Raw genomic sequence first — 57,671 nt, 5'->3', positions numbered from 1 at the left:
GCGTACCCCCGCGCTCGGAGAGCGAACTCGCCTGGGTCCAGCACTGCTACGCCCACACCGCCCCCGGCGGCCGCGCGCTGCTGGTGCTGCCCTCGTCCGTCGCCTACCGCAAGGCCGGTCGCCGGATCCGGGCCGACCTGGTCCGCCGAGGACTGCTGGCCTCCGTGGTGGCCCTGCCGCCCGGTTTGATGTCCAGCCACTCGCAGCCTGTGCACCTGTGGATCCTGCGGCGACCGGACCAGAGCGACCCCGCCCCGGCGCACATCCGCATGATCGACCTGAGCACCGCCGACCCGGACGGCATCGGCATGAAGGACTGCGCGCCGCCGCCGGAGCAGATCGCGGACGTTCCGCCCGTCGACATCCTGGACGACGACGTCGACCTGAGCCCCGGCCGCTACGTCACCCCCCATCACGGCGACTACCCCGTCGAGTACGCTGCCCAGCGCGACCGCATCCGCAGCCTCGCCAGGGACCTGCTCGACCTGCTCCCCGAGCTCCCTGCCGGCCCCGGCCGCATCGAGGCCGCGCCGATGGGACTCGGCGATCTCGTCCGGGGCGGTCTGGTCGACCTGGACGGCACCGAGCCGACCTCCCGGACCGGCCAGCTCGACACCGACTACCTGCGCGGTTTTCTGCGCAGCGCCGCCAACGCCCGCCGCAGCACCACCGCCAGTGGCACCCTCCGCCTGAACGCCTCGGGTGCGCAGGTTCCGCAGATGGACATCGGGCGCCAGCGGGAGTACGGCGAGGCCTTCCGGCGCCTGGCCGCCTTCGAGGAGCTGCTGCGCGAGGCCGCCGCCATCGGCGACCGGGTCGGCGCGCTCGCGCACGACGGGCTGACCAAGGGCGCCTTGCTGCCGCCGTCGGCCACCAGTGCCTCGTCGGGGAAGAGCGAGTCCCAGGAGGCGCAGGACCAGTGAGCCGACCCGCTGATAGCCTCGCTCTCGTCCAGCCAGATCAGGACAGTACGGGGGCAAAGGTGCTACAGCCGCTCAGAGCGGGCGACCCGACGACGGTCGGGAACTTCCGACTGGTCGGCCGACTGGGGCAGGGCGCGATGGGTGTCGTGTACCTGGGCTACCGTTCGACCCGCCCGGTCGCGGTGAAGGTTGTCAGACCGCAGCTCGCGGAGGACGAGTACTTCCGCAAGCGCTTCGCCCTGGAACTGGAGGCGATCCGCCGCGTCGGCGGCTTCCACACCGCCGCTCTGGTGGACGCCGACCCGCAAGCGCCGGCGCCGTGGATCGCGACCCAGTACATCAACGCACCCTCGCTGCTGGAGCTGGTGGAGCACCACGGCCCGGTCAGCGAGCTGGGTGCGTGGTGGCTGGCAGCGGGTCTCGCGGACGCCCTGATGCACATCCACTCAGTCCGTTTACTGCACCGGGACCTCAAGCCCGGCAACGTCCTGGTCGCAACGGACGGCGTCCGGGTCATAGATTTCGGAATCTCCCACGTCAGCGGCGGCACCGGCCTGACCACGGCGAGCGCGGCCCTCGGCACCCTCTCCTACATGGCACCGGAACAGGCGGCGGACTCCCGGAAGGCCAGCGAGGCGTCGGACGTCTACAGCCTCGGCGCGACGCTGGCGCACGCGGCGACCGGCCACGTCCCCTTCTACACGCAGATGCCGGCACAGCGGACGCTAGACATCCAGCCCGACCTGACCGGCCTCCCGCCCGCGCTGCTCGACCTGGTCACCCACACTCTGGCCTTCGACGCCGAGGACCGGCCGACGGCACAGAACGTGCTGGAGGAGGCGATGGGACGCCTGCTCGACTTCGGCGTGCCGACGGAGGCGCAGGCGTACCCGCCGCTGCCGGAGGCGTTCCTCGCGGCGGTGCTGGAGCGGCAGGCCACATCGGTCGAGGCACCGGATGCCGTAGCGGATCCCGATGCCGCGGTGGACACCGAGCCGGGCGGCGTTGCGGACATCGCCCCCGAGCTAGTGCCCGAGGCCGCGCCGTTCCCCAGGCCCGCGGAGCCGCTCGACCCCGGGCCCCGGCCGGATGCCAGGCCGGACCGCTGGGCCGCACGATGGCGCAGCCGTATCGAGGACCGCCGCGGCGACTACGGCGGCTGACCCCGTCAAACCCGCGCACAGACCACAACCGCACAGTGCTTGAACGGCACAGCCGCAGAGCAGCAATCGAAGGAGACCCGCCGATGACCACCGTCGCCGACAGTGCGTCAGGCAACGTCCCGGGCGATGCGTCCGGTGGCGTCCGGTTCGCCGCCGGGATGCAGGTCCGCGCCCGCGACGAGGACTGGCTGGTCGTGGAGGCCGCCGAGACAGGCAAGGACGGCACCCGCCTGGACGTACGGGGCATCTCGCCCCTGGTCCGCGACCAGCGGGCGGTCTTCTTCGCGCACGAAAGCCTCGACCAGGTGACCCCGCTGCGTCCCGAGGACACCGAGCTCGTCCCCGACGACTCCCCCGAGTGCCGCCGTTCACGCCTGTTCATCGACGCGTTGATCCGCAAGACTCCGCTGCCTCTCTCCGAACAGCGCCTCGCCACCGTGGGCACCCACCTCGTCGACGACCTCGCCTACCAGCGCGAACCCGCCAAGGCCGCCCTGCGCGCCCTGCGCCCCCGACTGCTGATCGCGGACGCGGTCGGCCTCGGCAAGACGCTTGAGGTCGGGCTGCTGCTGTCCGAACTGATCAGGCGCGGACGCGGTGAGCGCATCCTGGTGGTGACGCCGAAGCACATCCTGGAACAATTCCAGCACGAGCTGTGGACGCGCTTCGCGATCCCGGTGGTGCGGCTGGACTCGGCCGGCATCGAGCGGATCAAGAACGACATCCCCGCCGGCCGCAACCCTTTCTCCTACTACAAGCGGGCGATCATCTCGATCGACACCCTGCGGTCCGACCGCTGGCGCAGCCATCTCATGCAGGTCACCTGGGACGCCGTCGTCATCGACGAGTCACACAAGCTGATCAACACCGGGACGAAGAACAACCGCCTCGCGCAGCTCCTCGCGCCGAAAACCGACGCCCTGATCCTGGCCAGCGCCACACCGCACAACGGCCAGCGGGAGTCCTTCGGCGAGCTGCTGAGCCTGCTCGACCCGACGGCGATCCCCAACACCAGCGACTACGACGAGACGCAGCTCGAGCACCTCTACATCCGGCGCCACAAGATGTCCCCCGACGTCTCGGCCGAGATCGGCCACATGTGGGCCACCCGCAAGCCGCCCGTCGCCATCGACTGCACGGCGACCCGGGCCGAGCAGCGGGTCTTCGACGAGCTGTACGACGTCTGGATCAACCCGAAGGACGGCCGCACGGCCCCTGTCTCCGGCAAGGGCGCCCGGCTCTTCCCCTACACCCTGCTGAAGTCCTTTCTCTCCTCCCACTCCGCGCTCGTCGAAACGGTCGACAACAGGATCGACAGCATCGACCGGAGCACCAACCCGCAAGAACGCCAGGCCGAACGCGACGCGCTGGTCAACCTCGGCACCATCGCCGAAGCCATAGACATCGAGGACGCCGCCAAGTTCCGGCAGCTGGTGAAGGTCCTCAAGAAGGAGATCAAGGTAGGCCCCGGGTCCGACACCCGCGTCGTGATCTTCTCCGAGCGCCGCGCCACCCTCCAGATACTGCAGGACACCCTGCCGTCGGCCCTCGGTTTTGCCCCCAGCCGGGGAAAGACCAGCGGCGCTGTCCGCCAACTCCACGGCGGCCTCTCCGACGATGAACAGCAGCGCACCGTCAAGGACTTCGGCCTGGCGAGCAGCGATCTACGGGTCCTGCTCACCGGCGACATCGCCGCCGAGGGCGTCAACCTGCACCGCCAGTGCCACCAGATGATCCACTACGACCTGCCCTGGTCGCTGATCACCATCGAGCAGCGCAACGGCCGTATCGACCGCTACGGCCAACAGCACTGCCCTGAGATCCGCGCGCTGTTGCTGCTCACCGTCGACGAGGACCCCGACCACCCCTCGGCCGACCGAGCGGTGTCCGAGCGCCTGCTCAAGCGTGAGGACGAGGTCCACCGCACCCTCGGCGAGGCCGCCTCCATCCTCGGTCTGCGCGATGAGGACGCCGAGACGAACGCCATCATGGAACGGCTCCTGGCGAACGAGGAACCGTTCGACGCCGCCGTTCCGTCGGTCCCGCTGGACCCCTTCGAGGCGTTCCTCGCCGACCACACCCCGGACGGCGACTCGCCTGGCTACCGGGTGCCGCAACTGTTCGCCTCCACCGGCGCGTTCGTCGAAGAGGCCCTGGAGGAGGTCTACGACAACCCGGAGCAGCGCATCGGCAAGCACTGGGACGACGACCACCCCAAGATGATGGTCTTCACCCCGGACCGGGAACTCCAGCGCCGTCTGCTGGTCCTCCCCAAGTCGTACCTGGACGAGCGTCAGGTCCTGGACCAGCTCCGGGTCACCTTCGACAAGCAGTTCGGCCAGGACCGGCTGGACCGCGCCCGTGAGCGCAGCGGCAACCGTGCCAAGGGCGCGATCACCAAGCAGCAGCGCACCGAGACCTCCGGCTGGCCCGACGTCAGCTACCTCACGGACCAGCACCCGGTGGTGGAGTGGCTCACCGACAAGGTTCTCGTCAGACTCACCCGCAACACCGCCCCGATCATCACGGCGGACGTCGCCGAACCGCTGTTCCTCACCCAGGGCATGTACTCCAACGCCAAGGGCCACCCGACCGTCCTGGCCTGGACGTGCGTGACGGGCTTGGCGAGCGGCACACCCACCTTCGACGACGATTTGGTGGGCGTACTTGAGCGAGCCGGGGTCAAGCCGGGAATGCTCAACCGCCCCTTCACCGGGGACAGGATTGCCCTCCAGGCACTGGTCCCGGCGGCGGTTCGGGCGAGCCGCGAGCACATCGGCGGGCTGCGCGACGAGCAGGAAACCCCGCTGGTGGAGCAACTCGTCGAGTATGAAAAGCGGTTGGAAGCTTGGCGGAAGGCCAGCCTGTCGACGTTCGAGCAACTGAGCTTCAGCGGCATGCGGCGGAAGCACGAGGAGACGCGCGTGCAGAAGACCGCGGTGGAGGTCGAGCAGCTCATCGAGCAGCTGGCCACACAGGGCGAGGCGATGGTGCGGGTGATCGGAGTCCTGGCGCCACCCGCGCCCGCCGGCGGCAACGCGATTCAGCAGCAGAGGGGCGCGTGACACCGTGGCATTCGAAGCGATCACCAACCGCGGTGAGTACATCTCCGCCCATTACCTCGCCGAGCTGTTCGCCAAGGACCTCACCGAGCTGCGCAAGCGCTGGACCTCCGCCGACCGGGCGGGCGCTCCGTCGACCCGATCGGGCGTGAAGGGCCTGCGGCGGGAGTACTTCAAGGCCAAGGTCCGCATCACCGAGAACAAGGCCTTCGACGGTCCCGAGGTACGGGAGCTCAACGACCGCTTGTTGGCGGCGCTGGCGTATGTCGAACCGGAGCCCGAGGGCGAGGACGCTGAGCCCGCCGCTCCGGAGCCCGCGGGTTCCACCCACACCCGACTCCGCCGTGGCGACTTCGGCGTGATGCAGGGCGACAAGGAACGGTCAGTGCCGGTTGCGCTTGCCGTCACGGGCCCCGGCGGCCTGGAACTCGTCGCCCTGGACGTCACCTGGGAGGTGGACGGCGAACTCGTCGTCGCGGACGTCGAGGACGGCGGCGCGCAGCTCCTCGACCCGATCCAGCTCGACGGCAAGCAACTCATCACGGGCGCGGCCGACGCCGTCGCCTTCCTCTTCGGCTGCGAAGACGGTTACGCCCCGCGCTACGTCCTGCTGCTCGCGGGTGGCGTGGTACTTCTCGCCGACCGCACTGCCTGGCACGAGGGCCGGTTCCTCGCAGTGAGCGTCGACGAGGCCCTGGACCGCAACCTCAGCGCGGACGGCGAGGAACTGGAAGCGGTGGCCGCGCTGTTCGGCGCGGAGTCGCTGCTGACGGAGGGGGGTGTCGCCGGGTACCTGGACGGGCTGGTCGACAAGGGCCGCAAGCACGCGGTGGGCGTCTCGAAGGAGCTGCGGGAAGGGCTGCGGCAGTCGGTCGAGCTCATCGCCCAGGAGATCCTGGACCGGCTCAAGGAGGGCGGCGCCGATCCGGCGGAGCTGGGCGACGCTGCCGACCTCGCGAGTCGGCTCACCCGGGAGTCGCTGCGGTACCTGTACCGGATCCTGTTCCTGCTGTACGCGGAGGCCCGGCCCGAACTCGGCATCCTGCCCAGCAAGGACGACGCCTACCAGGACGGCTACGGCCTGGCCCGGCTCGGCGAACTGGTCTCCTACGATCTTCCGGAGGAGGCTCAGGACGGCACGCACTTCGCCGATTCACTGAATCTACTCTTCCGGCTGGTCGACCAGGGCCACCGCCCTCTGGGCGCGGACGCGGCGCCGACCGAGGACGGAGTGACCGTCCTTGACGCGGACGGCCTGCGCTTCGAGGCCCTGCGCAGCGACCTGTTCAAGGCCGACGCGACCCCGCTGATCGGCTCGGTGTCGGTCGAGGGCGAGCGCATCGACACGCGGTTGCGGAACAAGGTGCTGTGGCGGGTGCTCAACCTGCTCATGCTCACCCAGGGGCGCCGCAGCGGGCGCGGCAAGGCTGGGGGAGGCACGGGCAAGGGCTTCATCTCGTACGCGCAGCTGGGCATCAACCAGCTGGGCGCGGTGTACGAAGGCCTGATGTCCTACACAGGTTTCTTCGCTTGGGATGACCTGTACGAGGTTGCCAAGCCGGATTCGGATGGGCTGAGCGGAACCTGGGTCGTGCCGTTGAAGGACGCCGACAACTACGACGAGGACGTCTTCGTCAAACGGACGGACGAGCTGACGGGCGCAAAGAAGCGCGTCCTGCACAAGAAGGGCAGCTTCGTGTACCGCCTGTCGGGGCGGGAGCGGCAGCGGTCGGCGTCCTACTACACGCCGGAGGTGCTGACCCGCAGCACGGTCAAGCACGCGCTGGCGGAACTGCTGGACCAGGACGGTGAGACGACGCCTGCGCGGGCGATCCTTGACCTGACGGTGTGTGAGCCCGCCCTGGGCTCGGGCGCGTTCCTCAATGAGGCCATCAACCAGCTGGCTGCGGAGTACCTGAAGCGCAGGATGGCGGAGCTGGGTGGTGAACAACTGCCTCCGGACCGGTACGAGGCGGAGCTGCAGAAGGTCAAGGCGTACCTCGCCCTGCACAACTGCTACGGCGTTGACCTGAACCAGACGGCTGTCGAGCTGGCAGAGGTCTCGTTGTGGCTCAACTCGATGCACGAGGGGCTGAAGGCTCCCTGGTTCGGCTTGCACCTGCGGCGCGGCAACTCACTGATCGGCGCCCGCCGGGCGGTATATGCGGCGGAGGCACTGAAACGGAAGGCATGGCTGACAACGGCCCCGACGGACCGGCCGCTGCGGGCGGGAGCCGATGAAGGCCAGTTCCAGGCGGGCAAGGAGATCCACCACTTCCTGCTCCCGGCAAAGGGTTGGGGTGCGGTCGCTGATGCCAAGCAGGCTAAGGAGCTGGCAAAGGACGAGCGCGACGCACTGGCGAAGTGGCGAACCGCTGTCATGGCGACGCCGTCGGTAGCGCAAGGTAAGCGGCTGCTTGCGCTGGCGACCCGAGTTGAGCGGTTGTGGGAGCTGACCCGACGCCGCTTGATCGTGAGCGAGCGGGAGGTACGGCGCCAGATCGACGTATGGGAGGTCGACCCCAACCAGCCGCTGGAAAAGGCGTCAGGAGAAGTGACCCGCGAGCAAATCGAGAGCGCACTGAACGAGCCGGGCTCACCGCGCGGTCGACTGAAGCTGGTCATGGATGCTTGGTGCTCCCTGTGGTTCTGGCCGATTGGGCAGGTCAACACCCCTGCACCGCCAAGCATGGAGGAGTGGCTGTCCTTCTGCGAAGCAGTGCTGGGTGTTCCGGCCGCCAAGGCGAAGGCGAGGCCCTCCGGCCGGGTCGGTGGCGGCGCGGCCGGGCTGGATGACGAGTTCGGGCTGTTCGCCGACACCGGCGAGTTCGAGAAGCTAGCGATGGACGACGAGTTCGACCGGGTGATGAGCCAGTGCGTCGACTTGCCGTCGGTGATGGTGCGGTTCCCGTGGCTGAGTGAGGTAGATGCCATCTCGCGTCGCGAGGGGTTCTTCCACTGGGAGTTGGAGTTCACCCATGTCTTCGAGCAAGGGGGATTTGATCTCCAGGTAGGGAACCCTCCATGGGTCAAGCTCCTTTGGGATGACGATCTGTCAGTGGCCGAATACGATGCATGGTTCGGCTTGACGGAGACCTCAGCAGAAGCCATAAAGAAGGGTCGCCGGGCTCAAGTATTTCTGGAAGATAAGGCCCTTCGTGGATATTTTGCAGATTTGAGCTCTTGGGCAGGAGTGAGCGCCCACCTGGGATCCGCCATCGACCATCCAGAACTGGCCGGAATGCAGACAAACCTCTATATCAACTTCATGGAGCACACTTGGAGATGCCTGGGCAGGGGAGGTATTTCTGCCCTCATTCATGAAGAAAACCACTTCACCGTGCCCAAGGGTGGCCATTTCCGCTCCGCGACATACTCAAGGCTCCGACGTCACTTCCAGTTCGGGAACAACATTCTCCTGTTTGAGGACATCGACAATAATAAGAATTTCGGAGTGAGTATTTACGGTCAGGCTCGCCAGGTTGACTTCTTGCAAATTGCGCGCGTGGTCCATCCATCAACCGTGGACCGCTCATTCGAGCAACGCTACGAGGGCGAGCTGCCGGGCATCCAGTTCGCCGAGGGTGGCTGGGACATGCGGCCCCATAGCGACCGGATTGTTAGGGTCACCGAGGAGGTTCTTGCGGACTGGGCCCAGCTCATTGATCCCCCCGGGACGCCGGCATCCCATGCGCGCACACTGCGCCCGGTCACACTTGGAGATAACGAGTCGCTGCGGATTCTCTCGCAGTACCCGCTACGCCTCGGGAGCTTTAGGCCTTGGTCAACTCGTGGACTGGAAAGCGAGAAAGAAGAGAGAGCGGGCAACATTGAAATGAGGACCGCGACCCCTCTCTCTAGTGAAGATGTAATTCTTCAGGGCCCTCACTTCTCCGTGGCTACGCCATACGCAAAACAACCAAACATGAACTGCAAGTCAAACAAGGACTACTCAGAGTGGGACTTGCCCGACCTCTCAGAAATAATCCTCCCTCGCACCAATTATTCACGCGTTTGCTCGCGTGAAAAATTTACCGACATTCAGCGGTTGCGCGATGGGCGCCTGCCTTCGAATTACTTTCGTCTTATCTGGCGCAAGATGGTCACCTCGAATACGGAAAGGTCACTCCAAGCAGCACTTCTCCCACCTGGCCCAACTCATGTGCATACAGTTCAAGCGCTAGCCCTGGGAACGCCGCGTTTGACAGCCTCTGTCGCAGGACTCTGGGCATCGTTGCCGCTTGACTGCATGGTTAAGGTATCCGGCAAGGCCGACATTCAGATCTCATTGATTTCCCAGTTCCCTGCCCCGCTTGAGCACCCCCTTATCACTCCGCTCTTGCTTCGCACTCTTCGTCTGAACTGCCTCACCCGCGACTACGCCCCTCTCTGGGAGGAGCTATTTGAACGGGCCTGGCTCACTGACCGCTGGACGACCCAGGAACCCACCCATCTACCGATCCAGACAGTTGAGCGCACCTGGTCGATGGCTACGCCGCTCCGCACGGAGCTCGACCGCCGCATGGCGTTGGTCGAGCTCGACGCCCTGGTTGCCGTCATGCTCGGCCTAACGGCCGAGCAACTCTGCGCCATGTACCGCTCCCAGTTCGCCGTACTCCGCAAGTACGAGTGGGAGATGTTCTTCGCCCCCGACGGCCACAAGATCGGCGCGGCAACGCACAACGTCGGCATCCGTCAGACCCCCGAAGAGACCGCCTTCGTCAAAGCCTGGGCCAAGGCAGCCCGCGCAGGCGACCCCACCCCCGCTATCCCCGAAGGCTGGGTCAAACCGAACCGTGAGGCCGAAATGACCCGCGCCCACGCCGACTTCACTGCCCGCCTCCACGCCGGCGAATACGGCGACTACGCCGCCTACCTCGCCGAGCACCCCTTCACCACGCCCTCGCCCACGCTCACCGAGTCCACCGCCACGTCCACCCCCGCCCCGGAAAGCAGGTAGCACTCAGCCATGCTTCCCTCCCTGGCCGCCGAGGATCTGCGCCGTGCCCTCGCCGCGTACCTGACGACGAGCTTCGCGCTCGCCGACGATGACGTCCGCGAGGAACTCGAGGCATTCCTTGAGCGGCCGGAGAGCCGGCTCTTCCGGGGCCCGTACCTCCGTGTCCGTACGCCCTTCCGGTACGCGCCCCCCGGCTGGGAGAAGGCTCTGGACTGGTCGCCCAGCCTCCGCCCCTACACCCACCAAGCGACCGCCTGGCAGCGGCTGTCCAGCAAGTCGGGCCACGCCCCCGAGCCGACGATCGTCACCACCGGCACCGGCTCAGGAAAGACCGAGTCGTTCCTCGTCCCGATCCTCGACCACTGTGCCCGCGCCCGTGCCGCCGGGATGAAGGGCGTCAAGGCGCTGCTGCTCTACCCGATGAACGCGCTGGCCGACGACCAGGCCCGCCGTATCGACGACCTTCTCGCCGAGAATGCCGCCCTCTCCTCCGTCACCGCCGGCATTTACATCGGCGGTGCATCCGGCAACCGCCCCCCGGACGACGAGGACGAGAACGCCCCCGGCTCCTACGCCCGAGAGTCCGGCGCAAGCACTGTCACTCCCGCCCAACTGTCCCCCGACAGCAGGCTGATCACCGACCGCGAGGCCATCCGCGCGAACCCGCCGGACCTGCTGCTCACCAACTACAAGATGCTGGACCTCCTCCTCCAGCGCATCCCGGACGTCCCGCTCTGGCAGGACGGCGGGCTGACGTACGTCGTCCTGGACGAGTTCCACACCTACGACGGCGCCCAGGGCACCGACGTGGCGATGCTGTTGCGCCGCCTGGGCGCGGCCACCGGCAAGGCCGAGCCGAGACGCCCCCTCGGCACGATCACCCCCGTCGCCACCTCCGCCACCCTCGGGGGCGGAACCGGCGGAGCGGGCGCAACCAATGGAACCGGCGCCGTCGGCCTCGCCGCAGCCACCAGCGGCACCCCCTCTGCCGAAGCGGCCCCCACCCTCGATGGCCCCCAGAAGTCCGACCGCGAACTCCTCCTCGAATTCGCCGAGAAGGTCTTCGGCACCCACTTCCCGGACGCCGCCCTCATCGGCGAGGACCGCCAGTCGCCGGGCGAGTTCGTCGCCGAGCCCGACTTCCTCCTCCCGGTGCCCTCCCCGGCCGCCCTCGCCGCCGTCCCCGACCCCCTCGACGACCCGTCCGCCCTCCACCGACTCGCCGAACTCGTCGTCGGCAGGGACTTCGCGGACCCGATCCAACTCGGCGAGAAGCTCCGCCAGCACAACCTCATCCGCGCCCTTCTCGACGTCGCGGGCGACACTCCCGTCACCGTCCCCGAGATCGCCCGCGAGTTCGCGAAGCGCGGCGGCGGCGCGGCCTGGGACGAGGCGGCCCGGACTGACATCGACCTGGTCGCGACCGGCCTCGCGCGACTCCTCGCACTGGTCTCGACCGCCCGCGCCTACGACCCGATCGCCGACCGCACCATCCCCTTCCTCCGCGTCGAGGCCCAGCTCTGGGTCCGTGAGGTGCGCCGCGTGATCCGCGCTGCGACGCCGACGCCCCACTTCCGCTGGTTCGACGACGACGGCCCCACCGGGGACACCCGGCCCAACCCGGCCAACCTCGCCGTCTACCCGTCCGCCGAGGTGGACAGCACCGCCGACGCCGACACGGACCCGTATGCCCCCGGCGACGGCGCCTCCGCCCTCACTCCGGACGGCCCCGTCCCATTCGTCCGCCCCGTCGGCCCGGCCTACCGCGCCCACCTCCCCGCCGTGTACTGCCGCCACTGCGGACGCTCCGGCTGGGCGGCGCTCTCCACGGATCTGGAGTGGCAGCAGCTCAAGACGAAGCCGTTGGAGATCTACCGGGCCTCCGCCCAGGGCAATCGCGCCGTCCGCTGGATGATCCGCGCCAGGCCCGGCGAGCACACCCCCGTCTTCCTCCACGCCGAGGAAGCCGAACTGCGCACGGTGCCGAGCAACGACACCGTGCCAGTCATCACCGTCGCCGGGCCCGTCCCCGCCAACGCGGGCGACAAGTGCCCCTCCTGCGACCTGACCGACGGCATGCGCTTCCTCGGTGCGGGCACCGCCACCCTCGCCTCCGTCACCACCACCCAGCTGTTCTCCGACCGCGGCCTGAGCGACGACGAGCGCAAGCTGCTGGTCTTCACCGACTCCGTCCAGGACGCCACCCACCGGGCCGCGTTCATCGCCAACCGCAGCTTCGGCTTCACCTTCCGCGGACTCCTCGCCGAGCAGCTCAAGCCGGGCACCCCCGTCGCCGTACACGACCTGGCCACCGACGCCGCCGAAGCCGTGGTGACGGCGGCGGAGAAGGGCGAGATGAGCAAGCTCGCCTCGATCGTGCCGCCCGACCTGCGCGACAACCCGGAGATCCGGACGCTCCTCAGCGGTGACGGGTTCAGCGACGCGGGCGCGTACATGCTGCAGGACCGCATGGTCTTCCAGACCCTGCTGGAGTTCGGCCTGCGCTCACGGCTGGGCCGTACCCTCGAACTGACCCGGACCGCCGCCGCCGAGGTGCACCTCCCCGACGCCGCCGCCGTCGCGGCTCTGCTCCGGGAAGCCCATCAGCGCCTCCCGGGGCAGATCACTCTCCCCGCCGACGACGCCGACTACGTCGTCTACCTGCGCGGCCTGCTGGAGCGTATGCGCCTGCGTGGGGCGCTGTTCCACCCCTGGCTGAAGGAGTATATCGCGCAGGCCGGTGCCCGGCGCTGGCCGATCTGGGGCGGTCGGCCCACGGGTATGCCCGCCTTCCCGCGCGGCCTGGCCGCACCGACGTTCCCGGTCCTCGGGCGCCTCGGCACCTCCGAGTTCGACTCGCTGGCCCGCGACAACACCTGGTTCGCCGACTGGGGGCACCGCACCCTCGGCTGCGAGCGACGCGAGGCCCGCGCCCTCGCCGAACAGGCCATGAAGCTGCTCGCGCAGCGCGAGGTACTGGCGACCTATCCGGCCGAGGGCGGCTCGACCGTCTTCGCTCTCAGGCCGCGCACCATCATGGTGCACAGCCTCGCCACCGGCCCGTCGTCTCCCGACGACGGCAACGGGGCGGACGGGGCCGGGGCCGACGGAACCGGCGTCAACGACCACGGCGTCCGCTGCGACAGCTGCACCTGGCGGCAGACCGTCCCGCCCGGCCGGCGCGAGGACTGGCTCGGCACGCCCTGCCTGCGCTTCCAGTGCGGCGGCACCTTCACCACCGACGACCGCGACTACAGCGACGACTACTACCGCCGTCTCTACACGGTCGACCGGCCCGGCGACGTCCTCACCGCCGAGCACACGGGCGCACTCAGCCGGGCCCGCCGCGAGGAGGTCGAGCAGGCCTTCAAGAACCGCCCCTCGCCCTTCGACCCGAACGTACTGACCTGCACGCCCACCCTCGAACTCGGCATCGACATCGGCGACCTGTCCGCCGTGCTGCTCGCCTCCCTGCCGCCCGCACCCGCCAACTACGCGCAGCGCATCGGCCGCGCCGGCCGCAGCACCGGCAACTCGCTCACCGTCACCTTCGTACCGCGCGGTGCCCGCAACCAGTACTACCTGCACGCACCCGAGCAGATGCTCGCGGGCCGGATCATCCCGCCGGACTGCTACCTCGACGCCTCCGAGATCCTGCGTCGCCAGTACCTGGCGTACCTGCTGGACCGGGCCGCCGACCGCGGCCTGTGGCGGGGGACGATGATGCCCGAGGAGCCCATGCCGCACCGCATCGGCGCCCTCTTCACCCGAGGGCTGGCCGAGGACGGCTGGTTCCGCCGCTTCCTGGACGTCGCCCACGCCCGCCACGCCGAACTCGCGTCCTCCTTCGTCGAGCTCTTCCCCGGCATGTCGGCCGAGGCCGAGCAGGGCCTGCGGCAGTTCGCGCAGCTGGAGCTGGAGCAGACCGTCGGCCAGGCCGCCGCCGCGTGGCGCAAGCGCCTGGAGGCCCTGCGCTCCCGGTCCCGGCAGATCGGCCGGGCCTTCGACGCTCTGTCCACCGCCTCCGGGGACCGCGAACGCGACGAGCAGCGCCGCCAGCTCTACGCCGAGCGCAGGTCGGTCAACCGGCGCAGGGACGCCCTGGTCGGCGAGAACTCGGTCAACGCCATGGTCCGTCTGGGCCTGCTGCCCAACTACACGCTTCACGACGACGCCACGCTGCTCGACGCGACGCTGTGGTGGAAGGACGCCGACGGCGAGTTCCAGGACCAGTTGACCGAGTACGGGCGGGGCTCACGGATGGGCCTGCTGGAACTCGCGCCCGGCAACACCTTCCACACCGACGGCTACAAGTACATCGTCAACGGCCTGGACCTGGGCGCCGGTGAGGGCGACACCGCCTACGCCAAGTGGCGGCTGTGCCCCGAGTGCGGCTACGTCGCCACCGCCGAGTCCGGGCTTGACCTCACCGCCTGCCCGCGCTGCCTGACGCCGCAGATCGCCGATCCCGGCGCGCTCCACACCGTGCTCGTGCCCGAACGGGTCACCGCCCGCGAGCGGCGCGAGGACGCACGGCTCACCGACGAGCGCGACGAGCGGGAGAGGCGCCGGTTCAACGACGTCACGCTGGTGGACATCGACCCGGAACAGCACCAGGGACTGCGCGCCTGGAAGCGGGTCGGGGATCTGCCGTTCGGTGTGGAGTTCGCCCGGGTGGCCACCATCCGCACCCTCAACCTGGGCCCGGCCGCCGCCGCGGGCCCCGAGCACCAGATCGCCGGCGACGACGTCCAGGTGCCCGGCTTCGAGACCTGTCTGGAGTGCGGGGCCGTACGCGGAGTGCACCCCCAGGCATGGGACCGGGCCGCCCAGCGGATCGGTACCCGGCACGCGTACTGGTGCGGCCACAAGGACGACGGGATCGACGCCGAGACGGCGTCGATGCAGCGACTCGTCCTCGCGCACGAGCTGACCACGCAGGCGCTGCGGATCCTGCTGCCCGTCTCCACGATGGAACTGCAGACCCGGCTCGTGTCGTTCAAGGCCGCGCTGCTGCTGGGCATCACCAAGCACTTCGGCGGCGCTCCCGACCACCTGCGCGTCGTACCCGCGACCATGCCGGGCGGCACCCGGGAACTGCGCCGCCGCTTCCTGGTGCTGCACGACTCCATGCCGGGCGGCACCGGCTACCTGGAGCACCTCGCCGACGCGACCGTGCTGCACCGGGTGCTCACCCTCGCGCAGACCGCCCTGCGGGACTGCCCCTGCGGCAAAGAGAACCTGCGCACCCCCTGCCACCGCTGCCTGCTGCCGCACGTCAGCAGTAACGAACACCCCTTCGCGTCGCTGCGGGTCGCCAAGGAGCTCCTGGACGAGATCCTCACGGGCTGGGACACCGAGCGCGTCGACACCCTGTCCGGGGTGCGCATCGATCAACTCGCCGAGAGCGAGCTGGAGAAGCAGTTCGTCCGCACCCTCGTCGACTGGGGCAGCCGCCGCCCGGAGTCCGGCTCGGTGACGCCCCGCGCCGGGGAACGCGGCATGGAGTACGAGCTGCGCTTCACCCGCCCGGACGGCAGCGGCACCCGCTGGCTCTTCCAGGACCATGTGCGGCAGCTGACGTCCGCGCCCAGCGAACCGGACTATCTGCTGACCCGGATCGACGGGCCGTCGACGCGCATCGCGGTCTTCCTCGACGGCTACGCCTTCCACGCCAGCACCGGCATCAACCGGATCGCCGACGACGCCGCCAAACGCGAGGCACTGCGGGCCGAGGGCATGCAGGTGTGGCAGTTCACGCACGCGGACGTCATGGCCTGGAAGGCGGCGGTGGAGGGCACCGCGGACGACCGCGAGGTGCGCACCCCCGCCGAACCCCTCCTCGGTGAGGGCGCGCTGCGGACCGCCCGACAGATCCACCAGATGCTGACGGGCGGCGCACGCCCCGACGACACCCTGGACCCGGCACTGCGCAACCCGATCGAGACACTGCTCGCGGTGCTCGCCGAACCCGACACGGAGAAGTGGTCCCGCAGGGCGGCGGCGCTGATCAGCGGTTTCGCCGGGGGCGGAGCGGCACGGCAGCCGATCGACCGGCGTTCGGTGGGCGAGCGGCTGCCGGACGTGCTCGCGGGCGGACCCCTGCCGGTCGCCGGCAACCCGGCCGCCGCCGACGCCATCGCGATGGACGTCCGCACCCTGGGCGGGCTGCGCGTCATCGGACTGCTCGACCGGCGGGCCGAGCCCGCGACCGGGCAGCCCGGGATGTCCGCATGGTCGGCCTTCACCGTGCTGGACGACCGCGACGAGGCGGTCGCCGAGCCGGGCCACCGGGCACGGTGGGCCGACTGGCTGCGGTGGTCCAATCTGCTGCAGCTGCTGACGGGCGACCGAAGCGCGGCACTGCCGCGTTCCTTCCACCAGGTCGCGATGTCCACGGCCGGGCAGCTCGACCCGCACACGGTCGCCCTCCTCACGGGTGCGCTACCCACGACCACGGGCCTGCCCGACGAACTGCCGGAACCCTGGGCGGAGGCGGTCGAGTGGGCCTCCTCGCAGGCCGAGGAACTGCTGTTCGCCCTGTGCCGGGAAGCCCGCACCCGTCACTTCGGCGCCCCGGAGGTCGGCTTCGAGCTTGACGACCGGGTCGCACAGCAGGCAGAACTCGCCTGGCCGGACGCCAGGGTGGCGGTGTTCCTCGACGTGGACGAGCACCGTGACACCGCGTTCGCGGAGGCCGGCTGGCACGTCGTACACGCCGAAACAGTTGATGTGGCCGAGTTGGCCGAGCGTTTGGAGAATGTGTGATGTCCAAGGCCCAGGTCGTCATGGCGGACGTCTTCGGCAAGTACTACGACAAGCTCGACGGGTCGGTCCAGGCACAGGTCCTGCAGTTCATCATGAAGATGCAGCGCGACCCGGACGCCAACGGCCTCAACCTCAAGCCGCCGAAAGGCGCCGAGGACAAGCGGGTGCGCACCGCCAGGATCAACGACAACTTCCGCGCGGTGCTGATGCACTATGCCGACCGGATCTACTACCTGGTCGCGGTGCTGCCGCACGACGACGCCTACACCCTCGCGTCCCACATCATCTTCGACATCAACAAGGTCACCGGCGGCGTCGAACTGATCAACCTCGCGAGCCTCCACGGCACCCTGAGCGGGCAGCCCGCCCAGGCACCTGCCACCGAGGAGCCGTCCGTCTTCGCCCAGGTCTCCGACGCCGACTTCGATCGGCTCGGCGTGCACCCCTCTGTCGTACCGGCATTGCGGGAGATCCGCAGCATCGACGCGATACTCGGCTTCGTCGAGCACCTGCCCAAGCTCGCCAGGGATGTGATCCTCTGCCTCGCCGACGGCATGACCGTCGAGGACGTCTGGGAGCACGTCAGTTCGGTCGCCGCGACCACTGACACCATCGACCCGGACGACTACGAGGCCGCCAACGAGCGCCCCGCGACCAAGGAGTCCTTCGTCGTCACCGGCGACGTCGCCGAGTTCGGCCGGATCATGTCCGAGCCGCTGTCGGCCTGGCGGATCTTCCTGCACCCGGCCCAGCGCGCCCTGGCCGAGCGCAAGACCCCCAACAAGGGCTCGGTACGGGTCACCGGCGGCCCCGGCACGGGCAAGACCGTCGTCGCCCTGCACCGGGTCAAGGCCCTGGCCGAACGGCTGCCGCCCGGCCAGGCGATCCTGCTCACCACCTACACCACCACGCTCGCCGAACTGCTCCGCTCGCTCCTTGAGGACCTCGGCGGCACCCAGCTCACCGCGAAGGTGGACGTCCGCAACATCGACAAGGTCGCCTACGGCATCGCCAAGGAGGTCTTCGGCGCGAAGACCCCCAAATCCCTCGGGGACGACGAGATCCGCAGGCGCTGGGAGGACCTGGCCGAGGAACAGCAGCCGCACCGCTGGGACGCGCGTTTCCTGGAGGCCGAGTGGAAGCAGGTCGTGCTCGCCCAGGACGTGCGCAGCCGCGACGAGTACCTCGTCGCCAGCCGGGCCGGTCGCGGCCGACGCCTCAACCGCCCGGAACGGGCGCAGGTGTGGGGGCTGATCGAGGCCTTCGAGCACCGGCTGGACGCGGCCGGTGAGGTCGGCGTCACCCAACTCGCCGCGCAGGCCGCCCGGATCGCCTCGGGCTGGAGCGACGAGACCCGCCCGTACCGGCACATCGTCGTGGACGAGGCCCAGGACCTGCACGCCGCGCACTGGAAGCTGCTGCGGGCGCTCGTCCCGGTCGGCGAGGACGACCTCTTCATCGTCGGCGACGCCCACCAGCGGATCTACGACAACCGGACCACGTTGAGCGCCCACGGCATCAACGTGCGGGGCAGACGCTCCAGGCGACTGACCCTGAACTACCGCACGACCCGTCAGATCCTCGGAACGTCACTGAGCCTGCTGGGCGATGCGAGCTTCGACGACCTCGACGACGCGACCGAGGACCTGGGTGGCTACCGCTCCGTTCTCGGCGGGGCGAAGCCCGAGTTGACCGAGTACCCGAGCACGGCCGCCGAACTCGCGGGCCTCGCCGGACGGGTCGGGGAGTGGCTGGGCGAAGGGCTGAGGGAGGACGAGATCGTCGTCACCGCCCGGACCAACAAGCTCGCGGACGCGGCGGTGGAGGCATTGCACGACGCGGGGATCAAGGCCGTCAGGGTGAAACCGCGACAGACTCCGGCGATCGGTTCCGGGGTGCACGTGATGACGATGCACCGGATCAAGGGCCTGGAGTACCGGGCGGTCGCGATCATCGGAGTGGGCGCGGACCACGTGCCGCAGCCCGGCGCCGTCACCCCGATCTCCGAGGACCGTACCCAGCACGACCGGGACCTGCAGCGCGAGCGCTCGCTGCTGTTCGTCGCGGCCACCAGGGCCCGCGAACAACTGTCCATCACCTGGGCCGGACCACGCAGCCCGTTTCTGGAGGGCAGCCACTGACCTGCAGTGACGCGACACAACGCCGCCGCGTTAGAGTCACCACGGAGTCGGCCGTCGTCCGGCTCTCACCTCAGAACGGGATCCGGGCGGACGAGACATGTACTTGAAGAACCTTCGCCTACGGAACATCAGGTCGTTCCACGGTGCACGCGACGTCGACCTGGACCTGACCAGGCCCGACGGCTCATACGCCGGCTGGACGGTTCTGGCGGGCCGCAACGGCTCAGGGAAGACAACCCTGCTGCGCGCGGTCGCCCTGACGATCAGCGGACCTGCAGTGGCCCGCAGTCTCGTCCCCGGGTTCGACACCTGGGTCTCGCGGGACGAGACGGTAGCGAAAGCCGAGGTGTGCCTGGTCCATGACCCGGAGCAGGACCAATTCACTTCGGGGCGGCGTCCGGTCCGACCCATCTGGGCAGGACTGCGCTGGACGGCGGCGGAGCAGACGTCACTCTCCGGCAAGCCGGGGTCCAGCAGGGCCGGGCAGCCGGCGCTGAACGCCATCGGCTACCAGAAGGAACGCCCCGTCGCCCAGCGCGGCCCATGGGCGGACAATCCGGTGGGATGGTTCTGCGCGGGGTACGGTCCCTTCCGCAGGCTCGCCGGGGGCTCGAGCGACGTCCAGCGGCTGATGTCCAGCTCAGGCGCGGTCGCCCGGCTGACTAGCCTCTTCCACGAGGACGCGTCGCTGGCGGAAGGCGTGAGCTGGCTCATCGAGCAGCACCTGCGCGCGTTCGAGGACCGCGACGGCGCCCGGGACCTCAAGGCGGCCGCCCTGGCCATTCTGGGCGACGACCTGCTGCCCGACGACTACCGGATCGACAACGTCGACTCCGAGGGCCTGTGGGTCGTCAACCGAAACCATCGCTTCCCGCTGCGGGAGATGAGCGACGGCTACCGCACGGTGGCGGCCCTCGTCGTGGACATCCTCAAGCAGATCCACGACGCCTATGGCCAACTTGTCCTGGATACGACGGACGGCACGCCGAACGTTCCGAGTTCCGGGGTCGTCATCATCGACGAGATCGACGCCCATCTGCACGTGTCCTGGCAGAAGCGCATCGGTGGCTGGCTGAAGGCGCACTTCCCGAACATCCAGTTCATCGTCACCACACACAGCCCCTACGTCTGCCAGGCGGCGGACCCGGGCGGACTGATCCGGCTGCCGGGCCCCGACGAGGAGAGCCCTGTGGAGGTCGTGCCCCAGCACCTCTACGACCGCATCATCTTCGGCAGCGGTGACGACGCCGTACTCTCCGACCTGTTCGGGCTCGACACCCCTTACTCGGACCAGGCCGAACAGAAGCGCGGGGAACTCCTCGCGCTGGAACTGAACGTCGTGCGAGGCCGGGCCAGCGAAGAGGAAAAGGACCGGTACCGTCACCTGAAACGCAAGCTGGCCAGTTCACCGGCAACTCGCGTCGACGAAATCGCAGCAGGGCTCCACTCTCGCCGTCCAGGGCACGATTCATGATCCGAGTCACGAGGGTGTCCCTCCCGCAGACGACGCTGACTTTCATGGCTGGCTACACCGGTGACATCGGGCAGGCCGCGGCACCCAAGACGCGAGCGGGGCAGTTATGGAAGCACACGTCCGTCCGCAGGCACATACACCCCGTGCTGAAAAGCGCCCTCGCGGCTATGGCACCCGGGCTGGAGAGGTGCATGTACTGCGGGGACAACCAGGGCACGGACATCGACCACTTCGAGCCCGTCCGTGTCAATCCGTTACGGACCTTCGACTGGGACAACCATCTGCTGGCGTGCTCCCTGTGCAACAGCCACCTAAAGCGTGACCTCTTCCCCCTCGCCGACGACGGTACGCCCCTGCTCATCGACCCGAGCAGTGAGGATCCCGCTCCGCATCTACACCTCTCGCTCGCTGCCGGCGAATACCTCGATCTCACCGATAGGGGTACCGCGACGATCAAGGTCTTCGGTCTCAACCGGAGAATCCTCGTCCGGGGACGGCTCAATGCTTACCGGATCACCTCGCTTCTGCTGAACCAGTGGCGTTCGGCCTTCGAGAAGGACGACCTGGAGGAAGCGGCCGCCTGTGCGGCAACCATCTGGGAGCAGCCCACCGCCGACGTTGTTCATGCCATGTTCCACCAAGCAGTCGTCCCGGGCGCCGAGGACATCTTCACCGACGAGTCCGACACCCTCGCTCTGCTGCGCGATCCGGTGATCCGTACCGGACTGCTGGGCACCGCTAGGTCAGCGCCCTGCGCAAGCACGTTTCTCGCTGAGAACTTACCTTGAGAGAAGAAATGGGAGGACGCCGCCGTGAAGCTGAGTTCGGCGGTCGGTGACATCACGGAAGTGGCCGACTGCACAGTACTCGGGTACCGGTCGCTGAAGTATCCGTGCGGCTTGCTGCTGCCCAGACAAAGATCAGATTTGCCGCATTGAGCTCTGAGATGAAGCCTGCCTCTCCCAGGACGCGAGTGGCCGGTTAAGCGGCCACATGTCAGGATCGGACTGTGCCTGCTTTCCTGGACGCCGCCGAAAGTTCGAGGTGCCCTACCGTGCCGCCGCCCAGGATGCGGCGGGTGGTGTTCGTCGCGTTGCTGAGCTCGGACGGGCGGCTTGCCCTGGTGGCAGACGACACGCCTGGAGCTGTTCCCCGATGGGTGCTCCCGTCAGGACCGGTCCGAGCCACAGAGCCCTACCGTGAGGCAGCAGTGCGCGTGCTCCACGATGTGGTCGGCGCGATGCCGGTGCGCGGGGGCGCCGTTGAAGGATGCCGTTGGGCTCAGGTGCCTGTGCCCACAAGTCGGAGCCGTCGAGAAGCACACGTGTTCATCTTTCGTCTCGCTGCGGCTGGTGCTCCGCCAGAGCATCTGCCCTGGAGGGGAGCGACACGCTGGACGGGGCCTAAGCAGTGGCAGGAGCTGTGCACGCGGTGCGATCTGCCAGATGTGGATGTGCTGTTGACGGGATACCTGGAGGGGTGGATCCCGGATGGGCGGATCACGTTGGGGCCTTGAGTCCCGGCACCTCGGCACCCGCTGTCACTCTGCCCTGGCGATCGTGATGGCGGTCTCCTGCAGAGCCGTGGCGACCGCTGGCATGTCCTGTTCACGCAGACGTACGGCGGGTGCGTACACGGAGATCGCGGCGAGCGGTTCCCCGATGCGGTTGCGGATGGCCACGCCTACGCCGTGCAGGTCGTGTGCACTTTCCTCGAGGTCGGCCGCCCATCCCCGGACTCTGACTTCCTCCAACTCCACCTCAAGTAGCGGCCACTCAGTGATGCTTCCTGCCGCCATGGCAGGGAGCGCGGCCGGGAGTGTCGCGCGTACATCTGCCGAGTCGCGCAGTGCGAGCAGGGCCTTGCCCGCCGCTGTGACGTGGGCGGGAAGCTCCTGTCCGAGCGGAACGCTGACGCGCAGGACATGCCGGCACTCGACTCCGTCGAGTAGTCGGACGACGGCCGCATCCAGGGAGTACAGGCACACCGTCTCCTGCAGCTTCTCGGAGAGCTCCTCCAGGGGTCTGCGCGCCTGTCGTCGGACGTCCAGCTGGGCGATCGCAGCCAGTCCCATGCGTACGAGCTGTGGCCCCGCTGAGTATCCGTGCTGGCCAGGATCGTGGCGCAGGAAACCCGTGCGCTGCAGGGTGACCAGGATGCGGTGTGCGGTGGATCGCGAGATACCGAGCTCCCGGGCGGTTTCGGTAACACCGATTTCCCCCCGGTCATACGCCAGGACGAGAACATCCAGGGCCTTCGTCACCGACGCCAAGGCCTCTGTCGCCGACAGATGCTTGCCATCCACCATGAAGGAACCGTAACGCTCAAACGTTCCCGGAGACCGGGAGCTTCGACAGAATCCACACGTCAGAGTTCTGGGATTGCACGTCTCACAGTTCCGGTGCGGCACCGCACGAACCCGGCGGGCCAACTGAGGTCGAGTCCTGCGCCAACCCCGACCGGACTTGCCATGCTTGAGCGCACTGCTGACCATTTGATAGCGCCTCACAGGAACTGCGTGCGTGCCACAGTGTGCCATCCCTACACTGACAGCGACCTTCCTTAGGAGTTCGCTATGGCGGGATACCGGACCAGCGCACCTGCGCCAGACAAGGGTGTCTACATCGGCCAGGCCCGGCATACCGTGAAGGAGCTGATCACTTCACTGCGCGGCGAGTTGGCCACATTGGAAGCTGTGTACACGATGATGTGCCAGAGCGTCGAATCCACCGATGTTCGCGAAGGGCCGCCGGACACTGGCGAGGACGCGGAAGCCGCCCAGCCTTCCCGCGAGGGTTCGTCTGACGTTTCTGTCGTCGACGAGGACCCTTCGTCCGAAGATGCGCGCCCGGGCATGGGCGCTCGGACCCTGGGGCCACCGCGTAACGGAAGCATGCGCGATGCGATCCTCACACTCCTGTGCGCCGCCCAGGAGGCAATGTCCATCACCGATATCGCGGCGGCGGTGCGCCCGGGAGCGGACGCGACGGTCCGCTCATCCGTAGGAAAAACCCTCAATCGCATGAAGCAACTTGGCGAGGTGGAAAACCTAGCACCGGGGATGTTCCGGGCCGTGCTGTCATCCCGGGCTGCTTGATCCATCCGAGAACGAGCCCAACCCAACAAGCGGGCCTCCCTCGATTAGCGGTCGAGGGAGGCCGCCAAACACGCGAACGGACGCTTCTCCTAACAGGGTTCCGGTCCGTTGCGCACGATCACTCTAGCGCTCCCACAGGTGCCGCTATAGGGCGTCTGCGTCATTCTGCAGTTGAGCGTGCACGACTGACCTCAAATAGGCAATTGGGAATCAGTCATGAGCACATAGGGTCGCATTCGATCCGGACCAGAGCGCGAAACCCAGGGCGCGCTCCAGTCGGCAGACTGTCAGCACATCCGGCCAGGTGGCGCCCGCCAGCAGATCGCCGATGGTCTGTCTGCCGACGTTGCTCTGGGCGGCCAGTGCACGCAGCGAGAGCTCCGGCCTCTCATGCAGGGCGGCGGCGAGGCGGCGGGCAATCGTCTGGACCACCACCGCGGCGGGCTCCCCGGCGATCCGGGCATCCGGCCACTCCTCCGGATCGACAGCGTAGCTCCGTGGGGGCGCCGTACGCGCTCGGCCTCCGGTCATAAAGATGCGTTCCTTCAGATCGTGATCAACACTGACACCAGTGGCCGGTTAACCGGCCGCATGTCATGGGCCTTGCGCCTGGAGGTCGCTGTGTCGAATCGCCTGCTGGCCTACGCCCCGAAGGCGGAGACGGTGCCGCCCGCCCAGTGGCGCCGCATCGCTCCGGTCGTCCGATCGCTGGGATTCATGGCCGTCGCAGCGGGACCCTACGGCCCAGACGTGGTCATGACGCCGCTCGCACGGCTGGTCGCCTGGGTTGAGACCCAGGGCCTCCCGCTCGAACCCTCGGTGATCCTTGACCAGAGCACCGTCGAACGGTTCATCCTCGTCGGCTGCCGCGACATGGCCGCCAACAGCCGCCGAACCTGCAGCAGCCAGCTGCGCCGGGCCTCCGAAGCACTCCTGCTGGACCAGCTCGGACAGCATCCGCCGATCCGACTGAAGGCCACCGCCGCCCCAGTGGCTCCCTACCCGCCAGCGGAAATCGCCTACTGGTTGATTTGGGCGCAGAGCCTGCCCACCCCCGCCCAGCGGCGCAACGCCTGTCTTCTGTTGTGTCTCGGCCTGGGTTGCGGGCTCGCCGTTGAGGATCTTGTGTACATTCGGGGGCGGGACATCCTTGCGGGCCCCACCGGCCGGGCACTGGTCAAGGTGCACGGGCGCCGTCCGCGCACTGTCGTATGCCGGTACGCCTACGAGGAGCTGCTGCTGGCGGAAGCCGCCCACATCCCGGCAGACGCTTACGCCTTCCGGCCGGACTGGCAGGACCGCACCAGCAAGCACATCGCATCGGACTGGCTGGCCAGGTACCCGCGGATCATCGGCCGTTGTGACGGTGCAGTGCTGCAGACCCAGCGGCTGCGCACGACCTGGCTCGTCGATCTGCTGAATGCAGGTATTCCGCTGAAGGTGATCCTCAAAGCATCCGGACTCGGGACCCTGCACAGCCTCTCGCGCTACCTCGTCTTCCTCCACGACGTGCCCGAAGCGGAGGCATCCGATCTGCTGCGGGGGGCGGCATGAGCAGGAAAAACCCTGAGGGCAAACCCTGCCGGCGTACCGGCCTCGCTTTACGCCCTGCACCGCAGGCCCCCGGCCGTACCCTCAGCGACCGCGTTGTGAGGCAGGTCTTCGACCTCGTGCGCCACAGCGGAGTATTGGAACGCCTTCCCTCCAACGAGCACCAGCCAGGCCCGAAGGGCTTCCCGTTCCGCACAGTGCTGATCGGCCTGATCCTTTCGCAGTACATGGGCAAGAGCGCGAACATCAACGACGCATGGGAGACGCTCTTCTTCGCCCTGTCTCCAGGGTCCAAAGCCCTCCTTGACGTCCCTGACGCCGACCTGCACATCCGCGAGGGCGCAACCCGAGAAGAAATCGACCGCGTCGCGCACCACCAGTACGCGACGTCGAAACGCGTCTACCGGTCCTGGTCCTCGATGACCCGGCGCCTCGACCCTGCACCGCACGACCGCCGCAAGCGACTGTCGCTCAGCGAGGCCAAGAAGATCCGACGGAAGTGGAATGCCCGCGACAACCAGGACATCGTGCGCAACCTGGAGGCCATCGCCCAGGATCTGATTCTCGCTCCGGTGATGGCTTCCTACCGGCGCGGCGACTTCGCTCGGTGGCCTGGCCACATCGCCGTCGACGACACTCCGGTGCCGGTCTGGGGCAAAGAGCCGGACTACCACCAGGACCGGGCCTCGCTTGAGATCACCGCCGGGATGTACGTGAAGGGAGGAGCGCAGAAGAAGTCGGGGCCCAGCGGCAAAGCTGCGGCCTCCACGAACACTGGCACCCGGCGCGGCACGGCAAACAAGCCAGTGCCTCGCAAGACCAAGTCGGCATGGGAGAAGAAGGCCAAGGCGCCGGAGAAGAGAGAGTTCCGCTACGCCATGATGGCCGCGTTCCCAGGCCATGGGCATGGCGACCCCGCCGGCGCTTACCCTGCGGTCTGCCTCGGCATGATCCTTCACACCCCGGGCACCGAACCCGGCCCGGCCGCCCTGCGCGCCATCCAACCGGCCCTCGAACGAGGCCTGGTCAAAGACCTGTTCTGTGCCGACCGGGGCATCACCCAAGCCAAGCCTCACAACCTGCATCTGCAGCTGCTCAAACTCGGCCTCAACGCGGTGAAGCACTACAACGACGACAAGGTCGACCGGCAGGGAGAGTTGCGCGGGATGCAGCTGGTCGGCGGCGAGTTCTACTGCCCGCTGATGCCCGCCCCGCTCATCACTGCAGGCGCCACATACATCGACAGCCGCACGGACGAGGACCGCGCCCACGCACTCAACCTGATCCAGTCCCGGAAGGACTACCAGACCAAGATCAAGGAATACGGGCCCGCGGGGGACCAGCGTCGACAGTGCCCCGCCCTCGGGCCGCACGCCACGGTCACCTGCTACCGCCGGTCCCAACCACGCCCATCCACCGTCGTCGACCTCGACGCCCCCACTGTCCGTACCCCGGAAGCCCTGCCCACCATCCCCAGGCCCAAGCGGGACACCCCCGTCTACCCCGACATCTGCAGGGGGAAGAGCATCACCGTCCCAGGCGCCGTGTTGGCCAAGTGGCGGCAGAAATACCCCCTGTTCACTCCTCTGTGGCAGGAAGCCTGGTCCGGACTGCGCAGTCAGAACGAGGGCGGCAACGGCAACCTCAAGAAGTCCGCCCTCGACAGCATCGACAATCCTCAGCTCCGCCTGCCGCACGGACGCGTCGCACAGACCCTGCTCAATGCCGTCATCATCTTCGTGGCGAACCTCAGAGCCATCCGACGGTTCCTCCGCGACCAGGGCATCCAGCCCCGCAAAGCCAGCCCGCAGAGCGCCGCAACCCAACCCGGTGAGCCCTCCGACCCGCCCCTGGCGCGATCGCTTCCGACCGAGCAGGCCGAGCCTCCGCCACGCGAGTGACACACCCCCGCCGCGCTCCGCCCCCTGAAAACCCCACATGCCTGCGCCACGGCTACCAGCCGTCGCGCAGGCATGTCCTGTTTCCGCAGGTGAGAGGCGCAGTACATGGACCGCCACCGCCTCACCCCCTCATCGAGCCGATCACGAGGCTCAGGGCCCCAGAAACGACGAAATACCGGCGAGTCACATGACTCGACCGGCAATTCGTGAACGCTTCGGGACGATCTCGTGAACGTCCCCATGGGTGTCCGAGGGGGGACTTGAACCCCCACGCCCGATAAAGGGCACTAGCACCTCAAGCTAGCGCGTCTGCCATTCCGCCACCCGGACGGGGTGTGGCACCGCGACCCGCGGGGCCGTGGTGACGGGGTCAACGATACCAAGGATTCGGAGTGCTTCTCACCTGGGATTGCGGCGGGCGGTCCGGCCGGGTGCGGGGCCCGGACGGACGCTGCGGAGCAGGTGGGGGCGGGTAGGGGCGGGTGGGGGCTCAGGTGGCGATGCCGATGGCCTGCTTGACGGTGGCGGGGTCGGAGAGGGCGTGGAGCATGAAGTGGGCGACGTCGGCGCGGGAGGCGAGGGCGCCGCCCCGGAGGTTCTGGTCGATGGCGGTGCGGTAGGTGGTGGAGAGCGGCTTGTCGGTGAGGCGGGGCGGACGGACGGAGGTCCAGTCGAGGCCGCTGTCGCGGAGGATGTCCTCCATGAGGGCGAGGTCGGCGAAGTGCTTGCCCAGGAAGAGCTTGCCCACGGGGGCGCCGACATAGCGCATGAGGGGGCCCTCGCCCGGGTCGTGCTTGGGCGGGTTCGGACGGCCGGGCGACGGGGTGGTGGAGACCGGCGCGGCGCTGACGACGACGATCCGGCGGGCGCCGGTGGCCTGCATGGCCTCGACGATGGCGCGGGTGCCGACCGAGGTGATGCCGGTCTGGGCCCGTGAGCTGGGGCCGAACGCGGACAGGACGCCGTCGGCGCCCTCGACCGCGCCGCGCAGCGCGTCGGCGTCGGGGTGGGTGAGGTCGGCGGTGACGGAGTGGACGTCCTGGGTGAGTCGCGCCGGATTGCGGACGACGGCCGTCACGTCGTGTCCCGCGTCGACCGCCTGATCGACCAGGAGCCGGCCGATCCCCCCGGTCGCCGCGAAGATCGTGAGCTTCATGTGGTGGCTCCCTGTGTGTGCGTGTGCTGTGCCAGGTTCAACGCGGCGCCCCACCACCGGGTTTCGGGGTGCGGGCGCCGGGCACTTGACGCACGGTCAGGAGCGGCCGTTCAGGGGGCCGGTCAGGAACCGTTGTTCGGGGCCTGCTTCGGACGGGCGGCGATGGCACGGTGGTGCCGTACGACCTCGTCGATGATGAAGTTGAGGAACTTCTCGGCGAAGGCCGGATCGAGCTTGGCGTCCTCCGCGAGGCGCCGCAGCCGGGCGATCTGGTCGGCCTCGCGGGCCGGGTCGGCGGCCGGGAGGTGGTGGGCGGCCTTCAGCTCACCGACCTGCTGGGTGCACTTGAAGCGCTCGGCGAGCAGGTGCACCAGCGCCGCGTCCAGGTTGTCGATGCTGCCGCGCAGGGCGCGGAGTCTTTCCAACGCCTCCTCGTCGCTCACCAGTGAGTGCTCGGCGGTCGGCTGGTCGCTCATCTCGGTCTGCCATCCTGGTCGGTCCGTGGTGCACGGCGGCGAGTTCCCGATCACCCTACCTATGTCACTCTTGAGGCATGGGACGGGTCACCGAGCGGCGCCGCGTACTGCGGATCAGGGACGGCGTGGCGGGGCACCGCGCGGACACGCTGGTGGCCGAGGAGCCGCTGGAGATCCGGCTGAACGGCAAGCCGCTCGCCATCACGATGCGCACACCCGGCGACGACTTCGCGCTGGCCACCGGCTTCCTGGTCAGCGAGGGCGTGCTCGCCGCGGCCGACGATGTCAGGTCGGTGGTGTACTGCGCGGGCGCCACCGCGGACGGCGTGAACACGTACAACGTCGTGGACGTCCAGCTCGCGCCCGGTGTCCCGCTTCCGGACATCTCGCTGGAGCGGAACGTTTATACGACGTCGTCCTGCGGGCTGTGCGGCAAGGCCAGCCTGGACGCGGTGCGTACGGCGACGCGGCTGCCGATCACCGATCCGGACTCCCCCAGGCTCACCCCGGCGCTGCTGTCCTCGCTGCCCGACCGGCTGCGCGCCGCGCAGGCCGTCTTCGACCGCACCGGCGGGCTGCACGCCGCCGCCCTCTTCGACGAGCACGGCGAGCTGCTGGACGCGCGGGAGGACGTGGGGCGGCACAATGCGGTGGACAAGCTGGTCGGCCGGGCGCTGCGCGAGGGCCGGCTGCCGCTGGCGGGACACATCCTCATGGTCTCGGGCCGCGCCTCGTTCGAACTGGCGCAGAAGGCCGTGATGGCGGGCATCCCCGTACTGGCCGCCGTCTCCGCCCCCTCCTCGCTCGCCGTCGATCTGGCCGCGGAGTCCGGTCTCACCCTCGTCGGCTTCCTGCGCGGCAACTCCATGAACGTGTACGCGGGCGAGTCCCGTATCGCGCTCGCGGCGGAGCACACCGGGTGACCGGGTAATCGGGTCATCGGGGCACCGGCTCATCGGGTGATCCGCTGAACGGGGCCGTCAGCGGCCGACATCCCCGTCGTACCGCTCGCGGATGATGTCGGCGTGGCCCGCGTGCCGCGCCGTCTCCTCGATCATGTGGACCAGCACCCAGCGCAGGGACGGCGGCGGGGTCTCGCGCAGGGAGCGGGCGCCGGGGCGTTCGAGGTCGGCGCAGGCGGCGACGGTCTCGTTGCTGCGCAGGGCGGCGGCGCGGTAGGCGGCGATCAGTTCGGCGCCGCTCTCGTCGTCGGACGGCGGGATCTCGTCGTCCCGCAGCGGGAGGTCGGCGCCCTCGTAGGCCCAGACGAACCAGTTGAACTCGACGGCCGTGAGGTGCTTGACCAGGCCGAGGAGGCTGGTGCCCGAGGTGACGCCCGGCGCCTTCGCGACCTCGTCCGGCACGCCTTCCGCCTTGGCGACGACGGCCTCCCGCAGATAGTCGAGGAAGCTCAGCAGCGTCGTCGGCTCATCCGCGTTCAGCCCCGGCGGGCGCAGGTCGCCGCGGAGCGGCGGCGGGTCCGGCTGGTCGCGTGGCGTCGTCGTCCTGGTCATCGCGCCACGCTACCTCCGGGTCGGGCCGGCGTGCCCAGCGTTTCGCGATCACCGCGCAGACCATGAGCTGCATCTGGTGGAAGAGCATCAGCGGCAGTACGGCGAGCCCGGCGCCGGACCCGAACAGCACGGTGGCCATGGGCAGTCCGGACGCCAGGCTCTTCTTGGACCCGGCGAAGACGATGGTGATCCGGTCGGCCCGGTCGAAGCCGAGGCGGCGCGCGCCGAAGGAGGTGAGACCGAGCATCAGGGCGAGCAGCACCGCCTCCAGGACGAGCAGTTCCGCCAGCCGCGGCACCGGGACCTTGTGCCAGATGCCCTCGGCCATGCCCGCGCTGAAGGCGGTGTAGACGACCAGCAGGATCGACCCGCGGTCGACGTAGCCGAGCACCTTGCGGTGCCGGATGAGGAAGCCGTTGATCCAGCGGCGCAGCACCTGCCCGGCGACGAAGGGCGCGAGCAGTTGGAGGGAGATGTCGAGCAGCGCGTGCGCGTCGACGCCGGAGTCGCCGCCGATGAGGGCCGCGGCCAGCAGCGGGGTGAGGACGATCCCGGCGAGGCTGGAGAAGGACCCGGCGCAGATGGCGGCGGCGACGTTGCCGCGGGCGATCGAGGTGAACGCGATCGAGGACTGGATGGTGGACGGCAGCAGGCACAGGAAGAGGAAGCCGGGGTAGAGCTGCGGCGCCAGGACGTACGGGACCAGGCCGCGGGCGGCCAGGCCCAGCAGCGGGAAGGCGACGAAGGTGGCGGCGAGCACGGTGAGGTGCAGCCGCCAGTGGCGCAGCCCGGTCAGCGCCTCGCCGGTGGACAGCCGGGCGCCGTAGAGGAAGAAGAGCAGCGCGACCGCGCCGTTGCTGGCACGGCTCGCGGTGTGCGCGGCGGTCCCGGTCGCGGGCAGCAGCGCGGCGAAGGCGACGGTGGCGAGCAGGGCCGCGATGTACGGGTCGACGGGCAGCCGCTTGAGCAGCCCCGACCGCTTCGGGGCCCGCGGCGCGATGTCTGTCGTGGCGGCCTGCGGCGCGGTGTCTGGCGGGTCCTGCGGCGCGGTATCTGATGGCACCGCTCCAGCATCGTCGGGGCGTCGGCGATCGGGAAGCCCGGTTGCCGTACTCACTGTCATCACGGAACGCGATAGCCGGGCTAGACTTGCGGGCATGTTCGATCCCGTGCAGCTGCGGACCTTCCTCGCCGTGGCGCAGACGCTGAGCTTCACGCAGGCCGCGCAGCGGCTGGGGCTGCGGCAGTCCACGGTGAGCCAGCATGTGCGGCGCCTGGAAGAGGCGGCGGGCTGCCGGCTCTTCGCCCGCGACACCCACGGCGTGGAACTGACCGAGGACGGCGAGGCGATGCTCGGCTTCGCCCGGACGATCCTGGAGGCGAACGAGCGCGCGGCCGGTTTCTTCACCGGCACCCGGCTGCGCGGACGGCTGCGCTTCGGCGTCTCGGAGGACTTCGTGCTGACCCGGCTGCCGGAGATCCTGGAGGGCTTCAGGCGCGAGCACCCCGAGGTCGACCTGGAGCTGACCGTCGAACTGTCCGGCACCCTCCACCAGTGGCTCGACGCGGGACGGCTCGACCTGTGCCTGGCCAAGCGGCAGGGGCCGAACGGCCCCGGACGGCTCGTGTGGCGCGACAAGCTGGTGTGGATCGGCGGCGAGCGGCTGCGCCTGGACCCGGACCGTCCGGTGCCGCTGATCGCCTTCCCTCCGCCCGGCATCACCCGCGCCCGCGCGCTGGAGGTGCTGGAGCGCGACGGGCGGGCCTGGCGGGTGGCGTGCACCAGCGCCTCGCTCAGCGGTCTGGTCGCGGCAGCCCGCGCGGGCCTCGGCGTGATGGCGCACGCGCAGGGCCTGGTGCCCGCCGGGCTGGTACGGCTGCCCGCCCGGTCCGGGCTGCCGGAACTGGGCGCGGTGGACTTCGTCCTGCTGCACGGGCGGCGGCAGGCCCGCGCCCAGGACGCGGCCGACGCGCTGGCCGCGGCGATCCTCGCGGGCGGCGACCGGCTGCACAAGCCGCTGTCCTGACCAGGCGCGGGGCCAGGCGCGGGGCGCACGTGGCCCCTGGGACAGTGGAGCGCCAGTGACCGGTCGGCGCAGATTTGGTGGAGATAAAAGTACGGCGGCGGAAGCATCGGAAACGGCCGCGTGGGCACGACTCCCTTGTGAGACGCGGTCATACGCCCGTCACCAGCACAGATGTCCGATAACACGGCCCTGCCACGGCCCTCCCGCCCGTGCGGCGGATCGGATAGCTTACGGGCCCCGCACTGTGCGGTATGAGGAGAGCACCCGTTGCGCGAGTTCACCGTCCCCCCCATGGCCACGACACCACAGGCCGGAGGTTTGGCGGATGCCGTGTTCGGCAACGCACGACAGGCCCCCGACAAGGTGGTGTTCGGCCGCGCGGACGAGGACGGCGTCTGGCAGGACGTGACGACGAGCGAATTCCGCGACCAGGTGCTCGCGGTGGCCAAGGGGCTGCTGGCCGAGGGCGTACGGTTCGGCGACCGGGTCGCGATCATGTCCCGTACCCGGTACGAGTGGACGCTGTTCGACTTCGCGCTGTGGGCGATCGGCGCCCAGTCCGTACCGGTCTATCCGACCTCCTCCTCCGAGCAGGTGCGGTGGATGCTGCACGACTCGGGCGCGGTGGCGGCGGTCGTGGAGCACGAGGACCACGCCATGACGATCGGCGCGGCCGTGGACGAACTGCCCGCGCTGACCCGGCTGTGGCAGCTCGACTCCGACTGCGTGACCGAACTGTCGGAGGCCGGGCGGCAGATCGGCGACGAGGTCGTGGAGCGGCACCGCCTCGCCGTCACACCCGACGCCGTCGCCACCGTCATCTACACCTCGGGCACCACCGGGCGGCCCAAGGGCTGTGTCCTCACGCACGCCAACTTCATGGCGGAGACCGAGAACGTGGTGGCCCGCTGGGAGCCGGTCTTCCGGAGCAAGCCGGGCGAGGAGCCGTCCACACTGCTCTTCCTGCCGCTGGCGCACGTCTTCGGCCGCATGGTGGAGGTCGCCGCGGTACGGCACCGGATCCGCCTCGGCCACCAGCCGAGCATGACGGCCGCCGAACTCATCCCGAGCCTCGCCGCCTTCCGGCCGACGTTCGTCCTGGCCGTGCCGTACGTCTTCGAGAAGGTCTACCAGGGCGCGCGCCGCAAGGCGGAGGCGGGCGGCAGGCTCGGGCCGTTCGAGAAGGCGGTCGACGTCGCGGTGCGGTACGCGGAGGCGGTGGAGGCGCGGGCCTTCGGCACCGGGCCAGGTCCGAGCACGGGCCTGCGGATGCAGCACCAGCTCTACGAGAAGCTGGTCTACAGCAAGGTCCGCGACGCGCTCGGCGGCCGGGTGCGGCACGGTATCTCGGGCGGCTCGGCGATGGACCGGCGGCTCGGCCTGTTCTTCTCCGGCGCGGGCGTCACGATCTACGAGGGCTACGGCCTGACCGAGACGACGGCCGCCGCGACCGCGAACCCGCCGGAGCAGACGCGTTTCGGCACCGTCGGCCAGCCGGTGCCCGGCACCACCGTGGCCATCGCCGACGACGGCGAGATCTGGCTGAGCGGCGGCCAGGTCTTCCACGGCTACCTCAACAACGCCAAGGCCACCGAGGAAGTGCTGCGGGACGGCTGGCTCGCCACCGGGGACCTGGGCGCGCTCGACGAGGACGGTTATCTGACGATCACCGGCCGCAAGAAGGAGATCCTGGTGACCGGCGGCGGCAAGAGCGTGTCGCCGGTCGCGCTGGAGGAGCGGGTCCGGGCGCACCCGCTGGTCGCGCAGTGCGTGGCCGTGGGCAACAACCGGCCCTTCGTCGCCGCGCTGATCACCTACGACCGGGAGGCCGTCGAGCACTGGCTGCGGATGCGCGGCAAGCCGAATCTGCCCGCCACCGAGCTGGTGCACGACCCGGACCTGGAGGCGGAGATCCGGCGGGCCGTGGTCGCCGCGAACACCCTTGTCTCGCAGTCCGAGTCGATCCGCACCTTCCGCATCCTGGCGGCGCCGTTCTCGGAGGAGCGCGGCACCTTGACGCCGTCGCTGAAGCTGAAGCGGCGGGCGATAGAGAACGCGTACGCGCGGGAGATCGAGGCGCTCTACCGGGGCTGAGACGGGAGCCCGGCCCGCCGGGCCTGCGTCAGGAAGCCCACGTCAGGGGCTGGCCCTACGCCAGGGGCTGCCGGTCGCCGGATGCGGCCGGGCCGCCTGGTGCGGCCGGTACCGCCGCGCCCGACAGGCCGCCGTCCGCCTCGTTGAGCTGCCGGATGCGCGCGCTCAGGTCCGTACGCCAGTCGACGGTCTCGGACTCGACGTGGCCGCGCACCGTCGTGACGAGCCGGGCGATGAGGGCCAACTGGCGCTCGACCTCGGCCGGTTCGAGCGGTCCCGAGGTACGGGCGGCGGCTCCTCCCGGCCCGGCCCGCAGCACGTCGGCGGCCCATTCGAGGCGTACGGCGTTCAGCTCGCCGCGCAGCGCGTGGGCGACGGTGATGTCCCGCATCCAGCCCGCCGACAGCCCGAAGAAGTGGTCGAATCCCTTGCAGCCCGCGGCGAGGGCGAGCAGGACGTATCCCCAGCCCTGCCCGGAGCCGCCGCTCGCCGCGGTGGCCAGCGGCACGGCCGTACCGGCCACCGCGAGGGCGATGGCCAGCGCCTGGAGCGTGCGGGAGGCGGTGCGCTTGCGCCGCTTGTCGCGCTGGTACCAGTCGATGGCGTCCTGCGCCTCCTGCTCGGCCCAGGCGCGCAGCCGCGCCAGCGCCTCGCGCTGCCCGTCCGGTCCGTCGACCGCGATGTCGGGGAAGGGCCTGCCGCCCAGATCGCGGGCCTGCCGTTGCCGCCGCCCGGTCCCGGACGCGCCCGTCGGCGTACCGCCGCCGTCCAGCTCAGTCATCCGGCGAGGCTACCGGCTGCCGCGCCGCCGTCACGTCCGGTCGCGGTAACGCGCCGTTTCTCAGGGCGAGTTCACCGCCGAGCCGTGGGATTCCGCACTCACAAGCCCCGCAGGACCCCCACCGAGCCCGAGGGGCGCCGTGTGACGCGTATACGGAAACGTGCGGCGCGCTGACGGGACGTGGGGCCGAAGGGCGTGCGCGAGCCATCGCGGTGTCCGGTTCCCGCCGCGCCCGTCCGCGCCGTGCGGGGGACGGGCGGTCGGCGGCACCTGCGGTGCGCTGGAGCGCGCCGCGCTCGGGCCGGTCGGGCCCGGCCGCGCGGAACCGGTGAATCCGGACAACGGCACCCGCCTCGGGCCGGATCCGGACCCTTCGGCCAGACGTAACACTGGCCTCACCACGTAACCGGCGCGCAAGGTCCCGGGTGAACCCCTGTTCACCTGGGGCCTCTAGCATTTCGCACATGCTGGACTACGACGTGGAGGCGGCGCGTTACGACGCCACGCGCGGCGGTGTGCCGCGGGCCCGGTCAGCGGCCCGCGCGATCCTCGCCCTGGTGCCCGAACGCGCGGGCACACTGCTGGACATCGGCTGCGGTACGGGTCTGGTCACCGGGCTGCTCGACCGGCCGGGACTGCGGGTGTTCGGCGTCGACTCCTCCGAGGGCATGGCCCAGGTGGCCGCCGAGCGCCTCGGCGCCTCGGTGGTGCTGGGCAACTGCCATCGGCTGCCCTTCGCCGACGCGTCCTTGGACGCGGTGAGCGCGGTGTGGCTGCTGCATCTGCTGCCGGACGCGCCCGCGGTGGTCGCCGAGTGCGCCCGCGTACTGCGGCCCGGCGGGGTGTTCGTGACGACGGTCGACAAGGACTCGGGCCACGACATGAACAGCGACGTGGACGAACTGCTGGCGCCGTACCGGGTGCGGAAGGCGTACGACGCGGCCCCGCGGATTCTGGCCGTCGCCTCGGAGCACGGGCTGCGCAGGGCGGGCGAGGCGCGCTTCACCGGCCACGGGCAGGGCCGCTCCCCCGAGCGGACCGCCGGGGATCTGGAGCGCGGCTACTACGCGTCGGCGCTGGCGCTGGACGACGAGCAGGCCGGCGCGCTGGTGCGGCGGCTGGCGCTGCTTCCCGGCCAGCAGGTGCCGCGCCCCGACCCGGTGTACCGGCTGCTGGCGCTGCGCAAGGAGAGCTGAGGGGCGACGCCGGACCGGCCGGGGAGGGCCGGCCGGCGCCGGGCGGCCGTGCCGGTCACTCCTTGGCGAGGTCGGCCAGGCTCGCGAGGGTCCACGCCTCCGCCGCCTCGTGCGTGACGCCGAGGCCGGCGAGCGCTCTGGCGGCGGGTTCCTGGTCGTCGCTGAGGACGCCGAGCAGGATGTGTTCGGTGCCGATGTAGTTGTGGCCGAGCCGCAGGGCCTCGCGCAGCGCCAGGTGGAGGGTCTTCTTGGCGGCGGGGCTGACCGGGAGGTTGCCCTTGAGGGGCTCTTCCTCGGTGCCGGGGGTGGAAACGGCGGCGCGGACGGCTTCCGCGCTGACGCCGAGGGCGCCGAAGCACAGGGCGGCGAGGCCGTGGGGCTCGTCCAGCAGGCCGAGGACCAGGTGCTCGGGTGCCACGGCGCTGTGCCTGGCGCCGCGGGCCTCCTCCTGTCCGGCGGCGACGGTCTTGCGGGCGCGCGCGGTGAAGCGGTTGAAGCCCGCCTCCACGCTCAGATACTCCAGGTCCTCGGGGACCTTGGGCACGAACCGCTTCTGCGCGGCCTGCTTGCTCACCCCCATGTGCTGGCCGATGTCGGTCCAGGAGGCGCCCGCCCTGCGGGCCTGGTCCACGAAGTGGCCGATGAGGTGGTCGGCGATTTCGCCGACGTGGGTGGCGACGGCCACCGCGTGTTGGAGGTCTTCGAGCGGTTCGCTGCCGGGGTGCTGTTCCTTGACGTAGTCGATGAGGTCGTCGAGTCGTACCGGGTGTTGGGTCATGCGTCAACGTTAGGTTGACGATTCCTCGGTCGTCAACCTTTAGTTGACGATTGGCTCTTTCTTGACCGATCGTTCTCAATGACCCTAGGGTCATCGGCATGGCGAGGAGCAAGGAATTCGACCCGGACACGGCGCTCCAGGCGGCACTTGAGCTGTTCTGGCGGCGCGGTTACGAGGCCACGTCGATGGCCGACCTCGTCGAGGCGCTGGGCATCGCGCGGGCGAGCGTCTACGCCACCTTCGGCAGCAAGCACGAGCTGTATCTGCTGGCGCTGCGCCGCTATGGCGAGCTGTGCGACCCGCGGCTGCTGGAGGAGTTGTCACAGCCGGGGCCCGCGCTGCCGGGGGTACGGGCGGTGGTGACCCGCTTCGCCGAGGAGTCCGCGCGCGACGAACTGCGGCGCGGCTGCTTCATGACCAACACCGCGGTGGAGCTGGCCCCGCACGACCGGGCCGCGGCCCGCCGGGTGGAGGCGAGCTGGGACCTGCTGGAGGCCGGGCTGACCTCGGCGCTGCTGCGGGCCCGCGCCCAGGGCGAGCTGCCCGCCGGGCGGGACCCGCGGGCGCTGGCCCGCATGCTCCTGGTGCTGCTCCAGGGGATCCGCGTGGTCGGCAAGGCCGGCGGCGACCCGGAACGCCCGCGCGACGCCGCGGCGCAGGCGCTGGCCCTGCTCGACTGACCGGACGGGTCCGAGCCCCCTTTTCACGACCGATCGTTCTCATTCTCGTAGGCACCCAAGGCATCTGGAGAGCCGTCATGTCCGACACCTTCACCGGCAGGGCCGTCCTCGTCACCGGCGGCGGCAGCGGTATCGGGCGGGCCGTCGCGCTCGCGTTCGCCCGTGCGGGCGCCCGCGTCGCCGTCGCCGGGCGGAGTGAGCGGACCCTCAAGGAGACGGTCGCCCTCATCGCGGCCGAGGGTGTCGGCGAGGCCGCCGCCGTACCCGCCGACATCACCGTCGCGCCGGACGTCGAGCGCCTGGTCGACGCCGTGACGGCCCGCTTCGGCGGCCTCGACGTGGCCGTGAACAACGTCGGCGTCATCACCCCTCCCGCCCCGGTCGCCGACATATCCGAGGCCGACTGGCGGCACAGCCTCGACACCAACCTGACCGGGCTGTGGCTCTCCATGAAGTACGAGATCGGCTACATGCGGGCGCACGGCGGCGGCGCCGTCGTCAACGTCGCCTCCAACATCGGCGCCCACCGCCGCGTTCCCGGCCTCGGCGCGTACACCGCGGCCAAGGCCGCCGTCAGCGCCCTCACCCGCGCCGCCGCCCTCGACCACATCGGCGACGGCGTCCGGATCAACGCCGTCAGCCCCGGCGCCGTCGACACCCCCATGTCCTCGCGCCCCGGCGAGACCCCCGCCGCCAAGGCCGCCCGCCTGCGCGCCCAGATCCCCCTCGGCCGCGCGTCCAGCGTCGCCGAGATCGCCGCCGCCGTCCTCCACCTCGCCTCCCCCGCGGCCACCTCCACCGTGGGCACCGACCTGGTCATCGACGGCGGCGCCACGGCCTGACCGGCGGCGGCGTCAGGTCGGTTCACGCCGTCGTCGCGCGGGTCGGTTCCTCACGAACCGGTTCCTGGTGGATGGGCTCCTGGTGGATGGGCTCCTCGCGGGATCGCTCCTCGCCGGGCCGCTTCTCCTGAGGTGAGGCGGGGCTCGGCGGGGTGAGCCATGTGCGCAGCAGGGAGTGCAGGGCCTCGGCTCCGACGAGGGGGGCGGGCGGCAGGGGGAGTTCGACGGGGGTCAGGAGGAAGGGGTGGCTCTGCGGGCCGCCCAGGCCCCCGTGGGAACCGGCCTGTTCCTCGAAGGCGTGCACGGCTCCGGAGCGCGGATCGCAGGCGGAGTTGACCATGAGGTCGGCGATGTGGGGGAAGCCGTCCGCCCGCAGCACGGCGTCCGCGGCGCCCTCGCCGAAGGGCGCGAGCGGGTCGTCGCCCTTGATCCGCCCGGTGGCCAGCTCGCGCTGCGAGCCGTCGGGGCCGAGCACGAGCGGACCGCGCTCGGCGCTGTGCACGAGCACGAAGCCGATACCGGGGTGCCCGGTGAGCGCGTCGAGGAGCGCGGGCGAGCGGCGGTCGATCTCCTCCAGCGTGGCCCGCCCCTCGATCTCGGGGAAGGCGACGAGCCCGAGGTTGCCCGAGGCCAGCACGACCGGCTGCGACGCGGGCCCCGCGCACTCGGCCTCCTCCTGCGCCCGCCGCTCCTGCTCGGGGCGGCGCAGCGCGGTGCGGGCCGCCGCCCGTGCCTCGGCGCCGCGCGCCGCCCGCCGCCTGGCCTGCCGTTCGGTCCCGGCCAGCCCGCAACCGGCCCGCACCAGTTCGCGGAAGGTCACCCCGTACGCGCTCTCGAAGGTCTCGCCCTCGCTCTGCCCGTGGTCGGACAGCAGGACGATGCGGTACGGCCGGGGCGCGTACCGCGAGGCGTCGGCGATCAGCGCCACCGAGCGGTCGAGCCGGCCCAGCACCTTGCGCGCGTCCTTGCTGCGCGGGCCCGAGTGGTGGGCGACCTCGTCGTACGCCACGAGGTCCGCGTAGACGGCGGTCCTTCCGGCCAGCATGTCGCCGATGACGGCGGCCACGGCCACGTCCCGTTCCACGACGGTGGCGAAGGCGCGCAGCAGCGGGTAGAGGCCGCCGCGCTTGATCCGGGGCCGGTCCCTGCGCAGCCGCGACGCCGTCGACTCCCCGATCTCGCGGCACACCTCGGCGCTGAACGACCAGGCGGTGCGCACCGCGTTCGCCGGGTCGGAGAAGTAGGCGAAGTAGCCGGATCTGGAGCGGCTGAACTTGTCGCGGCGGGCCGCCACCGACATCACCAGCGCGGACTGTTCCGCGCCGCCGGTGAACAGATTGCCGCGGCTGGCGCCGTCCTCGGCGAGCAGGCCGCGAAAGCCGGTACGGGCCACCGCGCGGCGCTCCAGTTCCGCGGCGCTGGAGGGCCGGTTGCAGACCATCAGCTGGCCGGTCTCCTTTTCGAACCAGCGGAAGGCGGGCACGTCGTGGTTCGTGCCGTGCAGGATGGCGAGCTGGCTCGCGCCGGTCTGGCTGCTCCAGTCGGTGCGCCACGGGGTGAGCCGGTGGGTGGTGCCGAGCCAGCCGGCCAGGGTCGGCATCGCGGGCGGCGCGGAGGTGAGGGCGTCGCGCAGCACGTCGTGGCCGACGCCGTCGAGTTGCAGGAAGACCGTGCCGGGCGTGGTGGGCAGCGGCGGGTCGCTCGCGCGGGTTCTGCGGCCCGCGAGCCGGGCGAGCCTGCGGCCGTACGCGGCGTCGTCCCGTACCGCGAGGGCGGTGCTGGTGGCGGAGGACGTCGCGGACATCACGGCGGCGATCACCACGGCGGTGGCCGGGGCGACCTGGCCGCGGCCGTCGGGGGTGAAGCGCAGGGCGACGAGCAGCAGCGAGCCGTTGAGGAAGAAGACCAGGGCGCCGAGCACGAGCGCGGGCACCAGCAGCAGGGCGCGGACCAGCAGCGGCCACACGAGCGCGCTCAGTACGCCGAAGGCGCCCGCGCCGATCGCCGAGGTCACCGCGATCTGGGTGGGGCTGTCGCCGTTGGGAGCCTCGAGGCGGAAGTCGGGGAGCACCCAGGCGAGTACGGCCAGGGTCGCGCTGGAGACCATCCACACAGCGAGCACCCGGCCGACGGCCCTCACCACGCTCCGGCCGACGGCCCGTTCCCGTCTCTTCGCAGGCTGCGGCACACCTCCACAGTGCCATACCGCCCGCCGCGTCCCGGCGCCCCGTCGGGCCGCGCGCCGGGCCCGGCCCTCGGCAGGGCATACGCTCGGGCCTGCGAGGGTGTGCGCGGGCACGGTACGAGTCCCCTGACCGGGGAGGTGCGACGCGTGTGTGCGATACGGGCGCCCTGGACGGATGCCGGGAAAGGACGGGCGCGGTGGCGGTGGAGATCACGTGGTGGGGTCATGCCACGGTGACCGTGCGGGACTCCGGGGTGCGGGTGCTCACCGACCCGCTGTTCACCCGGCGGCTCGCCCATCTGCGCAGGCGGCGCGGCGCCGTACCGCCCGCGTCGGCGACCGCGGCCGACGCCGTACTCATCTCTCATCTGCACGCCGACCACCTGCACCTGGACTCGGTGCGGCGGCTGGCGGCGGGCACCACCGTGGTCCTGCCGCGCGGCGCGGTCGCCGCGGTGCCGGGGCTGCGGCGGCTGCGTGACCGGCTGCGGCTGGTGGAGGTCGGCGCGGGCGACTCGCTCCTGGTACGCGGCGCGGACGGCGGGGAGCTGACGGTCAGGGCGGTGCCCGCCGCGCACGACGGACGGCGGCTGCCGTACGGGCCTGAGCGCTCCCCCGCGCTCGGCTATGTGATGGAGGGGGCCGCGCGCACGTACTTCGCCGGGGACACCGGGCTGTTCGACGGGCTGGCCGACGCGGTCGGCCCCTGCGACGTGGCGCTGCTGCCGGTCGGCGGCTGGGGCCCCTTCCTCGGGCACGGTCATCTGGACGCGGCGCGGGCCGCGCGGGTGCTGGCCGATCTGGCGCCGCGAGCCGCGGTACCGGTGCACTACGGCACATTCTGGCCGATCGGCATGGACGCGGTACGGCCGCACGAATTCCACACGCCCGGCGAGGAGTTCGTGCGGATCGCCGCCCGGCTGGCCCCGCGGGTGTCGGTGCACCGGCTCGACCACGGGCAGTCGGTGCTGGTCGAGGACGCCGGGCGGGAGAGCCGCGGGTGATCGGGTTCCTGGCGTCGGCCGCCGCCAATTCCCCCGCGTCCGAGACCACGCAGCAGGCCATAGGTTATCCGTCGCTGTTCCTGCTGGTGTCGCTCGGCTCGCTGGTGCCGGTGGTGCCGACCGGCGCGGTGGTCTCCAGCGCGGCCGTCGTCGCCTTCCACCAGTCGCAACCCCCGCTCGCGCTGCTCGGGGTGTTCCTCGTGTCGTCCTTCGCCGCCTTCCTCGGCGACGTGGCACTGTACTGGCTCGGCCTGCGCGGGGTGCGGTCCCGCAACGGCTCGCGCTGGCTGCACCGGCTCCAGGACCGGGTGGACAACACGACGCTGGAGAAGGCACAGAACCGGCTGGACGCGCACGGCGCGGCCGTCCTGGTGCTGTCCCGGCTGATCCCGGCGGGCCGTATCCCGGTGATGGTGGCGTGCCTGCTGGGCGAGATGTCGCTGCGGCGGTTCGTCCGCGGCGACATCCCGGCCTGTCTGGTGTGGGCGGCGGCGTATCAACTGGTCGGCATCCTGGGCGGGTCGCTGTTCCCCGAGCCGTGGCAGGGGGTGGCGCTCGCGGTGGGGCTGACGTTCGCCTTCGCGGCGGGGCCCATGGTCGTGCGGCGGCTGCGCCGCAAGTAGGCCGCGCGCCGCAAGCGGGGGCGGCCGTCCCGCGATCAGGCCGCCCGGCTTGCCCTCACGGCGTGCCGTGCCTCGGCGTGGCGTGCCCTCACGGCGTGCCGGACAGCACCCGCGAGCCGCCGATCGGCAGGTCCCACAGGTCGTCGCGGGGGCGGCCGGTCGCGGCCCACGCGGCGTGCAGCCGGGTGAGCGGTTCCAGCGGCGGCTCGGCGGAGAGCAGGAACGTCGCCCAGTGCATGGGCGCCATCGCGGTCGCGCCCACGTCGAGGCAGGCGCGTACGGCCTCTTCCGGGTCGGTGTGCACGGTGCTGAGCATCCAGCGCGGCGAGTAGGCGCCGATCGGCAGCAGCGCGAGGTCGATGCCGGGGTGGGCGCGGCCGATCTCGCGGAACCAGTGGCCGTAGCCGGTGTCCCCGGCGAAGTAGACGCGCCGCCCCGAGCCGTCGGTCAGCACCCAGCCGCCCCACAGCGAGCGGCAGGTGTCGGTGAGCGTGCGCTTGCTCCAGTGGTGCGCGGGGACGAAGTCGAAGCGGACACCGCCCAGTTCCGCCGCCTCCCACCAGTCGAGTTCGGTGACCCGCGTGAAGCCTCGGCGGCGGCACCAGGCGGCCAGGCCCGCGGGCACGAACAGCGCGGTGTCGCGCGGCAGCCGCTTCAGCGTCGGCGCGTCGAGGTGGTCGTAGTGGTTGTGGCTGATGACGACGGCGTCCACGGGGGGCAGCGTCTCCCAGGGCACGCCCACCGGGGTGACCCTGGCCGGGGTGCCGGGGATCCGGCGGGACCACACGGGGTCGGTGAGCACGGTCAGCCCGCCGATGCCGATCACCCAGCTCGCGTGTCCCACCCAGGTGAGGCTGACCGTGCCCGCCGTCGTCGCGGGCAGCGGTCCCTGCTCGACCGGCAGCGACGGCACCTGCGCGAGCGCGGCGGCCGGCGGGCGCATGCTGCGTTCCCGTACCGAGCGCAGGACGTCGCGCAGCCCCGGCAGCGGGTCCGTCAGCCGGTCGGCGAACGACGTGGGCCAGGTCCTCAGCTCGCCCAGCGGACGCGGACCGGCGAGGGTGCTCTCGCTCTCGGCGAGGGTGCGCTCGCTCTGATCGGTCATCGGGACTCCCATCCGTCACGGTCTCGGCGCCGTCGGCGACACTCGCCGGGCAACAGCGGGCCGGGGCGGCGGCCCCGGCGGTTCGAGCCGGGGCGGCGGCCCCGGCGGTTCCGGCCGGGCCGGGAAGCCCGACGGGACCGGCGGGACCCGTGGCCGCGGCACAGGGTGTGGGGAGGGCGGGCGAGGCACGTGTGGCCCGCCCGGCCGTCCCGAACACCGCTCGCACCCACCGGATCCCCGATCATCGTTCATCGACCTACCCAAAAAATAGGTCAGGTCCCACGCCCCCGCGATCCGGTGTCCGCCGATTCGCCGATGCCCGCGGATTCACCGACCGCCCCGCCCGCGGGGCCCGACCCGCCCTCCGGGTACCCGGTGGCGTGGCCGCTGACGGCGACGGCCAACGCGGCCAGCGCGGCGACGACATGCGGGACGGCGAGCGGGTCGGGCGCGGCCAGCGCGACACGGCGCTCATCCTCGGTGGCGCCGTGCAGGTGACCCGTGCTGATCCGCACGCGCGGCTCGTCCGGGTCGTCGCCGAAGCGGTGGCCGCCGAGTACGGGGTAGCCGAGGGCCGCGGTCAGCCGCTCCTCCAGCGCGGCGGCGTCCAGGCCGGGCGCGGGCAGCGTCGGATAGAGCTGGAAACCGGCGCGCGGCGGACGGCAGGTCGCCCCCGCGCCGGTGATCGCGCGGAAGGCGGCAGCGGCGGTACGCGCGTGCAGCCGGTTGGCCGCGGCGGTGCGGTCGGTGACCTCCGCGGGCTCGGTGAGGACGTATCCGGTGGCGGCGGCGACCGGCGCGGGCAGCACGGCGCGCAGCGCGGCGAGTACGTCGAGGGCCCGCTCCCGCCAGGCCGCGCCGTGGGCGGTGGCGGGGAAGCGGGCGAGCGCGGCGGGCACCGCGGCCGGGACCAGCGTGGCGCCCAGGTCGGCCAGGACGACGGTGTGGTCGGGCAGCATCTCGGCCGGGCTGAGCAGCACCGTGTCGCGGTGGTGGAGCGTGTCGGAGTACGTCTCGTCGGAGACGATCAGCAGCCCCGCCTCCGCCGCGGCCTCGCACGTCTCGTGCAGCAGCTCGGGCGCGGTGACGGTGCCGGTCGGGTCGTCGGCGGCGGACAGCACCAGCAGCCGCGGGTCGGCGCCCGCGGCGCGCGCCCGCCGTACGGTCTCCAGCAGCGCGAAGGGGTCGGGCACGCCGCCCTCGGGCGGGGTGGGCGCGGTGTGCACCCGGCGGCCGAGCAGCCGGGCCACCGGGGCCTGCCACGCGGGGGCGGGGCGGGCCAGCACCGGGTCGCCGTCGACGGCGGCGAGCAGCGCGAACAGCAGCGGCTCCGCGCCGGGCGCGGCGAGCACGTGGCCCGCGCGGCAGGGCAGGCCGCGCCGGGCCCAGTAGCCGCAGGCGGCGTCGAGCAGCCGCGGGCCGCCGCCCGGGACCTCGGCGCCGGGCCGGGCGTCGGCGGTCCGTTCCCGCCAGTACGCGGGCAGCGGCAGTCCCGAGTCGGGTCGCAGGTCGTACCGCGGGCCGAGCCGCATCCGGTTACCTCCGCTGCGTAGGTGGGCACCCCTGGGGCCCACTTTCTCCCGCGGCGGCGCGGTCCGCATCCGACGCAACGGCGCGGTCCGCATCCGACGGAACGGCCGGTGGAGCGGCCGACGGCCGAGTGCGCGGGTGAGGAGGCGGCGGCGCGCCCCGCGTTCAGCGCAGCAGCAGTGCGGGCAGGTCGCGCATGTCGTCAAAGACCGTCGTGCCGGGGCCTTCGAGCCAGCCCGCGGGGGTGAGTCCGCCGCAGTAGCCGTACGCGCGCATGCCCGCCGCGCGGGCGGCGGCCACCCCGTACCGGCTGTCCTCGACGACCACGCAGCGCGCGGGCTCGACGCCGAGGCTGCGGGCCGCGTGCAGGAAGAGGTCGGGGGCGGGCTTGCCGTGCTCGACCTCGCTCGCGCTGAAGATCCGGCCCTCGAAACGCTCGTAGAGCCCGGTGAGGCCAAGCGTGTGGCGCAGCCCCTCGTGGCTGGTGCTCGACGCGACGCAGCTCGGCAGGGTGAGCGCGTCCAGGGCCTGCGTGATGCCGTCGACCTCGGTCAGGTCGGCGTCGAACGCCTCCTGGTAGAGGTGCCGGTAGGGGGCGTCCCAGTCCTCGGGCAGGGAGCGGCCCAGGTGTTTCTCGATCGCGGTGGTCATGTCGCGGTAGGAGCGGCCCACGAACCGTTCCACGATCTCGGCCTCGCTCAGCGGCCAGCCGACCGCGGCGAGCACGAACGCGTCCACCTTCACCGCGATCTTCTCGCTGTCGACCAGCACACCGTCGCAGTCGAAGATCACGAGTTCCGGCTCTGGCCAAGGGGTGTGCGGGTGAGCTTCGTTCACCCGGTGAGACTACAGCGGCGGCACCGGTGGACGGCGGACACGGGGGCGGCGGCGCGGGTGCGGTACCGGTGGGTCCGCGGGCGGGTACGCGAGTGCGGTCCCGGCGGATACGCGGTCGGGTACGCGGGCGCGGTACCGGCGGATACGCGGTCGGCCGTCCGTGACGGAACGGCAACGGCCTTGATCAGGCGGTGTGCCGCGGCCGGGCGTGGGTAACCGGCCCGCATGACGTATCCCTGGAAGAACTGGGACAAGGCGCTGTTCGCCGAGGTGGCGGAGCGCCACTGGCCGGGCGCGGAGCCGGTGCTGCCCCGGCTGAGCAGTGCCGCGAACCACGGCCGGCTGTGGTTCGCCGTCGCCGCGGGCGTCGCGGCCACCGGCGGCAGGACCGGACGCCGGGCGGCGGCGCGCGGACTGGGCTCGCTGGCACTGGCGTCGCTGACGGTCAACACCGCGGGCAAGGGCGCGGTACGGCGGTCACGGCCGATACTCGACACCGTCCCGGTCATACGGCGGCTGCACCGCCAGCCGATCACCTCGTCGTTCCCCTCGGGTCACGCGGCCTCGGCCGCCGCCTTCGCCGCGGGCATGGCGATCGAGTCGCCGCGCTGGGGCCTGGTGATCGCGCCGCTCGCCGCGAGCGTGGCCTTCTCACGGATCTACACCGGAGTGCACTATCCGAGTGACGTGGTGGCGGGCGCGGCCCTGGGCCTTGGCGCCGCCGCCGTCGTACGCGCCCTGGTGCCGCCCGCTCCGGGAAAGCCGGAGCCGGGCGCCGACGCGCAGGTGCCGTCGCTGCCCGAGGGCCGCGGGCTGCACGTGGTGGTGAACTCCGCGTCGGGGCCGCCGCCGCTGCTGTCGGCGCCCGTCGACCGGATCGCCGCCGCGCTGCCCGAGGCGTCGGTCGGTGAGTGCACCGAGGACGACGACCTGCTGGAGATGCTGGAGAAGGCGGCGCGCACGGCCGTGGAGCAGGGCGGCGCGCTCGGGGTGTGCGGCGGTGACGGCACGGTGTGCCTGGCCACGGCCGTCGCCCTGCGCCACCGGCTGCCGCTGGCGGTCTTCCCCGGCGGCACCCGTAACCACTTCGCGCTCGACCTCGGCCTGGAGACCGTCGAGGACACCGCGAAGGCGGTCGCGGCGGGCCGGGCGGCCAATGTGGACGTGGCCCGGCACACCAGCCTGGACTCGCCGTACAGCGAGTCGGCGCCCTTCCTCAACACCTTCAGCATCGGGTCGTACCCGGAGCTGGTACGGGTACGGGAGCGCTGGTCGCGGCGGGTGGGGAGCTGGCCCGCCAGTGTGCTGGCCGCCGTGCACGTCCTGCGGACCTGCGAGCCGGTGGACATCGAGGTGAACGGACGGCCGCGCTCGGTGTGGCTGATCTTCGCGGGGAACTGCCGCTACTCCAGTGTCGGGCTCGCCCCGGTGCGCCGCCGCGACCTCAACGACGGCGTGCTGGACGTGCGCATCGTGGACGGCGGGCCCTTCGCCCGTACCCGGCTGCTGGGCGCGGCCCTCACCGGGGTGCTGACCCGGTCGCCGGTGTACACGTCGGCGACCGTACGGCGGCTGCGGCTGCGGCTGCCCGGCGAGGGCGTCCACCTCGCCTACGACGGTGAGGTGGCACCCGCGCCCGGTGAGCTGCTGCTCGACAAGGTGCCCGGCGGGCTGGTGGTGTACCGGGGCTGACCGGGGGCGCGGGGCGTGCCGGGGCCTGCTCGGAGCCGCCTAAGGCGGCTGGGGCGGGGTTGACGACGCGGGCGGCGGTCAGTTCTGGCCGCCGACCAGCCCGGCCAGGGCGCGGACGCCTTCGCCCGAGATGCTCAGCGAGTCGGGGCTGCCGGTGTCGATGGACAGGATCAGTTCGTCGGAGGGCCAGGCGCCGCTGAGCACGGCGAGCTGGACCAGCCGGTAGCGACTGGTCGTGGGGAGCGCTTCGGCCATCCGGGTCTCGGAGGTGAAGACGGGCACGAGCTGGCGGCCGTCCTCCTGTTCGTACACCGGGAGCTGGATCTGCCGGGGAGGCTCGCCGCCGTTGGGGTCCTCGTCCACGCCCGGCACCGGCAGCAGGACTTCGCTGACCGCGAGCGTGCTGAGGGCGACGACGTTCTCGCTGCCGTGGGCGATCTCGCGCAGCGCGCGCTGCGCCGGGGGCAGGCCACTGTCCGGGTCGAGGCCGTCGGGGGTGATGTCGGTCATCGCTTCTGGTTCCTCTCGCCGCTTCTGGCGTCAACGGTGCTCGGATCCCCCGCACGTACCCGGCTGAGCCGAGAGCATGCGGTCCACGAGGTGAAATCGCGTTGCCAGGACCCGCTGGCCGCTGGTTACGGTGCGTCCATGGTTGCCAGAACCCCCGCTCACACGGTGCTCGAAGGCCGTTTCGTCCGCCTCGAACCGCTCGCTCCTGGCCATGTGCCCGATCTGTTCGCCGCGGGCGGCGGTGACGAGGAGGTGTGGCGCTGGCTGCCGGTGGAGCCGCCGCGCACCGAGGACGAGCTGCGCGATCTCGCGGTACGGGTCGCCGCCGACGCGGAGGCCGCGGGCGGTCTCGCCTTCGCCGTCGTGGAGCGGGCGGGCGGCCGGGCCGTCGGCTGGACGACGTACCACGACGTGAGCGCCAGGGACGAGCGGCTGGAGATCGGCTGGACCTGGTACGGCCGCGCCCATTGGCGGACCCCGGTCAACACCGAGGCCAAGCTGCTGCTGATGGGCCATGCCTTCGAGGAGCTGGGCATGGGGCGGATCTGCTGGAAGACGGATCATCTCAACATCAGGTCGCAGCGGGCCATCGCGCGGCTCGGCGCGGTCCGCGAGGGGGTCTGGCGCCGCCACCGGCTGCGCTCGGACGGTGTGACGTGGCGCGACAGCGTCTTCTTCTCGATGCTGGCCGAGGAGTGGCCGGAGGCGAAGCGGCGGTTGCGGGCGCGGCTGGAGGGCGGCGCGGAGGCGGGGGCCGGACGGGGCGGGGCGGGCTGACGGTCCGGGGTGGGCCGACCGTGGGCCGACGCTGTTCGGGGAAGGGCGTCGGCCCACGGTCGGCGGCTGGCGGTCACGCGGTCGGCGGTCACGCGGGGGCCGGTCTCGCGGGGGCCGGTCTCACTCGTACTCCGTGCCGCCTTTGCGGGTCAGGTAGGCGTCGCTGACGACCTTGGCGATGGCCCGGCCGCCGAGCACGTCGCTGTAGCGGTCGTCGGCCGTGCGCACCACGACGCCCTCGCGCAGGTGCAGGCCGCGGCCGGAGACCGTCTCCGTGCCCTGGGCCAGCGCCAGCACCGCCTCCTGGTCGAAGGGGCCCTCGAACAGCTTGGGCACCAGCGGCACTTCGCCCGCCAGCAGCGCGAAGGCGTCCAGCCAGCGCACCCGCCCGCCGATGTCCGCGCACACGTCGAACGCCGCGTAACCGGGCGCGCCCTGCGCGCGGGCGTCAGCGCCGTAGCCGAGATCCTGCACACCGCTGCCGTACACCTCGCCGTAGACGCCGATCCGGTCGGCGCCCAGCCGCTCGGCGAGCCGGGCCGCGACGGCGGGCAGGCCGTGGCCGAGGACGGCGCGCCAGTAGAGATTGCGGTCGGTCTCGGTGAGGGCGAGGCGCTGTCCGCCGAGGCCCTTGGACGTGACGTGCACGGCGCCGCTGTCCGCGTAGTAGGTGAGGCAGCAGGCCGTGCCGTGCAGCTTCTCGGTGACGGTGACCGGGTCGCCCGGCGCGAAGATGTCCGGATAGCGCTTGAGGTTCTCGATGTCGATCCAGGGCAGCAGGTCGGGCGCCGACTCCACGTCGCCGCTCATCGACACCGGCACCGGAGGCACCCATTTGACGATGCCGAGCCGTTCGGCGAAGTCCGCTCCCCCGGCGGCGGCCCGCTCCAGATCCGTACCGTCGAGCGCGGCCGGGCGGCAGACGATGCCCTGCGACAGCTCGCCGCGCAGCCGGACCGCCCTGACGCGGTTCGCGGCGCTTCCGGCCAGCCTGCCGGTCAGGCCCAGCTCCGTGATCAACGACTCGGGCAGCACGGCCTGTTCGGGGATGTAGACGGCGAAGTCGCCGCTGCGGTAGGCGCCTTTGGCGACCACGGCGCGGTAGAGGCCGACCTGCGCCAGTTCGAGCGCGTCGGCGTTGGGGTGGTCGAGGATGGTGAGCCGCTCCGCGGTCACGCGCAATGTGGACATGACGGTCCCCCCGTATGTGGTGGTCGGATGGTGGTGGTCGGGTGTTCTCCCCGACGATCACTGTGGTGGGGGGCGCGGGCGCCCGGCCACCGGTTTTCGGCGCGGTGCGGTGGAGGGACCGGGGCGGGCGTGTGCGAGTCTCTCGGTGTGCGATACATCATCATCGGAGCGGGAGCGGTCGGCGGCACGATCGGCGGGCGGCTGTTCGACGGCGGTCACGAGGTCGTCCTGGTGGCGCGCGGCGGCCATCTCGACGCGCTGCGCGAGCGGGGGCTGCGGCTCGAACTGCCGGACCGCACGCTGACGTTGCCCGTGCCCGTCGCGGACGGGCCGGAGGCGCTGCGGGCGCGGCCCGACGACGTGCTGGTGCTGGGCGTCAAGACGCAGGACACGGCGTCGGTGCTGACGCGGTGGGACGGGTACGGGGTCGGGTCGGACGGTGCCGGTCCCGCCGTGGTGTGCGCGCAGAACGGGGTCGAGAACGAGCGGCTGGCGCTGCGCCGCTTCCCGAACGTGCACGGGATGTGCGTCTGGCTGCCGGCCTCCCACCTGGAGCCGGGTGTCGTGCAGGCGCCGGGTGCGCCGCTGTCCGGGATTCTGACCTTGGGCCGCTATCCGTCGGGCGCGGACGACACCACGCGGCGGATCGCCGCCGACCTTGAGGGCTCGGGCTTCGCGGCGCCGGTCTCGCAGGACGTGATGGCGTGGAAGTACGGCAAATTGCTCTCGAATCTGGGCAACTCCCTGGAGGCGGTGTCCGGTCCGATCGGTGAGGGGCCGCTGTTCGAGGTGTATCAGCGGGCCCGCGCGGAAGGAGTCGCAGTGCTGGACGCGGCCGGTGTCGCGCACGTCAGCCAGGAGGAGCAGGCCCGCGTGCGCGGCGACCGGGTGGAGCTGCTGCCCGTCAACGGCGGTGAGCGCGGCGGCGGTTCGTCCTGGCAGAGCCTCACCCGGGGCACCGGCTCCATCGAGGCCGACTACCTCAACGGCGAGATCGTGCTGCTGGGCCGCCGCTTCGGCGTGCCGACGCCCGTCAACGAGGCGCTGCGCCGTACCGCCAACTCCTTCGCCCGCGACGGCCGCCGCCCCGGTGACCTGACGGCGGACGAGACGGCGGCGCTGGTCGCCGCGAGCCGGGCGTAGGCGGCGCGGCGGCCAACGGACGTCGGCCGCAGTGGCTGTGCGGCCGGGACCGCCCGCTCCCTACGGCACCGTCTCCGGCCGCATCCGGAAGTCGTACGCGGCGGGCAGCGGGTGTTCCGCCCGCGCGCGGGTCCTGATGTCGTCGGTGACGGGGCCGTCGCCCGCGACAAGGCGCTCGGCTATGGCGTACCAGGTGTCGGTCAGCGCCTCGGCGCCCTCGTACAGGTCCTCCACGACGAAGCCCTCGTCGAACAGCGCGCGGGCCTCGGCGACTTGGCCGCGGGCGAGCGCGGTCTGCGCGCGCAGCAGCCGAAGCCGCCCGCAGTCGGGGCCGTGCCGGTCGCCCTCCGGGGCCTGGTCCGGATCGGCGAGGACGCGTTCGGCGTCGGCGGCGCGGCCCGCGGCGAGCAGGACGGGCACGGCCTCGACGATCAGGGCGCGCCGGACGTCCGGGCGGTCCGGGAGCGCGGTGAACGTCTCGCGCAGGCTGTCGTACGCGGCCAGGTAGCGGTCGGCGGCGCGGTCGGTCTGGCCCGCGTCGGCCTCGGCGACGGCCAGGGCGCGCAGGCCCCACGGCGAGGGGTGGGCGGCGACCGACCGTTCCCAACTGCGCACGGCCTGCGCGCGGTCGCCCGCGGCCCACTGGGCGATGCCGAGGTAGTAGTCGCGGAACCACTCGTTGCCGGGATAGGTGTCGGCGGACTCCAGCAGTTCGCGCCACTCCGGGGAGACGAGCGCGGGTCCCGGCGGCGCGTCGGCGGCGGGTCTCGGGAAGATCCCGGCGAGCAGCAGTTCCAGCCAGGGCTTCTGCGGGTCGCCGAGCGTGGTGGCGGGGAACGGGGTGCCGGGCAGGTGGAAGTGGCCGCGCTCGCTTTCGAGGGCGCCCCAGCCGGAGCCGGTGGCGAGCAGGTCCTTGGGGTCGGTGTCGGCGTGCGCCAGCCACGCGGTGTAGGCGGCGTCGACGGTGGCGCGCGGGAGTGCGGCCTCGAGTCGTCCCCCGGCCTCGGCGCGCGCGGCGGACCAGTCGTCGCCGTGCACGAGCGCGGGGTCGGCGGCGAGCGGTCCGTACGCCTCCAGCCAGGAGAATTCCGAATCCGCGGCCATGGGGATGTGTTCGAGCTGTGTCCTGGCGAGACCTGCCTGGATCTCCAGGTAGCCGCCGGTGCCGGGCTCGGTCAGCCACTCCTGCCAGCGCCGCCCGCCGCGGCCGTGGCCCCACAGGAAGAGCTTGCGTCCGCGCAGCAGGTCGGTGGAGGTCTGGACGAGGCCGTGTCCTTCGCCGTCCAGGGCGGTGATCCAGCGGCGGTCGGTGTCGGCCACGTCGAAGAAGTAGTCGGCGGCGTGCTCGGAGCGGGTGGTGTAGGTGATGTCGGTGGCGCCGTCGGGCGCGGGGACCGGCACATGGCTGAGGGTGCGGCTGTAGCCGAAGTGCCAGGCGGCGTCGGCGGGGGCGAGCACCCGGGTGCGGTCGGTCTCGGGAACGGCGATGTTGGACCACCAGTAGGCGGGCACGGTGCGCTCGTGCGGATTGCGGACCCGGATGCCGACGTAGAGGAAGTCGGAGTCGGCGGGCAGCCACATGTCGATCTGGAAGGGCAGGTCGCGCAGCCGCTCCCACTCCCACAGGCGCAGCATCTCGCCGCCGTCCGGGGCGGGGACGCGGGCGGCGTACAGCGGGGCGCAGGTGTGGGCGGCGTGGCCGGTGGCGCCGAGATTCCACTCCACGCCGCCGGAGAACCAGGCACCGGCCAGCGCGAACGCGGCGGGCTGGAACACCGGGTTGCGGTAGAGCAGTTCATGTCCGGTCGCCTTGTGGACCAGCGAGTACAGCCTGCCGCCGAGGCCGGGCAGCACGGTGGCGCGGATGCGGTCGTTCTCGATGACGAGTGCGTCGAGGGCGGCCGGGGCGCGGTCCCGGCCGTAGCCGTCGAGGACGCGAACCGGCAGCACCGAGCGCAGTGGCGCGTAGCCGAGCTGCCTGGCCATGTCGGCGGGCAGTCCCTCGCGGTCCTTGAGGTCCAGCCGGTGCAGCTCGTCGAGCGGGCGCAATGCGGGCAGCGGGTTCTCCGGGCCGAGGGCCGCGGCCGGAATGCTCACAGCGGTACGCCGCACGGTCGTAGGCAAGGCCACCTCTTCTGGCACACGTGGCCGCCTTCGGTCGCGGCGGCCGTCTGATGACCATGGAACAGGTTTCCCGTCGCGGTGAACAGAGCCCGCCGTGGTCAGGGTTGGGCAAAACCTGTGGAATCGGTCAGAAATCCGGCCATAAATTCGGCCGCGGGACCGGCCGGGCGCGGCCTTCTCGATCTTCCGCGCACCGCACCGGACAGGGAGCCCGCGGGCTGTCCCGGCCGCCGGACCGGGGGCATTGTCGGTGGTCGCTGCTACAACGGTGGCCATGACGACTTCGCGCTCCTCGCAGACGCCGGCCTCGCCCGAACTCCGGTTCACCGACTGGCTCGAACTCATCGAGGAGCGGTCCGCGGTCCTGCGCGAGGCCGCGCGGGCCGCACCCGTCGAGGCCCGGATTCCGGGCTGCCCCGACTGGACCGTCCGGGATCTGCTGACGCATGTCGGCCAGGTGCAGCGCTTCTGGGCGGCGACGGTCGCCGCGGGCCCCGCCGTCCGGCCGCCGTCGGACGGGGCGCTCGGCGACCGCATGCCGGGGGACGACCTGCCGTCCTGGTCGGCGGCCTCGACGGTGCTGCTGCTCGACGCCCTGCGGGCGGCCGGTCCCGACACCGGCTGTTGGACCTGGTGGGCGGAGTCGGGCAACGCGGCGACCTCGGGCTCCGTCGCCCGCCACCAGGTCCAGGAGGCGGCCGTCCACGCCCGCGACGCGCAGGAGGCCGCGGGGGTCACCGAACCGCTGCCGCCCGCCCTCGCCGCCGACGCCCTGGATGAATTCCTGCATGTCGGCTTCGGCTCGATGGACGGCTGGCCGCACGCACCGGCCCGTGTCGCGCTGGTCGCCGACGAGGGCCCGGCCTGGACCCTGATCCTCGACACCACCGGTGCCTCGGCGGTCCGCGGCGGACCCGGCGACGGCCCGGAGCCCGGTGCCACCCTCTCCGGCCCCGCCAGCGATCTGCTGCTGGCGCTGTACCGCAGGGCCCCCTGGGACGGGGCCGACGCGCTGCGGCTGACCGGAGACCCCGCGCTGGTACGGCAGTTGGTGGTCTGGCCGCCGCTCGGCTGACCACGTACCGTCCTGCGTGAGGGAGTGATGCGCATGTCTGGTCGCGGGATACGAGCGTCCGGTGTGGCGTTAGGGGTGATCGCCCTGCTGTCCGCCTGCTCCTCGGGCGGTTCCACGCACCGCCCCGTCGTCACCGATTCCGCCCGCGTCACCATCGAGGCACCGCCCCCGGTCGGCAGCATCGAGCACCCCCGCCCGGTGGCGTGCGTCGAAGCCATGCGCTCGCCCGGCGGCTCCGCCACCGAGGTGACCACGGGCAACAGCCCCGCGAAATCCACTGGTTCGACCACCATCGCACCCACCACCCCTTCCTCTACTTCCTCTTCTTCCGATGCTTCCGCTTCGTCTTCCGCCGCACCGGCCACCGCGAAGAACGATGTGACGGTGGGTCCCCTCACCTGGACCGGTCTGCGCGCCCTGGCCGACGGCGACCAGACCGGCCACGGCTACCACAACTCCGACGGCTGGCATTACAAGGTCGCCGCCTCCATACGGACCGGGTCGACGGTCACCTTGACCATCGGCGCCGAGCAGCGGGCCAAGGCCGGACTGGAGTACGGCCGTGCCTTCGGGTCCACCCCGGCCCCCGCGATCACCTTCGACGCCTGCCCGGCCCAGCCCGTCGTCTTCATCGGCGGCTTCTTCGTCGCCGGTGACGGCCACGCCTGCGTCCCGGTGGACGTCCAGGTCGGCCGGGGCGCGCCGCAACGCGTGGTGATCTCCTTCTTCAACGGACAGTGCCCCGCTGCGTAGGCTGGGATCATGACCGAGCCGACGCCCGATCCCGCCGCCGAGAGCGAGCCCGCTCACGACCCCGAGCTGCTTCAGCTCGCCGCCCAGGTCTTCGACCTCGCCCGGCAGGGCGACACCGACAAACTGGCCGCCTACATCGACGCGGGAGTCCCCGCGAATCTCACCAACGACCGCGGTGACACCCTGCTGATGCTCGCCGCCTACCACGGTCACGGGCAGACCGTGCGGGCGCTGCTGGCCCGCGGCGCGGAGCCGGACCGTGCCAACGACCGGGGCCAGACCCCGTTGGCCGGCGCCGTCTTCAAGGGCGAGCAGGACGTCATCACCGCCTTGGTCGACGGCGGCGCCGACCCGGCCGCGGGCGTGCCGTCCGCGGTCGACACGGCCCGGATGTTCGGCAAGGACGAGTTGCTGAAGCTCTTCGGCGCCCAGTGACCCCCGCGACGCTCGTCCCCTCCTGCGTGGCCTCGGCCCTCGGCGGTGCGGCACCCACCTGGTCCTACACCGAACTCACCCACAATCAGGACAACCAGGCCACCGACGGCATCTGGCGGGTGACCGGCCCCGACGGCAGCGCGGTCCTCAAGGTGTGCGTCCCCACGGGCTCGGGCAGTTGGCAGACCAGCCCCGAGCCGCGGCACTGGAACCACTGGCGCCGTGAGCCGCTCGCCTACCGCGACGGCCTGACCGCGACCGTCTTCGCCGACGCCGGGATCGACGGCCCCCGCCTGCTCGCCGCGGACGAGCGGGCGGACGGCTCCTTCGCCCTGTGGCTGGAGGACGTCACCGGGGTGCCCGGCTCACAGTGGCCGGTGGAGCGCCTGGCCGCCTTCGCCCATGGTCTCGGCTTCGCGCAGGCCCGCTGGACCGGGCGGCTCCCTGCGGAGCCCTGGCTCTCCCGGGGCTGGCTCCGCCAGTACGTGGAGAGCAAGTCCCTGCCCGCTGAACTCCCCTGGGACCTGCCCGACGCCGCCGCCGTCTGGCCCGCCGCCCTGCGCACCGGACTGCACCGTATGTGGGAGCGGCGCGACACCCTGCTCGCCGCCGCCGAGTCCGGCCCCCGCACCCTGTGCCACCTCGATGTCTGGCCGCTCAACCTGATCGCCCAGGACGACTCCCCCGCGCACTCCCCCGGCGCCCCGGCCGCCCGACCGGCCGGCGGCCGTACCGTCCTGCTCGACTGGGCCTTCGTCGGGGAAGGCGCCGTGGGCGAGGACATCGCCAACCTCATCCCGGACTGCGTCGCCGACGGCCTGATACCAGGGGAGTTGCTGCCAGAGATCTCCGCCGCCGTCATCGAGGGCTATCTGGCCGGTGCCCGCGATGCCGGGGCCGCCCTGGGCGAGGACGAGCTGCGCCGCTCGGTGGCCGCCGCGGGCGCCGCCAAATACTGCTGGCTCGCCCCTTTGATGCTCACCCGCCTCGCCGTCGGCGGCCGGGTCGGCTCCGCCGCCTACGACGTGGACCACGACCCCCTGGCCGTACTCCGCCGCAGGACCGGCCTCTTCGAGCACCTGGTCTCCTGGTCGGAACAGATCCTCAGCCCCGCCCGCTGAGGACCCTCCCGCAGAAGACCCTGACGAACGGGACCCCCTCCCCCACGGGGGCTGCCCGACGTCGGCCTCGCGCTAGCTGATGGCTTCCGTCCGCTCGGCCAGGCTGGTCGCGCCGCGCTCGGTCAGCGAGCCGTACAGCCGCAGCCGGGATATGCCCCCGTCGGGGAAGATCTCGATCCGGACGTGGGTGGCCGGTATCGGGTTGACCAGGAAGCGGTGCACACTGTCCGGCTGGAGCTTGACCCGCGGCAGCAGCGGGATCCACTCGCCGTCCTCCCCGTCGCGGACCGACAGCGTCGCCCAGCCCGCCGCGTTGCCCTTGAGATAGGCCGTGTCGATCTCGATGGCACGGATCACGCCCTGGTCCACGAGCCGGTACTGGATCCAGTCGTTCCCGGTGTCACGGCGGCGGCGGGTCTCCCAGCCGTCGTCCATCTTCCGGGAGCGGCCGGGCAGGATGGTGTGCTCGGGCGGGGAGTAGAAGCGGTCGGAGGCGTCCTCCACTGTGCCGCCGTTCTCCAGCGCCACCAGGTCGAAGGTGCCCAGCTCGGCCAGCCACCCCGGGTCGGGCGCCACCTCGCCGTAGACCCGCAGCCGGGCGATCCCCCCGTCGGGGTGCTGCCGCAGGCGCAGGTGGGTGAAGCGGCGCTCCACATGCACCGCGAACGCGTTCTCCGCGTGCCCGCCGACCGCCGTGCGCGGGACCAGCTCGGTCCACTCCACCGCCGGGTCGAGCAGATCCTCGGGCGCCGCCGACATCGAGTGCGCGGTGGCCTCCACCGACACCGCCTGCGGGTAATTGCCCCGGAAGTGCGCGGTGTCGATCACCAGGCCGCGGATCACGCCCGGCGCCCCCAGCCGTATCAGCGCCCAGTCGTGGTCGGCCGGATCGGGGTGCGGGACCTGCGCGGACGCCCCCCGCCTGCGCCGCGTCTCCCAGCCGTCCATGATCTTGCCCTTGTGCCCGAAGCGCTCGGGGTCG

General features: G+C 71.3%; 42 protein-coding genes and 1 tRNA gene (2 of these 43 cut by a window edge). 26 read left to right on the top strand and 17 right to left on the bottom strand.

Annotated elements, in window-relative coordinates; all coding sequences use genetic code 11:
* From ACZ4EF_RS10755 to ACZ4EF_RS10720, 8 genes are all read left to right on the top strand, one after another.
* Positions 1-923, top strand: the 3' portion of a protein-coding gene (locus tag ACZ4EF_RS10755) for an N-6 DNA methylase (RefSeq protein ID WP_467503901.1). It extends 799 nt beyond the left edge of the window; 923 of the gene's 1,722 nt are visible here — the last part of the coding sequence; its start codon lies off the left edge, out of view; its stop codon occupies positions 921-923.
* A 59-nt stretch (positions 924-982) separates the two neighbouring features.
* Positions 983-2,086 carry a serine/threonine-protein kinase gene (locus ACZ4EF_RS10750; protein WP_467503899.1) on the top strand — a complete coding sequence of 368 codons (1,104 nt, stop codon included), beginning with the start codon at positions 983-985 and terminating at the stop codon, positions 2,084-2,086.
* A gap of 83 nt (positions 2,087-2,169) precedes the next feature.
* Entirely contained in the window at positions 2,170-5,151 is a 2,982-nt protein-coding gene (locus ACZ4EF_RS10745) for a helicase-related protein (RefSeq protein ID WP_467503897.1), read from the top strand.
* A gap of 4 nt (positions 5,152-5,155) precedes the next feature.
* Positions 5,156-10,108 (top strand): Eco57I restriction-modification methylase domain-containing protein, encoded by a 4,953-nt coding sequence (locus ACZ4EF_RS10740; protein ID WP_467503895.1) that lies wholly within the window; start codon positions 5,156-5,158, stop codon positions 10,106-10,108.
* 9 nt (positions 10,109-10,117) lie between these two features.
* The gene (locus ACZ4EF_RS10735) at positions 10,118-16,876 is read left to right on the top strand and encodes a DEAD/DEAH box helicase (RefSeq protein WP_467503893.1); all 6,759 of its coding nucleotides are present in this window, start codon (positions 10,118-10,120) and stop codon (positions 16,874-16,876) included.
* Positions 16,876-19,017: a UvrD-helicase domain-containing protein gene (locus tag ACZ4EF_RS10730; RefSeq protein ID WP_467503891.1), complete on the top strand. Its 2,142-nt coding sequence runs from the start codon at positions 16,876-16,878 to the stop codon at positions 19,015-19,017. The genes ACZ4EF_RS10735 and ACZ4EF_RS10730 overlap by 1 nt, the downstream gene beginning before the upstream one ends.
* 97 nt (positions 19,018-19,114) lie before the next feature.
* Positions 19,115-20,491 carry an AAA family ATPase gene (locus ACZ4EF_RS10725; RefSeq protein WP_467503889.1) on the top strand — a complete coding sequence of 459 codons (1,377 nt, stop codon included), beginning with the start codon at positions 19,115-19,117 and terminating at the stop codon, positions 20,489-20,491.
* A 44-nt stretch (positions 20,492-20,535) separates the two neighbouring features.
* Positions 20,536-21,279, top strand: coding sequence for an HNH endonuclease (locus ACZ4EF_RS10720; RefSeq protein WP_467503887.1), 744 nt, complete (start codon positions 20,536-20,538; stop codon positions 21,277-21,279).
* Positions 21,280-22,031: 752 nt separating this feature from the next.
* On the opposite strand, the gene ACZ4EF_RS10715 is transcribed toward ACZ4EF_RS10720, so the two are convergent.
* Entirely contained in the window at positions 22,032-22,799 is a 768-nt protein-coding gene (locus tag ACZ4EF_RS10715; protein ID WP_467503885.1) for an IclR family transcriptional regulator, read from the bottom strand.
* 267 nt (positions 22,800-23,066) lie between these two features.
* Here ACZ4EF_RS10715 and ACZ4EF_RS10710 point away from each other — a divergent pair, with 267 nt between their 5' ends.
* Complete coding sequence (locus ACZ4EF_RS10710) at positions 23,067-23,588, top strand: hypothetical protein (protein WP_467503884.1); 522 nt, start codon at positions 23,067-23,069, stop codon at positions 23,586-23,588.
* 210 nt (positions 23,589-23,798) lie between these two features.
* On the opposite strand, the gene ACZ4EF_RS10705 is transcribed toward ACZ4EF_RS10710, so the two are convergent.
* On the bottom strand, positions 23,799-24,023 hold the full coding sequence (locus ACZ4EF_RS10705; RefSeq protein WP_467503883.1) for a helix-turn-helix domain-containing protein: 225 nt from the start codon (positions 24,021-24,023) through the stop codon (positions 23,799-23,801).
* A 117-nt stretch (positions 24,024-24,140) separates the two neighbouring features.
* Between ACZ4EF_RS10705 and ACZ4EF_RS10700 the strand changes: the two genes are divergently transcribed.
* Positions 24,141-25,142, top strand: a complete 1,002-nt coding sequence (locus ACZ4EF_RS10700) for a hypothetical protein (RefSeq protein ID WP_467503881.1) — start codon at positions 24,141-24,143, stop codon at positions 25,140-25,142.
* Positions 25,143-25,237: 95 nt separating this feature from the next.
* Entirely contained in the window at positions 25,238-27,040 is a 1,803-nt protein-coding gene (locus ACZ4EF_RS10695) for a hypothetical protein (protein WP_467503879.1), read from the top strand.
* A gap of 245 nt (positions 27,041-27,285) precedes the next feature.
* On the opposite strand, the gene ACZ4EF_RS10690 is transcribed toward ACZ4EF_RS10695, so the two are convergent.
* The 3 genes from ACZ4EF_RS10690 to ACZ4EF_RS10680 all read right to left on the bottom strand — a co-directional run bounded on the left by ACZ4EF_RS10690 (position 27,286) and on the right by ACZ4EF_RS10680 (position 28,672).
* Positions 27,286-27,370, bottom strand: a tRNA-Leu gene (locus ACZ4EF_RS10690).
* A gap of 160 nt (positions 27,371-27,530) precedes the next feature.
* The gene (locus tag ACZ4EF_RS10685) at positions 27,531-28,196 is read right to left on the bottom strand and encodes an NAD(P)-dependent oxidoreductase (RefSeq protein ID WP_467503877.1); all 666 of its coding nucleotides are present in this window, start codon (positions 28,194-28,196) and stop codon (positions 27,531-27,533) included.
* Between the two features lie 122 nt (positions 28,197-28,318).
* Positions 28,319-28,672: a chorismate mutase gene (locus ACZ4EF_RS10680; RefSeq protein WP_391119403.1), complete on the bottom strand. Its 354-nt coding sequence runs from the start codon at positions 28,670-28,672 to the stop codon at positions 28,319-28,321.
* Positions 28,673-28,749: 77 nt separating this feature from the next.
* On the opposite strand from ACZ4EF_RS10680, the gene fdhD reads away from it, so the two are divergent.
* Entirely contained in the window at positions 28,750-29,595 is an 846-nt protein-coding gene (gene fdhD / locus ACZ4EF_RS10675) for a formate dehydrogenase accessory sulfurtransferase FdhD (protein WP_355339355.1), read from the top strand.
* A gap of 57 nt (positions 29,596-29,652) precedes the next feature.
* Here fdhD and ACZ4EF_RS10670 read toward each other — a convergent pair whose 3' ends face one another.
* Both ACZ4EF_RS10670 and ACZ4EF_RS10665 read right to left on the bottom strand, forming a co-directional pair.
* Entirely contained in the window at positions 29,653-30,186 is a 534-nt protein-coding gene (locus tag ACZ4EF_RS10670) for a DinB family protein (RefSeq protein ID WP_401719362.1), read from the bottom strand.
* Positions 30,101-31,186: a bile acid:sodium symporter family protein gene (locus tag ACZ4EF_RS10665; RefSeq protein ID WP_467503975.1), complete on the bottom strand. Its 1,086-nt coding sequence runs from the start codon at positions 31,184-31,186 to the stop codon at positions 30,101-30,103. Before ACZ4EF_RS10665 ends, ACZ4EF_RS10670 begins: the two co-directional genes overlap by 86 nt.
* A gap of 157 nt (positions 31,187-31,343) precedes the next feature.
* On the opposite strand from ACZ4EF_RS10665, the gene ACZ4EF_RS10660 reads away from it, so the two are divergent.
* Both ACZ4EF_RS10660 and ACZ4EF_RS10655 read left to right on the top strand, forming a co-directional pair.
* Positions 31,344-32,213 carry a LysR substrate-binding domain-containing protein gene (locus tag ACZ4EF_RS10660; protein WP_391163724.1) on the top strand — a complete coding sequence of 290 codons (870 nt, stop codon included), beginning with the start codon at positions 31,344-31,346 and terminating at the stop codon, positions 32,211-32,213.
* Between the two features lie 267 nt (positions 32,214-32,480).
* Complete coding sequence (locus ACZ4EF_RS10655) at positions 32,481-34,307, top strand: AMP-dependent synthetase/ligase (protein WP_467503873.1); 1,827 nt, start codon at positions 32,481-32,483, stop codon at positions 34,305-34,307.
* Positions 34,308-34,362: 55 nt separating this feature from the next.
* On the opposite strand, the gene ACZ4EF_RS10650 is transcribed toward ACZ4EF_RS10655, so the two are convergent.
* A complete protein-coding gene (locus ACZ4EF_RS10650; protein WP_355339343.1) occupies positions 34,363-35,088 on the bottom strand; it encodes an SLATT domain-containing protein in 726 nt (241 codons plus the stop codon).
* Between the two features lie 464 nt (positions 35,089-35,552).
* Between ACZ4EF_RS10650 and ACZ4EF_RS10645 the strand changes: the two genes are divergently transcribed.
* Positions 35,553-36,284 carry a class I SAM-dependent methyltransferase gene (locus tag ACZ4EF_RS10645; protein WP_391163720.1) on the top strand — a complete coding sequence of 244 codons (732 nt, stop codon included), beginning with the start codon at positions 35,553-35,555 and terminating at the stop codon, positions 36,282-36,284.
* A 55-nt stretch (positions 36,285-36,339) separates the two neighbouring features.
* Here ACZ4EF_RS10645 and ACZ4EF_RS10640 read toward each other — a convergent pair whose 3' ends face one another.
* Positions 36,340-37,062: a Clp protease N-terminal domain-containing protein gene (locus tag ACZ4EF_RS10640; RefSeq protein ID WP_355339337.1), complete on the bottom strand. Its 723-nt coding sequence runs from the start codon at positions 37,060-37,062 to the stop codon at positions 36,340-36,342.
* 98 nt (positions 37,063-37,160) lie between these two features.
* On the opposite strand from ACZ4EF_RS10640, the gene ACZ4EF_RS10635 reads away from it, so the two are divergent.
* Positions 37,161-37,742: a TetR/AcrR family transcriptional regulator gene (locus ACZ4EF_RS10635; protein WP_391163718.1), complete on the top strand. Its 582-nt coding sequence runs from the start codon at positions 37,161-37,163 to the stop codon at positions 37,740-37,742.
* A gap of 77 nt (positions 37,743-37,819) precedes the next feature.
* Positions 37,820-38,584 carry an SDR family NAD(P)-dependent oxidoreductase gene (locus ACZ4EF_RS10630; protein WP_401855925.1) on the top strand — a complete coding sequence of 255 codons (765 nt, stop codon included), beginning with the start codon at positions 37,820-37,822 and terminating at the stop codon, positions 38,582-38,584.
* Positions 38,585-38,606: 22 nt separating this feature from the next.
* Here ACZ4EF_RS10630 and ACZ4EF_RS10625 read toward each other — a convergent pair whose 3' ends face one another.
* A complete protein-coding gene (locus ACZ4EF_RS10625) occupies positions 38,607-40,691 on the bottom strand; it encodes a phage holin family protein (RefSeq protein ID WP_467503973.1) in 2,085 nt (694 codons plus the stop codon).
* 275 nt (positions 40,692-40,966) lie between these two features.
* Here ACZ4EF_RS10625 and ACZ4EF_RS10620 point away from each other — a divergent pair, with 275 nt between their 5' ends.
* Together ACZ4EF_RS10620 and ACZ4EF_RS10615 are read left to right on the top strand one after the other, a co-directional pair.
* Entirely contained in the window at positions 40,967-41,773 is an 807-nt protein-coding gene (locus ACZ4EF_RS10620; RefSeq protein WP_467346281.1) for an MBL fold metallo-hydrolase, read from the top strand.
* Complete coding sequence (locus ACZ4EF_RS10615; protein WP_391163714.1) at positions 41,770-42,396, top strand: DedA family protein; 627 nt, start codon at positions 41,770-41,772, stop codon at positions 42,394-42,396. The genes ACZ4EF_RS10620 and ACZ4EF_RS10615 overlap by 4 nt, the downstream gene beginning before the upstream one ends.
* 88 nt (positions 42,397-42,484) lie before the next feature.
* Here the strand turns inward: ACZ4EF_RS10615 and ACZ4EF_RS10610 are convergent, their stop codons facing one another.
* From ACZ4EF_RS10610 to ACZ4EF_RS10600, 3 genes are all read right to left on the bottom strand, one after another.
* Positions 42,485-43,501 carry an MBL fold metallo-hydrolase gene (locus tag ACZ4EF_RS10610; RefSeq protein ID WP_467503871.1) on the bottom strand — a complete coding sequence of 339 codons (1,017 nt, stop codon included), beginning with the start codon at positions 43,499-43,501 and terminating at the stop codon, positions 42,485-42,487.
* A gap of 272 nt (positions 43,502-43,773) precedes the next feature.
* Positions 43,774-45,033: a pyridoxal phosphate-dependent aminotransferase gene (locus tag ACZ4EF_RS10605; protein ID WP_467503870.1), complete on the bottom strand. Its 1,260-nt coding sequence runs from the start codon at positions 45,031-45,033 to the stop codon at positions 43,774-43,776.
* Between the two features lie 163 nt (positions 45,034-45,196).
* A complete protein-coding gene (locus tag ACZ4EF_RS10600; RefSeq protein WP_391051485.1) occupies positions 45,197-45,823 on the bottom strand; it encodes an HAD family hydrolase in 627 nt (208 codons plus the stop codon).
* Between the two features lie 270 nt (positions 45,824-46,093).
* On the opposite strand from ACZ4EF_RS10600, the gene ACZ4EF_RS10595 reads away from it, so the two are divergent.
* Positions 46,094-47,560, top strand: coding sequence for a bifunctional phosphatase PAP2/diacylglycerol kinase family protein (locus tag ACZ4EF_RS10595; protein WP_355339316.1), 1,467 nt, complete (start codon positions 46,094-46,096; stop codon positions 47,558-47,560).
* Between the two features lie 78 nt (positions 47,561-47,638).
* Here ACZ4EF_RS10595 and ACZ4EF_RS10590 read toward each other — a convergent pair whose 3' ends face one another.
* Complete coding sequence (locus ACZ4EF_RS10590; RefSeq protein WP_355339313.1) at positions 47,639-48,070, bottom strand: SseB family protein; 432 nt, start codon at positions 48,068-48,070, stop codon at positions 47,639-47,641.
* A gap of 138 nt (positions 48,071-48,208) precedes the next feature.
* Between ACZ4EF_RS10590 and ACZ4EF_RS10585 the strand changes: the two genes are divergently transcribed.
* Positions 48,209-48,847, top strand: a complete 639-nt coding sequence (locus ACZ4EF_RS10585) for a GNAT family N-acetyltransferase (RefSeq protein WP_467503867.1) — start codon at positions 48,209-48,211, stop codon at positions 48,845-48,847.
* A gap of 120 nt (positions 48,848-48,967) precedes the next feature.
* Here the strand turns inward: ACZ4EF_RS10585 and ACZ4EF_RS10580 are convergent, their stop codons facing one another.
* Positions 48,968-50,038 (bottom strand): RNA ligase (ATP), encoded by a 1,071-nt coding sequence (locus tag ACZ4EF_RS10580; RefSeq protein ID WP_467503865.1) that lies wholly within the window; start codon positions 50,036-50,038, stop codon positions 48,968-48,970.
* Between the two features lie 147 nt (positions 50,039-50,185).
* Between ACZ4EF_RS10580 and ACZ4EF_RS10575 the strand changes: the two genes are divergently transcribed.
* On the top strand, positions 50,186-51,181 hold the full coding sequence (locus tag ACZ4EF_RS10575) for a ketopantoate reductase family protein (RefSeq protein WP_401311442.1): 996 nt from the start codon (positions 50,186-50,188) through the stop codon (positions 51,179-51,181).
* A 60-nt stretch (positions 51,182-51,241) separates the two neighbouring features.
* Here the strand turns inward: ACZ4EF_RS10575 and ACZ4EF_RS10570 are convergent, their stop codons facing one another.
* A complete protein-coding gene (locus ACZ4EF_RS10570; protein ID WP_467503863.1) occupies positions 51,242-53,305 on the bottom strand; it encodes a DUF5107 domain-containing protein in 2,064 nt (687 codons plus the stop codon).
* A 274-nt stretch (positions 53,306-53,579) separates the two neighbouring features.
* Here ACZ4EF_RS10570 and ACZ4EF_RS10565 point away from each other — a divergent pair, with 274 nt between their 5' ends.
* The 4 genes from ACZ4EF_RS10565 to ACZ4EF_RS10550 are packed head-to-tail and all read left to right on the top strand — an operon-like array spanning position 53,580 to position 56,689.
* Positions 53,580-54,380: a maleylpyruvate isomerase family mycothiol-dependent enzyme gene (locus ACZ4EF_RS10565; RefSeq protein WP_467503861.1), complete on the top strand. Its 801-nt coding sequence runs from the start codon at positions 53,580-53,582 to the stop codon at positions 54,378-54,380.
* 33 nt (positions 54,381-54,413) lie between these two features.
* A complete protein-coding gene (locus ACZ4EF_RS10560; protein WP_467503859.1) occupies positions 54,414-55,133 on the top strand; it encodes a hypothetical protein in 720 nt (239 codons plus the stop codon).
* Positions 55,134-55,142: 9 nt separating this feature from the next.
* Positions 55,143-55,568, top strand: coding sequence for an ankyrin repeat domain-containing protein (locus tag ACZ4EF_RS10555; RefSeq protein WP_355339292.1), 426 nt, complete (start codon positions 55,143-55,145; stop codon positions 55,566-55,568).
* On the top strand, positions 55,565-56,689 hold the full coding sequence (locus ACZ4EF_RS10550) for an aminoglycoside phosphotransferase (protein WP_467503857.1): 1,125 nt from the start codon (positions 55,565-55,567) through the stop codon (positions 56,687-56,689). Before ACZ4EF_RS10555 ends, ACZ4EF_RS10550 begins: the two co-directional genes overlap by 4 nt.
* Before the next feature lie 72 nt (positions 56,690-56,761).
* On the opposite strand, the gene alc is transcribed toward ACZ4EF_RS10550, so the two are convergent.
* A protein-coding gene (gene alc, locus ACZ4EF_RS10545; RefSeq protein ID WP_467503855.1) for an allantoicase crosses the window boundary here: on the bottom strand, positions 56,762-57,671 show its 3' portion. 320 nt of this gene lie beyond the right edge of the window; only the last 910 of its 1,230 coding nucleotides appear in the window; the start codon falls outside the window, past its right edge — the gene reads right to left on this strand; the stop codon is at positions 56,762-56,764.

The sequence above is a fragment of the Streptomyces sp. NPDC025721 genome (assembly GCF_055558595.1).
The sequence above is the reverse complement of the archived record's forward strand: the minus strand, read 5'-3'. Positions and strand labels throughout refer to the sequence as shown.

Excerpts from the sequence above, each read along its gene's own strand:
- ACZ4EF_RS10565 (WP_467503861.1), top strand. The coding sequence starts at position 53,580 with ATGACGACTTCGCGCTCCTCGCAGACGCCGGCCTCGCCCGAACTCCGG.
- ACZ4EF_RS10590 (WP_355339313.1), bottom strand. The coding sequence starts at position 48,070 with ATGACCGACATCACCCCCGACGGCCTCGACCCGGACAGTGGCCTGCCC.
- ACZ4EF_RS10745 (WP_467503897.1), top strand. The coding sequence starts at position 2,170 with ATGACCACCGTCGCCGACAGTGCGTCAGGCAACGTCCCGGGCGATGCG.
- ACZ4EF_RS10720 (WP_467503887.1), top strand. The coding sequence starts at position 20,536 with ATGGCTGGCTACACCGGTGACATCGGGCAGGCCGCGGCACCCAAGACG.
- ACZ4EF_RS10610 (WP_467503871.1), bottom strand. The coding sequence starts at position 43,501 with ATGACCGATCAGAGCGAGCGCACCCTCGCCGAGAGCGAGAGCACCCTC.
- ACZ4EF_RS10680 (WP_391119403.1), bottom strand. The coding sequence starts at position 28,672 with ATGAGCGACCAGCCGACCGCCGAGCACTCACTGGTGAGCGACGAGGAG.
- ACZ4EF_RS10640 (WP_355339337.1), bottom strand. The coding sequence starts at position 37,062 with ATGACCCAACACCCGGTACGACTCGACGACCTCATCGACTACGTCAAG.
- fdhD (WP_355339355.1), top strand. The coding sequence starts at position 28,750 with ATGGGACGGGTCACCGAGCGGCGCCGCGTACTGCGGATCAGGGACGGC.
- ACZ4EF_RS10605 (WP_467503870.1), bottom strand. The coding sequence starts at position 45,033 with ATGCGGCTCGGCCCGCGGTACGACCTGCGACCCGACTCGGGACTGCCG.
- ACZ4EF_RS10560 (WP_467503859.1), top strand. The coding sequence starts at position 54,414 with ATGTCTGGTCGCGGGATACGAGCGTCCGGTGTGGCGTTAGGGGTGATC.
- ACZ4EF_RS10730 (WP_467503891.1), top strand. The coding sequence starts at position 16,876 with ATGTCCAAGGCCCAGGTCGTCATGGCGGACGTCTTCGGCAAGTACTAC.
- ACZ4EF_RS10580 (WP_467503865.1), bottom strand. The coding sequence starts at position 50,038 with ATGTCCACATTGCGCGTGACCGCGGAGCGGCTCACCATCCTCGACCAC.
- ACZ4EF_RS10585 (WP_467503867.1), top strand. The coding sequence starts at position 48,209 with ATGGTTGCCAGAACCCCCGCTCACACGGTGCTCGAAGGCCGTTTCGTC.
- ACZ4EF_RS10630 (WP_401855925.1), top strand. The coding sequence starts at position 37,820 with ATGTCCGACACCTTCACCGGCAGGGCCGTCCTCGTCACCGGCGGCGGC.
- ACZ4EF_RS10595 (WP_355339316.1), top strand. The coding sequence starts at position 46,094 with ATGACGTATCCCTGGAAGAACTGGGACAAGGCGCTGTTCGCCGAGGTG.
- ACZ4EF_RS10660 (WP_391163724.1), top strand. The coding sequence starts at position 31,344 with ATGTTCGATCCCGTGCAGCTGCGGACCTTCCTCGCCGTGGCGCAGACG.
- ACZ4EF_RS10635 (WP_391163718.1), top strand. The coding sequence starts at position 37,161 with ATGGCGAGGAGCAAGGAATTCGACCCGGACACGGCGCTCCAGGCGGCA.
- ACZ4EF_RS10555 (WP_355339292.1), top strand. The coding sequence starts at position 55,143 with ATGACCGAGCCGACGCCCGATCCCGCCGCCGAGAGCGAGCCCGCTCAC.
- ACZ4EF_RS10685 (WP_467503877.1), bottom strand. The coding sequence starts at position 28,196 with ATGAAGCTCACGATCTTCGCGGCGACCGGGGGGATCGGCCGGCTCCTG.
- ACZ4EF_RS10725 (WP_467503889.1), top strand. The coding sequence starts at position 19,115 with ATGTACTTGAAGAACCTTCGCCTACGGAACATCAGGTCGTTCCACGGT.
- ACZ4EF_RS10650 (WP_355339343.1), bottom strand. The coding sequence starts at position 35,088 with ATGACTGAGCTGGACGGCGGCGGTACGCCGACGGGCGCGTCCGGGACC.
- ACZ4EF_RS10625 (WP_467503973.1), bottom strand. The coding sequence starts at position 40,691 with ATGGTCTCCAGCGCGACCCTGGCCGTACTCGCCTGGGTGCTCCCCGAC.
- ACZ4EF_RS10645 (WP_391163720.1), top strand. The coding sequence starts at position 35,553 with ATGCTGGACTACGACGTGGAGGCGGCGCGTTACGACGCCACGCGCGGC.
- ACZ4EF_RS10670 (WP_401719362.1), bottom strand. The coding sequence starts at position 30,186 with ATGACCAGGACGACGACGCCACGCGACCAGCCGGACCCGCCGCCGCTC.
- ACZ4EF_RS10710 (WP_467503884.1), top strand. The coding sequence starts at position 23,067 with ATGGCGGGATACCGGACCAGCGCACCTGCGCCAGACAAGGGTGTCTAC.
- ACZ4EF_RS10735 (WP_467503893.1), top strand. The coding sequence starts at position 10,118 with ATGCTTCCCTCCCTGGCCGCCGAGGATCTGCGCCGTGCCCTCGCCGCG.
- ACZ4EF_RS10715 (WP_467503885.1), bottom strand. The coding sequence starts at position 22,799 with ATGGTGGATGGCAAGCATCTGTCGGCGACAGAGGCCTTGGCGTCGGTG.